The 57,671-nt window shown below is 51.0% G+C and carries 52 protein-coding genes and 2 pseudogenes (2 of these 54 cut by a window edge); 32 read left to right on the plus strand and 22 right to left on the minus strand.

Annotated features, from left to right (window positions below):
- The 3 genes in view from ACO0K9_RS19190 to ACO0K9_RS19200 are tightly spaced (at most 10 nt apart) and all read left to right on the plus strand, a layout consistent with a single transcriptional unit that may run on beyond the window.
- Positions 1-489 carry the 3' portion of an NAD-dependent epimerase/dehydratase family protein gene (locus ACO0K9_RS19190; RefSeq protein WP_422987691.1) on the plus strand. 330 nt of this gene lie to the left of the window's left edge, so the window shows 489 of its 819 coding nt (coding positions 331-819); its start codon lies off the left edge, out of view; it ends in the stop codon at positions 487-489.
- A gap of 10 nt (positions 490-499) precedes the next feature.
- Entirely contained in the window at positions 500-1,660 is a 1,161-nt protein-coding gene (locus ACO0K9_RS19195) for an aldose epimerase family protein (RefSeq protein WP_422987692.1), read from the plus strand.
- 1 nt (position 1,661) lies between these two features.
- A complete protein-coding gene (locus ACO0K9_RS19200) occupies positions 1,662-2,639 on the plus strand; it encodes a heparin lyase I family protein (protein ID WP_422987693.1) in 978 nt (325 codons plus the stop codon).
- A gap of 55 nt (positions 2,640-2,694) precedes the next feature.
- Here the strand turns inward: ACO0K9_RS19200 and ACO0K9_RS19205 are convergent, their stop codons facing one another.
- The 5 genes from ACO0K9_RS19205 to ACO0K9_RS19225 form a co-directional block, all read right to left on the minus strand.
- Positions 2,695-3,801, minus strand: coding sequence for a patatin-like phospholipase family protein (locus tag ACO0K9_RS19205; RefSeq protein ID WP_422987694.1), 1,107 nt, complete (start codon positions 3,799-3,801; stop codon positions 2,695-2,697).
- A 39-nt stretch (positions 3,802-3,840) separates the two neighbouring features.
- Positions 3,841-4,038 carry a hypothetical protein gene (locus tag ACO0K9_RS19210; RefSeq protein ID WP_422987695.1) on the minus strand — a complete coding sequence of 66 codons (198 nt, stop codon included), beginning with the start codon at positions 4,036-4,038 and terminating at the stop codon, positions 3,841-3,843.
- Positions 4,039-4,530: 492 nt separating this feature from the next.
- Complete coding sequence (locus tag ACO0K9_RS19215; protein ID WP_422987696.1) at positions 4,531-5,280, minus strand: tetratricopeptide repeat protein; 750 nt, start codon at positions 5,278-5,280, stop codon at positions 4,531-4,533.
- A 256-nt stretch (positions 5,281-5,536) separates the two neighbouring features.
- On the minus strand, positions 5,537-6,007 hold the full coding sequence (locus ACO0K9_RS19220) for a cache domain-containing protein (RefSeq protein ID WP_422987697.1): 471 nt from the start codon (positions 6,005-6,007) through the stop codon (positions 5,537-5,539).
- 193 nt (positions 6,008-6,200) lie between these two features.
- On the minus strand, positions 6,201-6,965 hold the full coding sequence (locus ACO0K9_RS19225) for a creatininase family protein (RefSeq protein ID WP_422987698.1): 765 nt from the start codon (positions 6,963-6,965) through the stop codon (positions 6,201-6,203).
- 251 nt (positions 6,966-7,216) lie between these two features.
- On the opposite strand from ACO0K9_RS19225, the gene ACO0K9_RS19230 reads away from it, so the two are divergent.
- The gene (locus ACO0K9_RS19230; RefSeq protein WP_422987699.1) at positions 7,217-7,570 is read left to right on the plus strand and encodes a DUF1428 domain-containing protein; all 354 of its coding nucleotides are present in this window, start codon (positions 7,217-7,219) and stop codon (positions 7,568-7,570) included.
- Positions 7,571-7,821: 251 nt separating this feature from the next.
- Here ACO0K9_RS19230 and ACO0K9_RS19235 read toward each other — a convergent pair whose 3' ends face one another.
- A complete protein-coding gene (locus tag ACO0K9_RS19235) occupies positions 7,822-8,748 on the minus strand; it encodes a LysR family transcriptional regulator (RefSeq protein ID WP_422987700.1) in 927 nt (308 codons plus the stop codon).
- Between the two features lie 123 nt (positions 8,749-8,871).
- On the opposite strand from ACO0K9_RS19235, the gene ACO0K9_RS19240 reads away from it, so the two are divergent.
- A complete protein-coding gene (locus ACO0K9_RS19240) occupies positions 8,872-9,612 on the plus strand; it encodes an SDR family oxidoreductase (protein WP_422987701.1) in 741 nt (246 codons plus the stop codon).
- Positions 9,613-9,811: 199 nt separating this feature from the next.
- The gene (locus ACO0K9_RS19245; RefSeq protein WP_422987702.1) at positions 9,812-10,039 is read left to right on the plus strand and encodes a tautomerase family protein; all 228 of its coding nucleotides are present in this window, start codon (positions 9,812-9,814) and stop codon (positions 10,037-10,039) included.
- Positions 10,040-10,098: 59 nt separating this feature from the next.
- On the opposite strand, the gene ACO0K9_RS19250 is transcribed toward ACO0K9_RS19245, so the two are convergent.
- Entirely contained in the window at positions 10,099-10,989 is an 891-nt protein-coding gene (locus ACO0K9_RS19250; RefSeq protein WP_422987703.1) for a LysR family transcriptional regulator, read from the minus strand.
- A gap of 147 nt (positions 10,990-11,136) precedes the next feature.
- On the opposite strand from ACO0K9_RS19250, the gene ACO0K9_RS19255 reads away from it, so the two are divergent.
- From ACO0K9_RS19255 to ACO0K9_RS19265, 3 genes are all read left to right on the plus strand, one after another.
- Positions 11,137-12,000 carry an MBL fold metallo-hydrolase gene (locus ACO0K9_RS19255; RefSeq protein ID WP_422987704.1) on the plus strand — a complete coding sequence of 288 codons (864 nt, stop codon included), beginning with the start codon at positions 11,137-11,139 and terminating at the stop codon, positions 11,998-12,000.
- A gap of 101 nt (positions 12,001-12,101) precedes the next feature.
- Positions 12,102-12,491, plus strand: coding sequence for a nuclear transport factor 2 family protein (locus ACO0K9_RS19260; RefSeq protein WP_422987705.1), 390 nt, complete (start codon positions 12,102-12,104; stop codon positions 12,489-12,491).
- Between the two features lie 515 nt (positions 12,492-13,006).
- Positions 13,007-14,239, plus strand: a complete 1,233-nt coding sequence (locus ACO0K9_RS19265) for an alpha/beta hydrolase family protein (RefSeq protein ID WP_422987706.1) — start codon at positions 13,007-13,009, stop codon at positions 14,237-14,239.
- Positions 14,240-14,307: 68 nt separating this feature from the next.
- Here ACO0K9_RS19265 and ACO0K9_RS19270 read toward each other — a convergent pair whose 3' ends face one another.
- A complete protein-coding gene (locus tag ACO0K9_RS19270; protein ID WP_422987707.1) occupies positions 14,308-15,033 on the minus strand; it encodes a metallophosphoesterase family protein in 726 nt (241 codons plus the stop codon).
- Between the two features lie 238 nt (positions 15,034-15,271).
- On the opposite strand from ACO0K9_RS19270, the gene ACO0K9_RS19275 reads away from it, so the two are divergent.
- The 6 genes from ACO0K9_RS19275 to ACO0K9_RS19300 all read left to right on the plus strand — a co-directional run bounded on the left by ACO0K9_RS19275 (position 15,272) and on the right by ACO0K9_RS19300 (position 20,482).
- Complete coding sequence (locus tag ACO0K9_RS19275; RefSeq protein ID WP_422987708.1) at positions 15,272-15,865, plus strand: hypothetical protein; 594 nt, start codon at positions 15,272-15,274, stop codon at positions 15,863-15,865.
- A 232-nt stretch (positions 15,866-16,097) separates the two neighbouring features.
- Positions 16,098-16,916, plus strand: a complete 819-nt coding sequence (locus ACO0K9_RS19280; protein ID WP_422987709.1) for a hypothetical protein — start codon at positions 16,098-16,100, stop codon at positions 16,914-16,916.
- A 287-nt stretch (positions 16,917-17,203) separates the two neighbouring features.
- Entirely contained in the window at positions 17,204-18,877 is a 1,674-nt protein-coding gene (locus ACO0K9_RS19285; RefSeq protein WP_422987710.1) for a serine hydrolase, read from the plus strand.
- Positions 18,878-18,949: 72 nt separating this feature from the next.
- The gene (locus ACO0K9_RS19290) at positions 18,950-19,249 is read left to right on the plus strand and encodes a hypothetical protein (protein ID WP_422987711.1); all 300 of its coding nucleotides are present in this window, start codon (positions 18,950-18,952) and stop codon (positions 19,247-19,249) included.
- Positions 19,242-19,769, plus strand: coding sequence for an O-acetyl-ADP-ribose deacetylase (locus ACO0K9_RS19295; protein WP_422987712.1), 528 nt, complete (start codon positions 19,242-19,244; stop codon positions 19,767-19,769). The genes ACO0K9_RS19290 and ACO0K9_RS19295 overlap by 8 nt, the downstream gene beginning before the upstream one ends.
- Before the next feature lie 125 nt (positions 19,770-19,894).
- Positions 19,895-20,482 (plus strand): metal-dependent hydrolase, encoded by a 588-nt coding sequence (locus ACO0K9_RS19300; protein WP_422987713.1) that lies wholly within the window; start codon positions 19,895-19,897, stop codon positions 20,480-20,482.
- Positions 20,483-20,511: 29 nt separating this feature from the next.
- Here the strand turns inward: ACO0K9_RS19300 and ACO0K9_RS19305 are convergent, their stop codons facing one another.
- On the minus strand, positions 20,512-22,713 hold the full coding sequence (locus ACO0K9_RS19305; RefSeq protein WP_422987714.1) for a molybdopterin cofactor-binding domain-containing protein: 2,202 nt from the start codon (positions 22,711-22,713) through the stop codon (positions 20,512-20,514).
- A gap of 169 nt (positions 22,714-22,882) precedes the next feature.
- On the opposite strand from ACO0K9_RS19305, the gene ACO0K9_RS19310 reads away from it, so the two are divergent.
- Both ACO0K9_RS19310 and ACO0K9_RS19315 read left to right on the plus strand, forming a co-directional pair.
- On the plus strand, positions 22,883-25,324 hold the full coding sequence (locus ACO0K9_RS19310; protein WP_422987715.1) for a sugar-binding domain-containing protein: 2,442 nt from the start codon (positions 22,883-22,885) through the stop codon (positions 25,322-25,324).
- A gap of 39 nt (positions 25,325-25,363) precedes the next feature.
- Positions 25,364-26,350 carry a hypothetical protein gene (locus ACO0K9_RS19315; RefSeq protein WP_422987716.1) on the plus strand — a complete coding sequence of 329 codons (987 nt, stop codon included), beginning with the start codon at positions 25,364-25,366 and terminating at the stop codon, positions 26,348-26,350.
- A gap of 89 nt (positions 26,351-26,439) precedes the next feature.
- On the opposite strand, the gene ACO0K9_RS19320 is transcribed toward ACO0K9_RS19315, so the two are convergent.
- Both ACO0K9_RS19320 and ACO0K9_RS19325 read right to left on the minus strand, forming a co-directional pair.
- Positions 26,440-28,569, minus strand: coding sequence for an AsmA family protein (locus ACO0K9_RS19320; protein ID WP_422987717.1), 2,130 nt, complete (start codon positions 28,567-28,569; stop codon positions 26,440-26,442).
- Positions 28,570-28,812: 243 nt separating this feature from the next.
- Positions 28,813-28,986, minus strand: a complete 174-nt coding sequence (locus ACO0K9_RS19325; protein WP_422987718.1) for a helix-turn-helix transcriptional regulator — start codon at positions 28,984-28,986, stop codon at positions 28,813-28,815.
- A gap of 253 nt (positions 28,987-29,239) precedes the next feature.
- Here ACO0K9_RS19325 and ACO0K9_RS19330 point away from each other — a divergent pair, with 253 nt between their 5' ends.
- Both ACO0K9_RS19330 and ACO0K9_RS19335 read left to right on the plus strand, forming a co-directional pair.
- Positions 29,240-32,140, plus strand: coding sequence for a hypothetical protein (locus ACO0K9_RS19330; RefSeq protein ID WP_422987719.1), 2,901 nt, complete (start codon positions 29,240-29,242; stop codon positions 32,138-32,140).
- Between the two features lie 57 nt (positions 32,141-32,197).
- The gene (locus ACO0K9_RS19335) at positions 32,198-34,405 is read left to right on the plus strand and encodes a hypothetical protein (protein WP_422987720.1); all 2,208 of its coding nucleotides are present in this window, start codon (positions 32,198-32,200) and stop codon (positions 34,403-34,405) included.
- Positions 34,406-34,628: 223 nt separating this feature from the next.
- On the opposite strand, the gene ACO0K9_RS19340 is transcribed toward ACO0K9_RS19335, so the two are convergent.
- From ACO0K9_RS19340 to ACO0K9_RS19350, 3 genes are all read right to left on the minus strand, one after another.
- Positions 34,629-35,375 carry a hypothetical protein gene (locus ACO0K9_RS19340; protein ID WP_422987721.1) on the minus strand — a complete coding sequence of 249 codons (747 nt, stop codon included), beginning with the start codon at positions 35,373-35,375 and terminating at the stop codon, positions 34,629-34,631.
- A gap of 188 nt (positions 35,376-35,563) precedes the next feature.
- Entirely contained in the window at positions 35,564-37,078 is a 1,515-nt protein-coding gene (locus tag ACO0K9_RS19345; protein WP_422987722.1) for a tyrosinase family protein, read from the minus strand.
- Between the two features lie 263 nt (positions 37,079-37,341).
- On the minus strand, positions 37,342-37,713 hold the full coding sequence (locus tag ACO0K9_RS19350; protein ID WP_422987723.1) for a hypothetical protein: 372 nt from the start codon (positions 37,711-37,713) through the stop codon (positions 37,342-37,344).
- 265 nt (positions 37,714-37,978) lie between these two features.
- Between ACO0K9_RS19350 and ACO0K9_RS19355 the strand changes: the two are divergent.
- A pseudogene (locus ACO0K9_RS19355) lies at positions 37,979-38,092 on the plus strand (helix-turn-helix domain-containing protein); the annotation flags it as partial.
- Between the two features lie 257 nt (positions 38,093-38,349).
- Here the strand turns inward: ACO0K9_RS19355 and ACO0K9_RS19360 are convergent.
- From ACO0K9_RS19360 to ACO0K9_RS19395, 8 genes and pseudogenes are all read right to left on the minus strand, one after another.
- A complete protein-coding gene (locus ACO0K9_RS19360) occupies positions 38,350-40,518 on the minus strand; it encodes a TonB-dependent receptor plug domain-containing protein (RefSeq protein WP_422987724.1) in 2,169 nt (722 codons plus the stop codon).
- Between the two features lie 221 nt (positions 40,519-40,739).
- The gene (locus ACO0K9_RS19365; RefSeq protein ID WP_422987725.1) at positions 40,740-41,060 is read right to left on the minus strand and encodes an HAD family hydrolase; all 321 of its coding nucleotides are present in this window, start codon (positions 41,058-41,060) and stop codon (positions 40,740-40,742) included.
- 81 nt (positions 41,061-41,141) lie between these two features.
- Positions 41,142-41,309: a hypothetical protein gene (locus ACO0K9_RS19370; protein ID WP_422987726.1), complete on the minus strand. Its 168-nt coding sequence runs from the start codon at positions 41,307-41,309 to the stop codon at positions 41,142-41,144.
- Between the two features lie 592 nt (positions 41,310-41,901).
- A protein-coding gene (locus tag ACO0K9_RS19375) for an IS5 family transposase (RefSeq protein ID WP_422987727.1) occupies positions 41,902-42,694 on the minus strand; the annotation gives its coding sequence in 2 pieces (ribosomal slippage) (positions 41,902-42,430 and positions 42,429-42,694; 795 coding nt in all).
- Between the two features lie 392 nt (positions 42,695-43,086).
- A complete protein-coding gene (locus ACO0K9_RS19380) occupies positions 43,087-43,797 on the minus strand; it encodes a nucleotidyl transferase AbiEii/AbiGii toxin family protein (protein WP_422987728.1) in 711 nt (236 codons plus the stop codon).
- The gene (locus ACO0K9_RS19385; protein WP_422987729.1) at positions 43,790-44,008 is read right to left on the minus strand and encodes a hypothetical protein; all 219 of its coding nucleotides are present in this window, start codon (positions 44,006-44,008) and stop codon (positions 43,790-43,792) included. Before ACO0K9_RS19385 ends, ACO0K9_RS19380 begins: the two co-directional genes overlap by 8 nt.
- 384 nt (positions 44,009-44,392) lie before the next feature.
- Positions 44,393-44,761, minus strand: coding sequence for a transposase (locus ACO0K9_RS19390; RefSeq protein ID WP_422987771.1), 369 nt, complete (start codon positions 44,759-44,761; stop codon positions 44,393-44,395).
- Positions 44,762-44,808: 47 nt separating this feature from the next.
- A pseudogene (locus tag ACO0K9_RS19395) lies at positions 44,809-45,189 on the minus strand (transposase); the annotation flags it as partial.
- 279 nt (positions 45,190-45,468) lie between these two features.
- Between ACO0K9_RS19395 and ACO0K9_RS19400 the strand changes: the two are divergent.
- From ACO0K9_RS19400 to asnB, 12 genes are all read left to right on the plus strand, one after another.
- A complete protein-coding gene (locus ACO0K9_RS19400) occupies positions 45,469-46,962 on the plus strand; it encodes a TOTE conflict system archaeo-eukaryotic primase domain-containing protein (protein ID WP_422987730.1) in 1,494 nt (497 codons plus the stop codon).
- Positions 46,963-47,107: 145 nt separating this feature from the next.
- Positions 47,108-48,148 (plus strand): recombinase RecA, encoded by a 1,041-nt coding sequence (recA, locus tag ACO0K9_RS19405; protein WP_422987731.1) that lies wholly within the window; start codon positions 47,108-47,110, stop codon positions 48,146-48,148.
- Positions 48,149-48,247: 99 nt separating this feature from the next.
- Positions 48,248-48,706 (plus strand): recombination regulator RecX, encoded by a 459-nt coding sequence (gene recX / locus ACO0K9_RS19410; RefSeq protein ID WP_422987732.1) that lies wholly within the window; start codon positions 48,248-48,250, stop codon positions 48,704-48,706.
- 242 nt (positions 48,707-48,948) lie between these two features.
- Entirely contained in the window at positions 48,949-49,533 is a 585-nt protein-coding gene (locus tag ACO0K9_RS19415) for a DUF2889 domain-containing protein (protein WP_422987733.1), read from the plus strand.
- 31 nt (positions 49,534-49,564) lie between these two features.
- Positions 49,565-50,749 carry an ADP-forming succinate--CoA ligase subunit beta gene (gene sucC / locus ACO0K9_RS19420; protein WP_422987772.1) on the plus strand — a complete coding sequence of 395 codons (1,185 nt, stop codon included), beginning with the start codon at positions 49,565-49,567 and terminating at the stop codon, positions 50,747-50,749.
- Positions 50,750-50,767: 18 nt separating this feature from the next.
- Entirely contained in the window at positions 50,768-51,649 is an 882-nt protein-coding gene (gene sucD, locus ACO0K9_RS19425) for a succinate--CoA ligase subunit alpha (RefSeq protein WP_186947208.1), read from the plus strand.
- Positions 51,650-51,849: 200 nt separating this feature from the next.
- Positions 51,850-52,656 (plus strand): Stp1/IreP family PP2C-type Ser/Thr phosphatase, encoded by an 807-nt coding sequence (locus tag ACO0K9_RS19430; protein ID WP_422987734.1) that lies wholly within the window; start codon positions 51,850-51,852, stop codon positions 52,654-52,656.
- Positions 52,657-52,685: 29 nt separating this feature from the next.
- Complete coding sequence (locus ACO0K9_RS19435; protein ID WP_422987735.1) at positions 52,686-53,291, plus strand: FHA domain-containing protein; 606 nt, start codon at positions 52,686-52,688, stop codon at positions 53,289-53,291.
- Between the two features lie 73 nt (positions 53,292-53,364).
- Positions 53,365-54,528 carry a DegT/DnrJ/EryC1/StrS family aminotransferase gene (locus ACO0K9_RS19440; protein WP_422987736.1) on the plus strand — a complete coding sequence of 388 codons (1,164 nt, stop codon included), beginning with the start codon at positions 53,365-53,367 and terminating at the stop codon, positions 54,526-54,528.
- On the plus strand, positions 54,522-55,139 hold the full coding sequence (locus tag ACO0K9_RS19445) for an acyltransferase (RefSeq protein WP_422987737.1): 618 nt from the start codon (positions 54,522-54,524) through the stop codon (positions 55,137-55,139). The genes ACO0K9_RS19440 and ACO0K9_RS19445 overlap by 7 nt, the downstream gene beginning before the upstream one ends.
- 283 nt (positions 55,140-55,422) lie before the next feature.
- A complete protein-coding gene (locus tag ACO0K9_RS19450; protein WP_422987738.1) occupies positions 55,423-56,871 on the plus strand; it encodes an MOP flippase family protein in 1,449 nt (482 codons plus the stop codon).
- 3 nt (positions 56,872-56,874) lie between these two features.
- Positions 56,875-57,671: the beginning of an asparagine synthase (glutamine-hydrolyzing) gene (gene asnB, locus ACO0K9_RS19455; protein ID WP_422987739.1), read on the plus strand. The gene runs 1,120 nt beyond the window's last position; the window shows 797 of its 1,917 coding nt (coding positions 1-797); it begins with the start codon at positions 56,875-56,877; its stop codon lies beyond the right edge, outside the window.

Below are 57,671 nucleotides of genomic sequence, written 5' to 3' on the forward strand. Positions count from 1 at the left end.
AAACGCGTCATCTATGCAAGTTCCAGTCACGTGGTGGGGTATTACCCGACCACGGAACTGGTGGATGCCGATATGCCTTTGCGCCCTGACGGATTTTATGGTCTCAGCAAATGTTTTGGCGAAGCCCTGTCGCGTTATTACTATGACCGGTTTGGTATAGAAACCGTGTGCCTGCGCATAGGTTCCAGTTTTCCCGCACCGCTGAATCCGCGCATGATGGTGACTTATCTCAGCTATGCGGATTTGCTGGAACTGATACGCTGTGCTGTCTTTACTCCCAAGGTTGGACATACCATCAGCTTTGGCAATTCGGACAATGCCAGCCGCTGGTGGGATAACCGTAAAGCATCCCATCTGGGCTACCGCCCGGCAGACAGTTCAAAACAATTTGCACATCTGTTTGCCGATAACATTGCCTACCCCGCTGCGGATGATGCGACGGCACGGTTTCAGGGCGGCCCTTTCGTGATTGCCGGGCCTCAGTATTAAATTGAACATGGTGAAATACCTGCTATGCCGTCTGCTGCCGTGTCTGCCCTTGCTGCTGGCCAGCATGGTGTATGCGAAAGACGATGCCGGTGCGGCGAATACAAGCAGTGCAATATGGGGTCATACCCGTCAGGGTGAGCAGGTGGGGCGCGTCAGCCTTCGCAATGACCTGGGAATGGCCGTCAGTTATATCGATTATGGTGCCACGCTGACGGCGATATCTGTTCCTGATCGTCACGGTCAATTTGCCAATGTGGTATTGAGTCTGCCCACGCTGCAGGCCTATGAGGCAAGCAAGCGCAAGTTTGCTGCCGTCATAGGGCGTTATGCCGGACGCATAGGCAATGCCAGTTTTCCGCTTGAGGGGCTGCAGGTCATGTTGCCGAAAAACGCCAGGGGCATCGCCTTGCATGGCGACCCCGATGGCTATGACAAACGGGTATGGGCGCGGCGGGATTTTGCCGATGATGATTCTTTCGGCTCGGTCTACAGCCTGTTCAGCCCTGATGGTGACCAGGGATTTCGGGGGGCAGTCAAGCTTGAGGTTCGCTACCGTCTGTATCGCAAGCGCAATGAATTCCGTATTGAATACAGTGCCAGTACGACTGCTGCCACGGTGATCAATTTGACGAATCATGCGTATTTCAATCTTGCCGGTGCTGGCAGCAAGGGCATGGCGCAACATACATTCATGATCAATGCAGACCGTTACCTGTTGACGGACGACAAGCGGGTTCCTACCGGTGTCATTGCCAGTGTAGAAGGGACTGTGCTGGATTTCAGGACGGCAGCATCGCTGGCAGGTCGCCTGGCTACAGTGCGTGCCATACCTACTTTGGCTGGCTCACCTCCAGGGATAGACCACAGTCTGTTATTTGCGACGTGGAAAAAAAATGCCCTGGCCCAGGTTGCAAACATCACGGAAACTGGAACTGGTCGTTGCATGGAAATATGGACAACCGAGCCATCGGTGCAGTTTAATACTGGCAATGGTTTTGACGGCAGCGAAACCGGCAGCGAGGGCCGGGCCTATGAAGCCTATGATGGTTTTGCCTTTGAGACGCAGCATTTGCCGGATAGCCCGAATCACCCTGGTTTCCCATCTGTTGTATTGTTGCCGGGCCAGGACTTTCTATCGATAACGCATTTCAAATTTTCTGACTGCAAATAACATGAATAATTTCCGGGTTTGTGCAATTCTGTTGATCAACCTGGCATTGCCGGATGCTGTCCATGCCAGGCAGGCTGATGGCATGACCTATGGCCTCTACTATAAAACACCAGTCCTTCACAGCGGTGTGGCAGGCAATAGCCTGTGCCTGACAGCCTCTGACGCGAAAGACGGTGATACTTATGCGCATATAGAAAAGGTATTTGGCAAAGGCGCAGTGGAAGCGCCCAGTGACGACATGTATGTACCGCCGCGACCGCATGTCAGCATAGGGCGTAATGATGCGCTGGTCGGGGATTATTTTTCCATCATGGCGAATGAGATGGCAGATGTTAACCTGGATAAAAAATCCCGCCAGCAAGGTAGTGACCGTTCTCGCACTGAAATAAAAATTGCACCCTCCAAAGGCGGTATGCATGAAGCATTCAAGGCCAGGGACAATGATGTATTTAACTATCGCTGGCAATTCAGGGTTGCAGCGCAGATGAAATTTTCCCCTTCATTTACCCATATCCACCAAATCAAGGCTTACGGCGGCTCTTATGCCGAACCACCGCTGATTACATTTACTGTTTTAAATGACGGTAAATTGTATGTACGCCATATCGCAGACAAACTGACGGAAGGCGGGCATTTCAGCATCCTGGGTTCATTTGACTTGGCTGCCTTAGCGGGACAATGGCTGGATGTCAGGGAGGAAATTCATTATTCCAATACCGACGCCCGCTACCAGTTGCTGATCCGTGATCAGCAGGGCAGGCCGGTATTGAACATCGATCGCTCTGGCTTGTCGTTCTGGCGTACTGGTGCCGACCATATGCGCCCCAAATGGGGAATTTACCGCAAGCACCATCCTGATTTGAGGCAGGATGCTGAAGACCTGGTCGATGTCGCCAATCTGGCCATTACGCGCGGTGGTGATGGCGGCGGTGCGTATTGTGGCGTGACTGAACAGGGTGCTATGCCTGCCCAGAAATAAACGCAGCTTTGCGGCATCTGCTTGTAGATGCCGCAAAGAGGGGGGCGTCGGTGCCTTATTCCTGCGGCAATTCGTGGATCACCAGCCCTGCATGCGGTGGCAAGGGTTTTAGCCATGATTGGTGGCGCAGTGCGCGCTTGCAGTCATGGATGCCGACAGCCCAGCGGGCTTGTATGGTCGAGGTACTGAAATCCACATCCTTGAAATAATGGTCGTCCGGCAGCGCTTTCATGATCAGGTGGACGACATTGACGGTGTGGTCACAACCCATGGCCATCAGCGGCTTCAACTCGGCTTTTTTGCGCTCGGCCGCAGGCAGGTGCTGTGTCAGTGTGCGTATGGCACGCTGCATGTCTTGCATCTTCTGGTGCGTCAACAACTGCTCTGTGGAACGGCTGGCGTACTGTATGCTTTTGTAGCGCGTCATGGCTTCGGCGATGGATTGGGGGCGGGTTTCAGTCGGATCCCATAAATCAACCATGAAGCACAGGGCATCGGCATTTCTCTTTTCATCCAGGAACACTTCCAGCGGTGTATTTGAATACACGCCACCATCCCAGTAAGCATGCTTGCCGATTTTTATGGGGGGAAAGCCGGGGGGCAAGGCACCGCTGGCCATGATGTGTTCCGGGTGTATCCGTTCTTTCTTGCTGTCAAACACCACGCCCTGGCCGTTATCAATATCGACTGCGCATACGCTGATGCGCATGGGGCCTTCGTTCAGGTAGTCAAAATCCACGTATTTTTCCAGCGTGGTCTTGAGTGGCGAGGTATCGTAAAAGCCCGTTTCTTCCAGCGGTACTTTGGCATTGATATCCCAGGCTGCACCAAAGCGCGGCTTGAAAAATCCGGCAACACCCTGCATCAGGGCAGACAGGGTATTGATGTTGCTGGTGATATTCATCCATGGTGTCATGGAGGGCCAGAAACTGTCACGGTGCAGGGCATCCGGTGCCAGGCTGTCCCAGAAACCGTGCAATTGCTTAATGCGTTTTTCTGGCGGGTTACCGGCGATCAGGGCGCAGTTGATGGCACCGATAGAGGTGCCTATGATCCATTCTATAGGCATGCCAGCTTCTTGCAATTGCTGGTAGACGCCTGCCTGGTAGGCACCCAAGGCACCACCACCCTGAAGTATCAGTACCGTATTTTGATCAGCCATAGTGTATGTGGGGTGCTTGCAGGCACCCGGGCAAGTACTTCAGGAGAACCCACCTAATTGCGCCAGTTTGTGCTCATTACCATCGTGAGTCACAGACACAACATCAATTTGATATGGAGCATTCAGTTCATGACGCAATTGCGCCCCCTTGTTCACAGCAGCAAGGAAATCATCCCCGGCGTCTACTGTTTTGGTAATTTCGCTTTTTTCATTGAGGCAAGCCAGACGGTAATACATGAATTTTCCTAAAGATGAAGTGGCCGGACCCAGATGATGTAGATTTGATACATACATACTGGTATTTATTGTTGCGTTGCACATTCTATCACGCATCATTTTCTTTTATTGCAAGTGGCTAAGTATGGAAATGTATCTTTAAAATGATGTTGCATTGATATTGTCGCTATATGGCTAGACTCGGCTTGGCTTCCAGTCGGCAATAGGCTTCAGGGGTAATCAGGGTTGTATGCGAGCTCAAACGCAAGCTGCATCTTGGACAAAAGATGTCATAATGCCTCGCTTTTGTAGCTATGTCGCACTGTGCCATGCTGTGTCATTGCGCCGAATCAGCTGTAGTAACCATAGTAGCCACAGTGATGGCGGAACCGTATCAAGGACCGCTTGAAACTGGGCCTAACATGGTTCACGGCAACCAGTACGGAGTCGTCGTATCGGGGGACTCAGGCTTCAAGCGCCTCAGCTCACACACTATAGGCACTGTTGCGCCAATCAGGCACGCTTGGAAAACGCACTATTGAGGCGCTTGACTAAATCCTTGTTGAAGAATTTGGTGTCCTTGCTCCAGTGCTTCATGGTTTGCTGGATTTCTGCATGCAAGCTGTTGGCGGTGCTATGTTCGCCTGCCTGCAACGCCCAGATGGCATATTCCACACGGGTTTCCATGCTGCCAAATCTGGCAGCGGCATCGGCAAAGATCGCACCGGCTTCTTGCTGACGGCCAGCACTGGCATAGGCCTGCCCCAATAATAGCGCTTGCTGTTCTGGTCTGTGATTAGGCTGTTCTTTGCGTACCGCTTCCAGCAATTCAATGGCAGCAGCACTTTGGCCATGCAGTATTTTTGCATGTGCTGCATCCATGCGAATCTCCGCATCGTTGGCAAAAGGGCCTTGCAGGCAAAGATCATAATGCTGTACTGCCTGGGCAGTGTCACCCGCATCCAGATAGGCTGCTGCAAGGCGCGTTTGATTTTGTGCCGTGGGTACCAGGTCATATGCTTTTTGCGCTTCGCGCACATCACGTCCGCGATCCAGAGTCTTGGCTGCTGCCGTGACGGTTTTGCGCATACCGTGTTCCAACTTGGTATCTGGCAGGTACACAGCAAAAAAATACACGACGCTGCCCAGCAGTGGAAACATGAATAAAATCATCAGCCAGTACATCTCGCGTCCGTTACGGACAGCATGCACGGCAAAAAACAGGGCGACAAGAATGTGAAAACCAACTCCGATATATGGCATAAAAATAATTGGTAAAAATAGAGGGTGTATGCATCCCGAATTTATCCCGTATGTATCTGGACACGGACAGTAAAAATTCGTGCAGATCAGGACGGAACAGAAGTGTAAACAACAGCCAGATGGCATTTTACCATTAGCTTGCTGGAAGGGATTTGATTGCTGCGACTGGTCGTTCTGAAAAAATTACAACCAGTCTTGCAGCATAGTGGCAAACAAAACAAATACAGAACAGTATAAGAATTGGGCCGGGCCAGAATTATTTATAGATACCGCAAGCAAAATAAATTGCGTCAACCCGTTCTACGTAGGTACTTTTTTGTTCCATCTCCTTGGTCACAGGATTTGGCCATTTGTAGTCTACCCAACCTTTGCCTGCTTTGCTGCCAGCGACGTCATTGATTTTCTTGACGAAGAAAACGCCATCACCATCGCGCAATTCACCCAGCGGTTTGCCGAGTAATTTTGGGTTGCCGCCGTGGGCCAGGGTGACTCCGCCGGGTTTGACTGTACCGGCAAACACATATAAATCCTTGTAAATGAACTGACCCTTGGGGTCGTTCACTGCGGCATAGGTTTTTTCGGGGCCATTGGCTTTATAGTAGGCGACGACTTTTTTGATCATGTCAATTGCTTCTTGCGCCGTGGCACGTTCGGCAGCAAAAGCCGTGCCCTGAGCAAGTAGGGACATGGATAAAATGAGGAATATGCTTTTTAAAAAGTGTCTCATGATGTCTCCGGTTGGTGTTTTTATCTGAGTGACCCAATGCCTGATAACAATAGCGAATCCAGAGTAGGCTTTGCAGGCAGCTTTTGCAATGCAAAGACCACACTTTTTTCTTTCAGCATTTCAGCACGAAGAAAACAATACCAGATTTCCGTATGGAAATGTGGGTGATTTTTTCCATACAGAGTCGCTTGCATCAGGCAGGTTTTTGCTCCGCACTGAATACCTTGATATCGCTCAATAAGCCAGCAACGGCGGTCTGGATGATTTGCTGCCCCAGTTCTATCGTCGCCAGGCTGGAATCGGCACCAATGCGGCCATCCGGGAAGCGGGCGCGGTAATCAAGGGCGTCGAGGATAGGACCGGTAGGCGGGATTTTGGGTGTCAGCTCAACATGGCGCACCTGATCGGGGTAAGCAGCATAGGTCACGGCAATTTCTGACGGTGTCGCATGCGAGCCGTGACCCACCGGGAACATCTCATGACACAGTGGCGCTACGCCAGGCAAGTCCCACCAGTTTTTCAGCTTGAGTGTCAGCGGACAGGGTTTGCCGCTATACGAATAGTGGGAATAGATTTGCGAGAAACTGGCTTCTATCGTGGCGATATTGCCGCCGTGGCCATTCAAGAAATAAATGTGATCAAAACCATGACGTGCCAATGACAATACCCAGTCTTCAATCGCCGCCATGAAGGTTGACGGGCGCAGTGAAATAGTGCCGGCAAACCCCAAGTGATGTTGTGCCATGCCAATGTTGAACGTGGGGGCCAGCATCATCGCTGCACCCGTTTCCTGCGCGACTTTTTCAGCGGCAGTGGCAATGATCTCCGGGCACATCCAGTCTGTCCCCAGCAAGCCCATGGGGCCATGCTGTTCATTGGAGCCGATAGGAATGATGACGGTTTTTGAATCCGCCAGGAATGCAGTAATTTCTGGCCAGGTGGAATAGGCTAAACGCATGCTGATTCTTTCTTGAGTTGGATAGTGACTGGCAAATTATAGAGCGATACGGCAACGCATGCCGGCTGGAGGGGGCTGAAGATAAAATCACCCTTGTGAGTGGCATGGACTAGAATGAATCAAGTCTTGATTCAAGACTTGAGACTGGTCTTGTACAGTCCATGTCACAAGCCCACATCAAGCCCACATCAAGCCCACATCAAGCCCATGTCAAGCACAGATCAAGCCCACGTCACTCCAGGAGAATAAAGATGAAATACATTGATGGATTTGTACTCGCTGTTCCCAATGCCAACCGTGAAGCTTACAGGCGCTACTCGGAAAAATCTTCCCCGATTTTCAAGGAATACGGTGTGCTAAGCGTCGTCGAATGTTGGGGCGACGATGTGCCGCCAGGCAAGCTGACTTCCTTTCCTCTGGCAGTGCAATGCAAGGAAGATGAAACCGTGGTGTTTTCCTGGATGACCTGGCCATCGAAAGAAGTGCGCAATGCTGCATGGGAAAAAATCATGGCAGACCCACGCCTGAGCCCTGAAACCAACCCCATGCCTTGCGATGGCAAGCGCATGATTTTTGGCGGTTTTGAGGTGATGGTGGAGTTGTGATTTTTTGAGCTGATGCCGGATGCAAAATTTGTCTGGCATCAAGGGTTTGGCTTGGGCCAAGTTTTGTCAATTTAGCGAGACCCAGTCTAACACCCGTGTTTAAGTAAATAAGGTACACGCTTGTTGAAGCCAAATGTTGGGCTGGTGAAACGTAGCCTAGCGAGGCCCGGCCCAACCTACGAGACTGTGATGTGTCATCAAATGATGTCGAATTCACCTGATTGTAAATGTTGAATAATTTTAACGGAGCCTTAGGTCAAATTTTCTGTGCCAGGCAAGACCCCAAATTTTTGCTCATACAAACTCACCAGCCAATCCACAAACACGCGCACGCGGGGTGATAACTGGCGGCGGTAAGGGTAGAGCGCGGTGACCTGCAATGGTGGACTGTGCCAGTCAGCCAGCACCTCTACCAAGCGGCCTTCACGCAAGGCATCTGCGATATGAAAACGTGGCAGCTGGATCAGGCCACAGCCGCTTTCTGCACAGGTGACATAGTTCTCGGCATCGTTGACTGACATCCAGCCACCGACATTAAACTCTTGCACCTGTCCATCAATGCTCAGCACAAAAGGGTAGTCAATCGTACCGGTACTGGAAAAGAACCTGACAGCCTGGTGCTGCATTAAATCGTCCGGATGATGCGGTGTACCAAATTTGGCCAGATATGCCGGGCTGGCGCAAATTGCTTGCGGCATCATCGCCAGGCGGCGTGCCACCAATGTTGAATCACGCGGATTACCGCCGCGTATCACGCAGTCCACGCCTTCCCTTACCAGATCGACCAGACGGTCACCGCTGCTGACGACCAGATCTATGCCGGGATAACGGTCACGGAATTCATATATCTTCGGCAATACCACTTGTGTCGCATGGGTGCCGTGCATGTCCACCCGCAAGACCCCGCGTGGATTGGCGGCCACATGCCGCATCGATGCTTCGGCATCATCCAGCTCACTGAGCACATGCACACATCGCTCATAGAAAGCCTGCCCATCGAGAGTAGTGCGGACCTGACGCGTGGTGCGTTCGAGCAGGCGGGTGCCCAATCGTGCTTCTAGCTGTTTGATGGCATAGGTAGCGCTGGCACGGGGCACATCCAGCATATCCGCCGCCCGGCTAAAACTGCCGGTTTCGACAATGCGGGTGAATAGTTGCAGGGTATCCAGTCTGTCCATGATTGTTGAGTTGTGTTGAATTATGTTCTGAGTTTATCAGTATTTATCTCATTGTATTGAATGGTTAAAGTGTATTCCAGACAGGCGATATGGTCCTGTAGTCTTAAATCACCGGAGTCAATCATGAATAAAGATGCAACTAAAACAGCCATCATCACTGGCGCATCCCGTGGCATAGGCCAGGCAATCGCGCTGCGTTTGGCGGCAGATGGCTTTGCTGTTGTGGTTAATTACGCCGGCAATGCCAGTAAAGCGCAAGAAACAGTAACTGCTATACAGGCGGCTGGCGGCAAGGCCATCGCCGTGCAGGGCGATGTTGCCAGGCCGGAGGATGTGGCGCAATTGTTTGCAACAGGCAAAGAAGTATTTGGCCGCATTGATGTGGTCGTCAATAGTGCAGGCGTCATGCCCATGGCAACCATCAATGACAGCAATCTGGATGCTTTTGACAAGGTCATCGCCACCAATCTGCGTGGTGCTTTTCTGGTACTGGCCCAGGCGGCCCAGCATGTAGAAAAAGGCGGTCGCATCATAGCCTTGTCCACCAGCGTGATTGCCAAATCCTTTCCCGCCTATGGCCCGTATATCGCCAGCAAGGCAGGGGTAGAAGGCCTGGTCCATGTATTGGCCAATGAATTGCGCGGGCGTGATATCACAGTCAATGCCGTCGCCCCTGGCCCGGTGGGCACCGAGCTGTTCCTCAATGGCAAGACAGAAGAACAAATCACCAACATCGCCAAAATGGCACCGATGGAACGCATAGGCACGCCGGCAGAGATCGCCGCCGCCATCGCCTTTCTGGCTGGCCCTGATGGTGTCTGGATTAATTCGCAAGTGCTGCGCGTCAACGGCGGCTACGTTTAAGAACCTGCTTACGATCCTACTGCGCGAGCGTGATCGGAGTTCATGTGCTGCTCAAAATGCTCATGTACTAAAGTACATTCCGCTTTTTGCGCTGCGTTTTTCTTACCCTGGCCCCGCTGACGCACGCTCGCTACAGATCGTAAACAGGTTCTAAGCTGCGTCATTTTTACATTTTTATTTTTAAACCAAGGAGAAAACCATGCCATTTGCTAATTTTAAATTCCCTGAAGGCATACTCGATGCAAGCCGTAAGGAAGAAATTATCCACCGCACTACCGCCATGTTCGTTGAGTATTTCGGTGAAGGAGTACGCCCGTATTCCATGGTCCTTGTAGAAGAGGTCAACGATGGAGGTTGGGGCCGTGCCGATGAAACGCGACGCTGGAAAAGATGGGTTTTCCACCCAGGTCAAAATAAGTATTGCTGATGTCAGTGCACCGGTTCGCGCGTATTGTCAGGGCCGGTGTATTGGATGTCTTCATCAGCTCACCACGGCTGACTGGCAAATTCCTCCACCAGAAAATCCAGCAAGGCGCGCACAGCGGGGGACAAATGTCGGCGCGACGGGAACAAGGCATAAATCGTCATCGCCGGTGCCGTCCATTCTGGCAATATGATTTGCAGTTCGTCCTTGCTCAAGTGGTCAGCCATCAGATAGGTTGGCAGCAAGGTGATACCGCCACCTGCCAAGACGGCCTGCAATAATACTGTCGCATCATTGGCGCTGAAATGGCTGGCGATATCAACCAGTAAGGTTTCATCAGCACGCTGGAAGCGCCAGGTGTTACGTCCGTAATTGGAATGACTCAGGCAGCGATGCGCAGGCAAATCCTGTGGATGCGCCGGCAGGCCGGACTGGCTTACATAAGCAGGCGACGCCACCAGAACAGAATCACATACTGCCAGTGGCCGCGCAATCAACAGCGGGTCTGGTTCACTACTGATGCGTATCGCCAGGTCTATGCGTGCTTCGACCAGATTGACAGTGCTGTCACCTACCTGCAAATCGATCTTCAGCATCGTGTGCAGAGCCAGGAACTTGCTGATGGCGCGTGCCAGATGACCAAAGGCAAATGAAGTACTGCAAGTCAGGCGTAACTGGCCGCGCAGTTCCGCGTTGTCGCTACTGGTTTCTTCTTCTATGTTTTCCATCAGCGCCAGCATTTGCTGGCTGCGGCGCAGGCATTGTTCACCGGCATCGGTCAGGGTCACGCTGCGTGTGGTTCTTTGCAACAGGCGTGCATTCAGCCAGCTTTCCAGCTCACTCACATAACGTGTCACCATGGCACGCGACATGTCCAGCTTGTCTGCGGTGGCACTGAAACTGCCGCTGGTAGCAACCTCACAAAACACCCGCATGGCCGTCAATCTATCCATAATTTGCCCGTCATTTGCTCTATTTTTGAAACAGTTATGTGCATTTTATCGTATTTATCTGTTTGAAAATTGAAATTAAACTGCAAGCACTGGATCATTTACGGATTCAAACCACAGTTCAAACTCAATTAAAATCAGGAGTTCACCATGTTGCGTACCACTGTATTAGCCGCCACGTTCGCCGTCACTTTTGCCTCTGCCGAAGCAGCCACCCCGTTGCAAGTCAAAGTCTATAACGCGGATGGCAATAGTTTTAATGTTAATTCCACCCTGGTATATGGCGAAAAAGAAGCCATGGTGATTGATGCCGGTTTTACCCGTGCGGATGCCCTGCGTATCGCTGCCAATGTACTCGACAGTGGCAAGCAATTAAAAACCATACTGGTTAGCCAGGCCGATCCTGATTATTACTTTGGCGTCGAAGTGCTGAAAGAAATTTTTCCACAAGCTGATGTCGTCGCCACCCCGGCGGTGCTGGAAAAACTGAGCGCCAAGCTGGCAGGCAAGCTGGCTTTCTGGGGCCCTAAAATGGGCGCGAATGCACCTCGTACCCCCGTCTTGCCCAAGGCTTTGAGCGGCAATAGCCTGACCGTCGATGGCGAAGTGGTGGAACTGCGCGGCAATCAGGGCGTGCTGGCGCACCGCCCTTATTTCTGGATACCATCGATCAAGGCCATCGTTGGTAACATTGGTGTGTTTGGCAATATGCATGTATGGACAGCAGATACCCAAACCGTGGCCGAACGCAGCGCCTGGGTTGCGCAACTGGATGAAATGGCAGCCCTGCAACCAAAAATCGTCGTGCCTGGCCACATGAAATCTGGCACGGCAGTTGATGTCAGTGCGATTACTTACACCAAGGGCTATCTGCTGTCGTTTGAAAAAAATGCAGCTGCCACCAAGACCAGTGCAGAACTCATCGATGCCATGAAAAAAGCCTATCCTGATGCGCCACCAGGCATGTCGCTGGACATCGGTGCCAAGGTGAACAAGGGTGAGATGAAGTGGTAAGTTCGTTACAGCTGAATTTGTAAAGTTGATTCTGTAAATAAACAACTGAGCATGGCGGACCGCAGTTCGCCATGCTATTTACACATGAAAGAGGTGAGAAATTGACTAACCTGGACATCATCAAAAGCACTTATGAAGGTAAAACTTCAGAAGAAAATGGTAAAAACCTTCAACAATATCTGGCCGCAGATGCCAGTTGGACAGAAGCGCAAGGCTTTCCTTATGCCGGTACTTACACAGGCTTTGCAGAGATAGCAAAAAACGTCTTTCAGCGCCTCGCTACAGAATGGTCAGGCTATACATTCACAGTCGAAGATTATGTCGCCAGTGATGACAAGGTTGTGGCCTATGGCACATATAGCGGCACGCATAATACGAGCCAAAAATCCTTCAGCGCCAGAGTCGCCCATCTGTGGCAATTAAAGGATGGCAAGATCATACGCTTTGAGCAGTTTGTGGATAGCGTGCCGGTTGTTGCTGCCATGGCTTGAGGTACTCTACATTCCACGTTTCTCCAATGCAGCCAGAGTGTACTCGCTGGCGACACAGCCTTTTTCATAACAGGCTACAGGCAGCATTTTCCTCCAGGCGGCATGCTCTTTTGCACCTACCCAGACCACGGGTTCTCGCCGTATGAAAACACCATCCTGGCCTTCACCACGGGCAAGTCTTGTGCAGATGGCTGTTGCTACTGATCGTATCGACCTGTCTGGGTGTCAACCTCAACTGGGGTTGGCGCGTTTCTAGACAAAAGACGGTAGCGCGCATCTCGTGTATGAATCTAGTGTGCTTAGCAATGCAGGATTTAAGCCGCAGCGCTTGTCTGTGTCGCTGCACTGCATTGTCAATGCCGTAACTGTTGTAACAATTGTCCCTGCAGTCGTGTTGGTGACGACGGTATAGAGTATTGTTGATGAAATGAGTCAGTATTCTGTTTCGGCATAATGTCTGGCCCTGTGGCTGTGGCAAGGGCGTGCTGCCACAGCACGCCAACATTGGAATAGCTATGAAATCTGATTTCTTGTGTGTATTTTCTTCCGGCAAAGCGCCACTCGTTACGTCGCTCATTACACCGCTCATTACTATCCTGGCTACATTGTTAGTTTCAGCTTGTGGTGGTGGCGGTTCTTCCAACACTGGCACTACGCCAGTCGTTACACCAGAAGTTGCCAATCCGCCTGGTCCTGGGCATTTTGAGGTGGCCACTTTTATCAAAACGGTCAATGTCACTGATGTGGCGGTGGCGCTTCCCAAAGACGTGGCAGCGGCAATCAAACCCCTGTATTCCGTCGACACCTATAAAGTCACTTACACCACGACCGATTCCGCTGGCCGTAGTGTGATTGCATCCGGTCTCGCAGCCATTCCACGCAAGGCAAGCAGCCTGGCCAGCCCGGTACTCAGCTACCAGCATGCCACCATCAAAACTGATGCCGAAGCACCCAGCAACCATGCCACAGCGGATGAACCTGCGGTGCTGTTTGCCTCCATGGGGTATCTGGTCAGTGCCACCGATTATGTCGGTTATGGCGTAACCAAAGGCTTGCCACATCCCTATTTGCTGGCGACGCCGACTGCTGTTTCCGTCATTGATTTTATGACAGCCACCTCACGCTGGCGCCAGATGAAGGCGATCGCTGACAATGGCCAGGTGTTTTTAACCGGGTATTCTGAAGGTGCCTATGCATCGATGGCAACGCTGCGCCAGTTGACGCAAAACAAGACGACAAACACCGCGCTGCCGGTCAGCACATTTATCGGTGCAGGCCCGTATGATGTGGTACTGACATTGAATACCATGCTGAATGCCATCCGCAAGGACAATCCTGTCCTTGGCGCACTCATCAGCCCAGGGTTCTTGAAAAAGCTGGGCGCGAATGACAGAGCGAACGTGCGCAATCTGCTGCTGTTGTCTGCATTGAGCAGCCAAAGCGATATCAGCTTTGACCCTGCATTCCTGGATAATTTCCTCAATGATGACGACGCCAGCATTGCTGCACAAAGCAATGTGTATGACTGGACGCCACAATCACCCATCCTGTTTTTCCATGGACGTGATGACACCACCGTCCCCTATGGCAATACCGATTCAGCGTTCCAGGCGATGACAAGACGTGGTGCCGCATCGCTGATAGAACGTATGGATTGTCCAGCCAAACCGTCTGAGCACATCCCCTGCGTACCCTCATTTTTGATCAGCGACATCACCCGGCTTGGTGCTTTGGCGCGGGGATTGTAAAGGCTGTTGCATGCCACTGCCGGATACATGATTTCCTTGATCAGATATTCAGCCGACGTGCAGATTCGTTAGCGCTTGTTCAGCGTCGCCCATGGCACTTCATGGTCATGCTGTCCGGCCACGACCACGTCGCCATTGATATCCGTCACACCGCGAAAGCCGACACCATAGGCTCTGAAACCCAGCTGTTCGTGATGCTTGCTGTAGTCGATGCGGTCATGGTGATGGCCGTGGAATGAGCGGGTAACGCGCATGCGCCGCGCCAGTTCATCAATCACGGCAAAGCCATGCGGGTGCGAGCTGGGTGCTTCATGGGTGACCAGGATGTCGGCGCGCTGGCTGGCCAGGTAATTGTAATCGGTAGGGAAAATGGAACTGTAGTGCTTGCGCGGCAGCCCTTCGCGCCAGCGGTTTTCCTTGCCAGTTTTGATACTGTATTCTCTTTGTGTCTGAAAATGCCTGGCCCCTGGTGGCATCCAGATATGTCCACGGAACACTCCACCCAGACCGGCTATTCTATAACCCGCAATATTCACCACCCGCCCATGCAGATTGCGGCCAGCCAGGGCTGAACCAAACAAATGATCATAATCTTCATCCGTATCGGTATCGTGGTTGCCATGGATATACCAGATGTCGGTACTGCCCATAATAGCGGCCAATTCTTGCTCCAGCGGTTGCCTGGCTTGCAGATCGCCTAGAAAAATGATGGCTGCAGGGCGATTTGCCAGGACGACATCAATCACATGCTGAAAGTTGCCATGTGTATCGCCGCAGAAGTAAATTGCTTGCATAATGTACAGCCAAGTAATGAATTGATAAGTAATATATTCGTCAGTCAAACGCAATGTTGAACCCACGCGCAATATACCTTACATCAAAATTCAAATATCATGGCGACACGACTATTAACATGATTGTTGTGAAATTGGCCTGGGAGATGGCATCATCCTCTCAATACCGCTGACTACAATCGACCAGGGTTTCCCTGCACCGCGCAGTTTTCCATCTATTTAATATTGAGGAGTAAGCATGTTTTCATGGCGATGGATACTAGTGGCTTTAATCCTGTTTGGTGTCGTCCACCAGTGGCGTGGACGGTCCGTGACCGTGCCACCCGGCAGTATTGCGCCGAATGATCCGGTGCAGATCATGCTTGATCGCGGGCCAGTCTATCAGCAAAATAATTACAATCTCAAAGCACTGGCAGAATTTACGGTAGAAGCGCGCGTGCTATCCAAGGAAACCTATTCTTCTGATCGCGAAGCTGAATTGTCACCCGTAGACCTGGCCCTGGGCTGGGGGGCGATGTCGGATTCTGCTGTACTGGCAAAACTGTCGATAAGCCAGGGCCACCGTTTTTACTATTATCACTGGGACAATGAACCACCACGCCCACCGGCCGAGATAGCCAGCCATAGCGCCAATATGCATTTGATACCGACCACCCCTGAGCTGGAAAAAAAGATGAAGGCAGTACGCGTCGGCCAGGTCGTTACCATACGTGGCCAACTGATCGAAGCCACTGCCGCCGACGGCTGGCACTGGCGTTCATCGCTGACACGTGACGATACCGGTGCTGGTGCATGTGAGGTGATCAGGGTCGAGGCGATAGAGGTTAAATGATTTTCCAGTAAGTAATAAATACATAAATTGGTACTGTATTGTGGTGCTTAATGGATAAAATGTCAGTACTTTGTTCATAAATATAGTACCAATCGCTGAAAGTGACGACACTTGGAAATATAGTCTTGCTTACCCAGTCCGGTTGAAGGATGGTATGGGATAAGCATGGACTGGTGGGTATGGGGGCGTTTATCCCGGCTCATTAAAATAATAATTCAAGGAAATGTTCACTATGTATGCTGCTTCCACTTTTGCTTCTGCTCTCTCAAGACAGGTCAGCCTGCTGGCATTTATGCTGGCATCGATGGCCATGTTTGCCAACCAGGCACAGGCCCAGGTCAATGCGCCGGCAAGCGCAGCCGCAAGTATGTCCGCCAGTGCATCTGGCAACTCGTCTTCAGGTACTGCCGATGAACTCCAAAGTGTAGAGGTCAAAGCCATCAGGGACCCGGCCATCTTGCCCTATAAAACAGCGTATGAGCTGATATCAAAAGTACGTGCGGCAAGCAAGGACAAGGTGCAGATACTGATCCGTATCACCTCGGCCAAATCGCACGCACCGGTACCCAACCTGAACATTTATCTTGACGGTAAAGCCACGCATCAACAATTGGAAATATCACCAAACGGTTTCATCAGCGTGCCACTGGACCAGGCCGCTTATGCCGATGGCGCAGAGTTTGTCACCAACCAGAAAAAAGGCTCGATGGAAGTCAACATCCTATTGCTGCCCAAGCTGCCGCAAGATGTCTTCAAATATGCAGACATTAGCGAGAGTATTGAAGCAGCCAGATTGGCTATCAAGGAACTGGTACCCTGGTATCTGCGCCTGTTCATGCCATCGGTTGACGGCGTCGGAATTTGTTACGCAGATCAAAACCAGACCGTGCTGGTCAAGGGGAGTGAAGAAATTCATCTGGCAGCAAATAGTGATGCGACTGACCCTCTGAAAAACAAGCTACATTGCGCCAAAATAGCGGCCAAGGACGCAGCGAAGGAAAAAGATAATCTTATTATGCCAGCGACTGGCTGGCAGGCGATTTTTATGTAAGTCCTGTGAGTACTGCATAGTGGCCAGTGGGCTGTTATAGTTCAATGATAGCCCACTGTGCCAGCATCAGGCTCTGCATCCTGCTTTAGCCGCAGACGGCTTTTCTGCACCTCATCAATCACATCAACCGCATCAACTTCTTGTCACTCCAGGAATCCCTCTTTTACTGGTCGTATTGTTGTACTATGATCACTTTTCAAAGAAGCATAAAATCACTCAGCTTTGGCAAGCTTGCTTAGTCAAATGGCGTATTTCTTTGTAGTGTTCAAGTCCGTATAGGGGGACCAATGAAAATATCTTCAGTTGTGCTCGCAATATGCAGTATCGCCATGGTCGGGCCGGTGCTTGCGGCTGGCGATGTTGCATCATCCGTACAAAAAATTGCCAGTGCCCGCGTTAGCAGTGGCGCTGTTCCGGGCATGGTGGTGGCGACTATTACCGGGCAAGAGCAAAAGCTGCAGGGCTTTGGTCTGGTGTCGAATGGCAAATCCCAGCCACATCAGCCGGATGCCAGCACCGTCTTTGAGATCGGCTCAGTCAGCAAAACCTTTACCGCATTGTTGCTGGCTGATATGCAGGTGCATGCTCAGGTCAAGCTGGACGATGCGGTCGCGGCCTTGCTGCCTGACTATTCCATTCCGCAATATCAGGGGCGCGTCATCACTTTGCTGGATCTCGCCACGCAAACATCCGCTTTACCGCGTTTGCCTGCCAATATGGCTCCCAGGCAGCCTGACAATCCGTATGCTGATTACACAGAAAATAATCTGCGTGAATTTTTGCGCAGCTATCAACTGACTCGTGCGCCGGGCGCGAAATATGAATATTCAAATCTGGGTTTTGGCTTGCTCGGTCAGGCTTTGTCCGCACGCGCAGGCAAGTCCTACGCAGAGCTGGTGCAAGAACGCATTGCCAAACCATTAGGCATGACAGACACGGGCATAGCCCTGACAGCCACGATGCAAAACAATCTGGCGACAGGGCATGATGCAGTTGGCAAGCCCGTCGCAAACTGGGACATGCCCACCCTGGCAGGTGCAGGTGGGCTGCGCTCTAACGCGCAAGACATGCTGCGTTACTTGCATGCACATATGCACAGTGCGGACGTGAAGTTACCTGCTGGCTTGCAACTGGTACAGCAGCCACTACGCCCTACCGGTTCGCCCGGTTTGCAGATAGCCCTGGCCTGGCATGTGCAAAGTGTGCGCGGGCAGACAGTGATCTGGCATAACGGCATGACAGGTGGCTATGCCTCCTTCATCGGTTTTACCGCAGATGGCCAGCGTGGCGTTGTGGTGCTGGCAAATGCCAGTGTCAGCGTCGATGATATAGGCATGACGGCGTTGTTGCCAGCAACACCAGCAACTGATGCCAGCAAAGCCGGGGAGATTCGCCTTACAGCAAAGGAAATGACAGAATACACAGGTCGTTATCAACTCGCCCCTGGTGCTATCCTCAACATCAGTGCCGGGCCGGATGGTTTACTGGCACAAATTAGCGGCCAGCCGCAGGCCCCCGTATTCTGGCGCAAGAAAGATGAATTCTTTTATAAAGTGGTTGAAGCCAGCCTGCAATTTGAACGTGATGCCAGTGGGAAAATCCAGTCATTGACCTTGCTTCAAAACGGCCACGCCTCACCGGCAGCACGCATAGGCGACGCTGGCCCTGAACCTGCCAAGCGTACAGAAATAGCTATCCCCGCTGAACAACTGAAACAATATGCAGGCAGCTACACCCTGGCACCCGGTTTCAAACTCATCATCACAGAACAGGCCGGGCAACTGTATGCACAGGCCACAGGACAGGGACGCAATCCTGTTTTTGCACAGGCGCCAGATGAATTTTTTTACAAGGTAGTTGATGCACAACTGAGTTTTCAACGTCAGGCAGATGGCAAGATAAAAGGCCTGGTCTTGCATCAAAATGGACAGGATATGCCGGGGCCACGCGATGGGGATTAATTGATTGTTGTCTTTCTTGTTCCGTCTATCTGATAAAAGCCGAGAAGCTAATATTGTGAATTAAAATTGAAAATGGATGGCATGAATCACCTTGTTTTTTTTGAGCAATTTGTAGCCCAAAAAATCCCACCCACTTACCTGCTTACCTGGTCAGATTTCCAAGGTGGTGATTTTGGTGACCTAAAAAGGGCTGCATTTGAATCCCTTTCATTGCTTGGCTCAATTGATTTCTGGTCAAAAGGCTGGCTTGCCATTGATATTTTTGACCTTCGTGTGCAAGATCAGGTGCTGGTTGTACTGTGTAGTCCAGAGGAAGAAGATGGTCTTAAAAACGCTTTTGATAAATTATTAGGAATTCTGTCAGATGAGTAGCATTTTCGTTTTGAAAGGCGATATTACCGGGCATCCGGCAGACATTATCGTCAATGCAGCCAATTCTTCGTTATTGGGCGGTGGCGGTGTCGACGGCGCTATCCATCGTAAAGGTGGACCAGAGATCTTAAATGAATGCAGAAAGATCAGGGCGAGACAAGGTGGATGTTATGCCGGCAATGCAGTCATAACAACGGCTGGATTACTGCCTGCTAAATATGTCATTCACGCCGTTGGTCCGAGATGGAATGACGGCATGCATGGCGAGGCTGAATTATTGCAGCAAACTTATCAGAGATGTCTGCATTTAGCTGTAGAACACAATGCAAGTAGTATGTCCTTCCCCAATATTTCAACCGGCACATATAAATTTCCCAAAGAGTTGGCCGCACAGATAGCAAGCGATACGATATTTTCTTTTTTTGAAAACGATCAAAGTATAGAGACGATTAATATTGTTTGTTACGAACAGGATAATTACGATATTTATCAGGAAATTATTAAACGTAGAGAGAGCTGATGTAACCGCAGCGATGAAATAAATATCAGTTTTCTTTAAGCGCTTCACCCTCAGCGCATACCCACTTCACAATCCCTCGCTAAGCTAGCGCAGTCCCCACTATCTGCCGCCTGGCTGTTTCCATTATGTCGTCACTGTTGGCCCATGTCGCTGTCGGGGCAAGCTTGTATCTTTGCAGTGAAGGTGATCAGCGGCGACGACGGGGTACCGCTATGCTTTTGCCGATATTGCTGGCCATCCTACCCGATTTCGATTATTTCGCGATCTGGTTTTTGGGTGTGCGGTTTGAACAGCGTTTCACGCATTCACTGTTGTTTTGTCTGACAATGACCTGTATCGCATGGGTGGTGACGAGGCGATGGCTCAGTGCACGCAATATGAGGTTGAGTTTCTGGCTTCTGTTGCTTGCGAGTTGCTCGCATTTGTTACTTGATCTGCTGGTGGGGCGCTCTTTGCCTTTGCTGTGGCCATTTCCGTTTGCCGAACTGTCCTTGCCTTTGGCGGTATTGCCGGGTGCGGCGCATACCGGGCTGGTCAGCTATTCATTCTGGCGTAACCTGGTGATTGAATGCAGTCTGCTCTTGCCGGTATGCGCTGCGCTCATTGCAAGCATGCAAAAGATGCCATGGCGCAGGTACCTGCCTGAAATGTTATTGATGCTGGTAATGTGGCTGGGTTTGCTATTTTGCAGTAACAGTTTGACGGCGACGTGAGTGCTTGAGATGCTGCTTGATCCTATGCTTCACACAAAACTGAATCCCGCTTTCGATAAAGGCAATGTACGTATGCGCTTGCCCTTACCTTTGCCATTTTCCGCTGCAGCAATCGCATTGCACAGTGCCGGTGCTATCGAAGGTACGGCGGGTTCGCCGGCACCGGCGGGAGATGCTTCACTTTCCATGACGATGATTTCCATGGGTGGCAATTCATTCAGACGCAATACCTGATAATCAGAAAAATTCTGTTGTTCCACTGCGCCGTTTTTTACCGTGATTTCGCCCTTCATGACGGCAGACAAGCCCCAGACCATGCTGCCTTCAATCTGGGCTCTGAAGCCGGATGGGTCAACCACTACGCCGCAGTCGGTGACGCAGACGGCCTTGTGTATCTTCACCACATTTTTAGATGAAATGCTGATTTCAAATGCATGCGCGGTATAGGCATGGGTGTGGGTATAGACGCAGCAGGCAATGCCACGATAGTGGCCACGCGCAGCGGGTTTGCGCCAAGCTATGGCGTCGGCACAGCGCAGCAACACCGCTTCCATGCGCTTGCGGTGCGTGGCCTGCACGGTGTCGTTGCCGTACTGGCGTAGCAGCATCAGCCGGTATTCCAGCGGATCGGTCTTGTTGTGTGCCGCCAGTTCGTCGATGAAAGATTCCACCGCAAATACATTCTGGCTATATGAGATAGAGCGCCACGAACCCACCGGGATGGGTGACTCTACCGGATAAAAAGCACTCTGGTAATCTGCCGCAGGATAAATCAGGTCATTCGATGGGCCGCCGTAAATATGCTGGGCCGAGGCGATGTTTTTTGCCGGGAAGGTACTGACGGCAAGCTGATGATGCCATGTCTGTATGCCGGATTTTTCGGCTTTGGCGGATAAACGGTGGAAGGTGGCGGGGCGGTAAAAGCTGTTGCGCATATCGTCTGGCCGCGAAAAAATCAGCTTGACGGGTTTGCCAAGGGCTTTGGACAACTGCATGGCTTCAGCCGCATTATCGACTTTTTCTTTGCGGCCAAAGGCTCCACCCATGGGCAGCAAGTGGGCGAAAATGGCTGACTTGTCGACTTCAAATGCCTTGGCCAGGGTGCTGACAAAAAAGCCGGGAGCCTGGAAACCACCCCAGATGTCATATTTACCATCCTGGTAACTGGCTACGCAGTTGGGCACTTCCATTGGTGCCTGGTTTAAAAAGGGCAATTCATATTCGGCACTGAAACTGGCTTCGGGCGCTGCCATGTAGGTTTTGCTTTTGCCCTGGTTGTCGTAGCTGAGGGCAGGCGTGTCGTTCTTGATGGCAGTACGCATGGCCAGTGACAGTGCGGCACTGTCTGGATTGGCAAGAGCCGGGCCGTGATCCCATTCCACTTTCAATAGTGACTGGCCCTGCAAGGCCAGCCAGGTATTGCTGGCGACAACGGCGACACCATTACGGTTGTCGCAGCCAGCCATCTGTCTGACTTCAAGCACCGCAACAATGCCTGGTCCCAATGCCTTTACTGCGCTATCGTCAACACTGCGCACCTTGCCAAAAAATGTGGGGGACCGGACGATAGTCGCCACCAACATGCCAGGCAGGCTGACATCCATGCCGAACTGCTCCTGGCCATTCGCTTTTTCCGTGGCGTGATAACGTTTGACCGACTTACCTATCAACTTGTATTCGCTGCGCGGTTTTAACGCCGGGTCGGCGGGTACCGTCAGTTTGCTGGCCGCTTCGATCAGGGCGGCGTAGGGCAATACTGCATTGGTGTCAAGGTTGATGACGGTACTGTTGCTGGTCTTCACCCGTTCGACAGGGATATTCCATGTGCTGGCCGCAGCGCTGGTCAGCATGGCACGGGCCGCTGCACCCGCCTTGCGCAAGCTGCCCCAGCCGCCTTTGACACTGGCACTGGCCCAGGTATTGTACTGGCCTGCACTGGCGGCATCGTAGGGCAGGGCTTCTATCGTTATCTGGTCAAAATCGGCATCCAGTTCTTCTGCCAGCAGTACTGGCATGGCAGTCCGCACGCCCTGACCCATTTCCTGTTTTTGCACGAACAGGGTAATCTGGCCATCCGCCGCAATGCGTATCAGGGGTGAAGGGCGAAAGGCTGGCCCCGGTTGTGCGTCCGTTTGCACGCTCGTTTGTGCCAGCGCAGTGGGCAGCGCTTCTGACAGTAGCCATGCACCAGCACTGAAAGAAGAAAGGCGGAGGAAGCTTCTGCGATCCATGAATTGTTTGCCTGAAGACGGCGTCCGGGATTGAGTTATGGAATTATGCAGGGTTTGTCACTAAAACCTGCTCAAGAAGATGATTTTTCGGGCTATCGTAAGGCCCTGTCTTTTAGGCTGACTTACTATTACCAGTCTGATTTATCCCGTTTTTTGAGGTGATTGTTTCATGGGCCTGGTCCGTATTTTTCTTCTGTTCCTGTGGTGCACTTTCGGTGCCAGTCAGGCGATTGCTGCCATTGCAGGCACGCCGCGTAATGTGCAATTACTGTCGGAAGGATGGCGATTTAGCAAAGGCGATGCCAGTGGTGCCGAACAAACTGGTTTTGATGACAGCCAATGGCGTCGCGTGACCGTGCCGCATGACTACAGCATAGAAGGGCCAGTAGCGCAGGATAATCCATCCGGGCCCGCTGGCGGATTCTTCCCTGGGGGCGTGGGCTGGTATCGCCAGACCCTGCATATCGACACCTTGCAACCGGGGCGGCGCAGCTTTATTGTTTTCGATGGCGTCATGGCAAATAGCGATGTCTGGATCAATGGTCAGCATCTGGGCCATCGCCCGAATGGGTATGTCAGCTTTGTGTATGATCTGACTACTTATCTTAAACCTGGCGATAACATCATTGCCGTGCGCTGTGATAATGCCAACGAGCCTTCGCTGCGCTGGTATCTGGGCGCAGGTATTTACCGCCAGGTGCGCCTGGTCAGCACGGGCGATACCCATATCGAACCCTGGGGCACAGTTGTCACCACACCCAAACTGACAGACGACAAGGCGACCGTGCATGTGCGCAGCAGCGTCATCAGTCCGGATGGTGGCAAGTTGGCGTTGCAGGTCAGGCTACTTGATCCCAGCGGTGCAGTGGTGAAGACAGTCAGCACACCCGTTGTACAGGCAAAACCCGGTCAGACACTGAATCTTGAAGCGGATATTGCCGTGACCAAACCACAACGCTGGGATATTGACAATCCTGCGCTGTACACAACTGCAGTCAGCCTGGTGCGGGATGGAAAAGCCGTGGACAATGAAGATGTCGCGTTCGGTATTCGCAGCTTTGAATTCAATGCACCCAAAGGCTTTTTCCTGAATGGCCGCGCCTTAAAGATATATGGTGTCGGCTTGCACTCAGATGGCGGTGCCATGGGCGCTGCAGTACCGCTGGCCGTATGGAAGCGCCGCCTGACAGAACTGCGCAAGCTGGGTGTGAACGCTATCCGTACGGCGCACAATGCGGTCGCACCAGAATTTCTTGATCTGTGCGACCGCATGGGTTTTCTGGTCATGGATGAATTTTTTGATCAATGGACCCTGGCCAAAGTGCCGCATGACTACAGCCTGCATTTCAAGGATTGGGCAGAACGCGATACCGCCGATCTGGTGAAGCGTGACCGCAATCATGCCAGCATCGTCATCTATTCTATCGGCAATGAAATCCGCGACACCACGCAACCGCAAGTGGCATTTGAATGGGCAAAACGCCTGATCAAGGTACATCATGAGCTTGACCCTACACGTCCGGTCACCCAGGCCCTGTTCCGTCCCAATGTGACCAAGGATTATGACAATGGCTATGCTGATCTGCTGGATGTCGTTGGCCAGAATTATCGTGAAAAAGAAATCCTGGCAGCCTATGTACAAAAACCAACGCGCAAAATCCTGGGCACAGAAAACACCCATGAAGTCAATCAATGGGTGGCCGTGCGTGATCATGCCGAATACGCAGGGCAGTTCTTGTGGACAGGTGTCGATTATCTGGGCGAAGCCGGTCGCTGGCCAACCATAGGTACTGGCTCTGGTCTCTTGCTGAGCACTGGTTTGCAAAGGCCGCGTGCCTATGAACGCCTGTCATGGTGGTCAAGCGCGCCCATGGTAAAGATTGCCCGTCGCGTTGCCACCGTAGGGCAGAACGTGGTGGAGCCTGTGTTTGGCCCCGGCGCTGCACCGGCAGATCAGCCAGCCCAGGCGGCAGCCACTGCAAGGCCACGTTTTTCGCAAGCACTGGTGGCCGACTGGTCACCTGCCAACCGTGAACCGCATACCGAGACACTGGAAATTTATACCAATGCCGATGAAATCGAACTCAGCCTGAATGGACAAACGGTGGCAACTGAAAAACGCCATGACGATGCCACACCCATCGTCGTCAAACTGCCATTTGTAGCCGGTAGTTTGAAAGCCATCGCCAAACGTGATGGCAAGATCGTTGCCACGGATGAATTGCTAACTGCTGGCAAAGCTGCACGCTTGCAGTTATCCGCCGATACAACATTGAGCCAGCATCTGGATGATGTCGCCCATGTGACAGCCACCCTGGTCGATGACAAGGGTGTGCGCATTGCAGATAACGATACGGTAGTCGAGTTCCTGGCCGAGGGTGAAGGCAAGGTCATCGCCGTGGACAATGGCAATATGCAAGACCACGACCCTTATCAGACCAGCCACCGCAAACTGTATGACGGCAATGCCATGGCCATACTGCGCGCTAATGCCAGCAACGGCAAGATCACTGTGCGCGTTCGTGTGCCAGCCATTCCCGATGTGCCAGAGAGTGAGGTGACGATACCGGTAAAACCGGCGACTGCCCTGGTACCGCTGCGTAGTTTTTAAGCCTGTAACTTCTTCTTCAAAAAAATAGAGACCTCGCACATGACAAGTACACCCACTCTGACCAAACTGCTGTCCCTCGCAGCTCTCCTGCTGGCTGGTGCCTGTCACGCGGCGGAAGCACCACCAGCCATGCCCGGCAAAGGTCTGGCACAGCATGATTTTTTATATGCAGGCGAAGCCAAGACCCGTGACGTGTACATAGTCCGTGGTGGCAAGGTGGACTGGGATTTTCATGATACATCGGTTGAAGGTGAAATCAGTGATGCCGTCATGGCATCCAACGGCAACATCGTCATGACGCATCAGCATGGTGTGAAGGTCATTGACCAGAATCGCCAGACATTGTGGGCATATACGGCAGAAGAAAAACATGAAATTCACACGGCCCAGTTTATCGGCAATGACAGGGTCATCTTCATCCAAAGCGGTACACGTCCACGCATCATGGTCGCCAATATCAAGACCAACAAGATAGAGCGCGAAATCGCCATCCCTGCCGGCAACCTCAACAACACCCACGGCCAGTTGCGCCATGCACGCCTGACCAGCAATGGCACCTATCTGGTGGCGCAGATGGACATGAAACGCGCGGTGGAATTTGACAGTCAGGGCAAAGAAATCTGGAGCCTGCCTTTCCCCGGCATCTGGTCAGCCAAACGCCTGGACAACGGCAATACCCTCATCACTGGCAAGACCGGCGTATTTGAATACAATAGCAAGGCCGACATAGTCTGGAGCCTGACCCCGGAAGACCTGGTCGCCTACAAATACACCAGCTTCCAGATCGCCCAGCGCCTGCCTAACGGCAATACCCTGTTGAATCACTGGGTTAACCAATGGAGCCCAGCAGGTGCCAGCATCGACCCCGCCACAGCACCGGCACAATTGCTGGAAGTGACACCAGACAAGAAAGTGGTGTGGGCCCTGCACCAGTGGAAAGACCCCAATCTTGGGCCATCAACCACCGTGCAGCTTTTGGATAAGGCAGAAAAAACTGAGCAGGTTTATTTTGGGGATGTGCGCTAAGTCATTGTGCCATTTTTGAATCGCAAGACGAATCGGATGATTTTCTGAATACGCCGCTGCTGACTAATCGCTCTGTGTTTCACTTGGTCTTACTTGCTTTTTTCGCTCTTCAGCGTCCTCATTTGTTCTGCACTGACAGCCTTGGCCGGTGCGGCTACCCGTTCAGTCTTTGGTGCCTGCATGATTTTCGTTGTTTTCGCCAGTGCGCTTGCGCAGTCCGTATCTGGCGTATTACCCAGATTGACCAGTGGCAGCAGGGCCGCAAGAGGGGAAACGATGGCAAGTGCCACTGCCGCACCAGTTTTTAGCACCAATGGTCCTTTATAAGGGCCGATGTCAGGATGCTTGAATGTGCCCTTGGCATATAGCGGAGTGCGTAAAGAAATGATCCGTACGCCTTTGGTCTTGGGGTTGACATCCAGGTTCAATTGTTCCTGTGCGAGGTTGATATTGCCGGTAATGTCAATCACTGCGTCATCGGTATCGATCACAAAGCGCTGAACTTCCGCCAGGCCGTTTTTCACCCTGAAATCACTGGCGAGGCAATTCAGGTGGATCTGTTTGTCACCAAAGACTTTAACGAATATGGCATTGGCGAGATTCAGGCCCGCGATTTCCAGGATAAACCGACTAACGGTGCCTTCGGTGACGACAGCGCCGAGCTGGCCGTTCGAGGTAGCCAACATCGCGGAGATGGAATTACCGTGGCCGGTCAATGCGGCATCGCCGTTGATTTCACCAAAGCTTGCACTCATTGATACCAGTGCAGGGAATAATTCGCGGACCTTTAAATGACGTGCAGTCAGCTTTATCTGGGCGGTAATTTTTTCCTTGCGGCCATCGAGCGAAATATTGGAGGTCACATCGCCGCCGGCCATGCCAAAATTCAAAGGCGTCAGGCTCAACACCTTGTCTTTCATATGTATTTCTGTATCGACGTCCTGCAAGGGTATGTCATGCGTGCGCACCAGTTTTTTTCCTTTGAATTTGACGTCTGCATCGAGCTCATCCCATTTTGCAGTATTGAATTGCTCCACTGGCAGCGCTTTCTGATCCGGCTGGACTGGTGCCTTGTTCCGGGCCACTTTGGCCGCATTGCTATCTGCCCCTATCGTTGGCCCCAGGTCTTCCAGCCGCAATTGCTGCGATATGACCGTGCCGTGTAGCAAAGGGCGGGGTTGTTGTTGCGTGTATTGCAAGCTGCCAGCCAGGTCGCTGCCGCCCACGGTGCCGCTAAAGTCCTGATACAGCCAGTTCCAGAGAGCGTTCACTTTCTTGCCCGTCAGGTGGCCCTTGATGGCGTAAGCTGGCGTTTCAGGCAACAATACGCCTGTCAATGGATACAGGTCGGCCATGCTGGCACCACCCAGTGTCAGTTGAAGATCAATGGCTGAAAGCGATCGGGGATCGGTCAGCGTGCCAACCATGCCTATCTTGTTCTTGCCAATATGGGCATCCGCTTCGACCGGATAGATCGTATGGCCGTCTTTCAGCGACAGCAGCGCACCTGCCTTGCCGCTACCGGTGACCGGGGCATTGCGGTAGCTGCCGGTCAGGTCTATCTTCAGGCCGAACTTTGGGGTATGCGCTTCCTGGGCGGAGGCCGCTGTTGCTGTTGTTGCTGCTGTTGCTGCAACTTCGGCGGCAGCATCTTTGCCAGCAAGGGATGCTATCTTTGCCCGCATATCCAGCTTGATGCTGTCGTCCAGGTAGTGCAAATTACCTTCTGCAATGGCCATGCGCTGGATTTCTACTTTCCAGTCAGAAGAGCTGCCGTTTTTCAGTGTCCACGAATTGCTGCCGTCGGCCCGTCGCTGCAGCACCACCAGTGCAGTATCAAGGGACAAGTCCGTCACCACGATGTTTTTATGCAGCAAAGGGAGCGGATGCAGGGTAATCATAACGTGGCGGGCGCTGGCCATCTGCGGGCCTATTGTGCTCCATGCGGGATTGCTTATTTGCACATCTTCGGCGCTGATTGCCAGCCTTGGCACGTGCAGCCACCAGCCTTGCTCCGTGTCGGGGTCTGGCATGAACCGTACGTCCAGGTTGCCGCGAATAGCAAATTCGCGACCGGTGCTTTCTGATACCTTTCGATTTATATAGGGACGGGCCTGGTTCCAGTCGAAAGTTACGATGAAAATAAGCACGGCCACCATTGCCGTCAATAAACTGGCAAAGGTCCAAAATAGGATTCTTACTGGTCTGGGTGCTGCCATGATTGCCCTATGGTAAGAGGAGCAGGGCCCGTTTCAGGCCGGAAGTCTTTCAAGACTAGCTTGGCAGGGGAAATACTTCTGTGCGCTTTCAAACAGAGCGCTTGCTGTACAAAGCAGAATCAGGTGAGAAATTCAGAATTAAACGAGATTGTTTGTATTTATTTGATCATTCCTGCCAAAAAGATGACACCAAGTCAGAGTGAGCTGTATTTTCTCATTGAAGTGATGTCCGTGAATCACGGTTTATTGGGCCATCAATTTCAGCTCGATAGCGACTGCTTCCGTTCGTCGTTGCACCTGTCGTTTTCCAAAAATATTTTGGTTATGCCATTTCACTGTGCTCAGAGATAAAAATAATCGTTCGCTGATTTCCCGATTGGAACGTCCCTGGACCTGAACGTTGGCGATTTCATGCATCTGGCCAGTAAAACGCTTGGTCTTGGCAGCCTACACACCATCCATTTGATGGATTGAGGCTTACGTAAGTATTAAAACTTTAATTACTTGATGTTTTGAAAATTAATCCTATACTTTGGGAGTTGTTAAAAAAATATTTATAAATTTGACAGCATTGCCCTGGATTTATTGCAAGACGAATGTCCACGCTCATTTCATATCCTGCTTGTGAAATTGATCCTTTGAATTCCCATCATTCATACACGGGCCTCTTATGACCTCCCCAAAAGCTGCTTTCAAATTTCAAGATTACAAAGGTATCTTGCCTTATTCCAGCGAACTATTTGGCGTGTATCAACCCTTGCTCGGCTGGAAATCAAAACGGCATGAACGCCGCTTTTCGATGGGTGTTGCAATGGACCAACTCAGGATCATTGAGCAACTTTCTATCGGGTTTTCGCCTACGTTGGTATTTGAACCCAAGCGCAGCACCGGCGTCCAGCTCGCCAGTTTTGATCCGGGCAAGCTGGTTGTCGACATTCCGGGCAGCCGCAGTTTGCTGATCAAGGCTATCCGTCAGGCTGTGTACGACAAACACCCGCATGTTACTGATCAAATAGCTGACGACGAATTGGCAAAATTCCTGGACTTGCCACTCATGACAAAGCTGCTGAAAGAAAACGTGGCGACCGGGCTTACTGCCCGCATGCATGACTCACTGGCACAAAAGGCTCCTGATACCTCGTTGACGGGGGCGGCATCTTCACCCAGCCACCCGTATACACTCGACAATGCCAAGACTTCCATGGAGTATGAAGCCAAGCTTGCTGCGACTATATTGCAGCTCAAGGACAACAAGGAATTCAGCGCCCTGCGCAAGCTGTTTTTTCCGGCAGACTGGAAGCAGACGCAGACTGGCTTGCGCATGGCTGCCGACAGGCAAAATCCCTTGATGCAATTTGTGCCGCAACCGTCAAATCCGCTTGATACCATGGACCCCAACTTTGATCTGGACCGTGTGGTGCTGTCACCTATAGGCATAGTCCATTTGTTCCGGCAATATTTCTTTGAGCTGGATACTTTTTTGGGTAGTCCGGTCGGTCATGTATGGGTCAGTCCCGGCACCAGTCTTGAATTGATCGAAGTCAGTACCCGCAAAGTGGTCGTCGAACGCAGCTTTGAGCAATCGATAGAAAGCACCAAGAAAAGCGAGCTTGACAGCACTGACCAGGACGAGCTTTCTGATGCGGTGAAGCAGGACAATCAGCAGGACATCAAATTCGGGGCCGGTGTAACGGCGAGCTATGCCGGGGTCACTGCTACCTCCAACTTTGACATGCACAACACCCAGAAGCAGGCCAGGGAAACCACCCACAAGCACATGCGCCAGCAAAGTACCAAGCTGTCGACCGAGATTAAAACCAATTACAAGACCACCTTCAAGACAGTGACCGAAACCAGCGATACTTCCAGCAAGCGCTACGTCATACGTAATGATGCAGCCACCTTGCAGAATTATGAGCTGCGCAGGAAAATGCGCCAGGTGGCCGTGCAAGTGCAGGACATAGGTACCTATCTGTGCTGGCAGACCTATGTTGATACGCCAGGCGACACGCTGGAACTGGCCAGCCTGGTCCATATCGCCGAACTGGCTGATCTGGGGAGCATCCCGCATCCCGATGCGCCTGAAAAACTGGCACCTCAGCCCAAGGACTATCCTATCGATTTCCAGTATGAAAATACAGCCAAGTCCGAAGGTCATGAGATGGACGTTATTTTCTACAACGGCGACGACAAGGAAGGTGGCCTTAACAATAATGACCTCATCGTATGGCAGCGCACCTATGTGCTGACCAGCCCCTTGCTTGGTTATACGCTGGACAAGGATTCGCTGAAAATCACCTCGCTTCACTCTGATGTCTGTGTGCCGCAGATTGCCTTCATGGATGCTTCGGGCAAAGTGAAGGTCGCCCTGTCAGAGGTTAACTTCGCTGATCAGCCAAGTGTCAAACTGCAAATCAGCGCGGTCTGGAATCCGCCTAGTCAGGACAAGGCCAACCAGGATTATCTGACAAAAATGTCTGAATACACGAGTGCCAGGGCGCGGGCACAAAAAGAAGCCTATAACAAGGCTGTGGCGGAAAGGATCACGCTCGCCAGCAAGATTGCCCCTCGTCCCGCCGACGATTTGCGCGAAGAAGAACGCATCACCATCTATCGCCAGTTAATCCAGGAAATGCTGTTGCCAAAAGCGTTTCGTCCGCCGGCTCCGGGTGCCCCCAATCCACCGGTTTCGCAGGTTGCCGACACCCTGGCAGCGCGACATGTATTGTCTGAACTGATCAACTCGATTTTCGATGTGGACAAGATGCTTTACTTTGTTGCACCCGAATGGTGGAAACCACGGACGCGTGCCTCGCAGACATTTGGTATCAGTACCATAGGCCCACATGTACATCTGGTCTGGGACACGAATGCGAAGAAATTCGTTAAGGTGACCACGGAAGACGAAACCGAGGCACGATCTGGTGAAGTGGCGGTGGCAGATCAGGTTGCCTGGGATGCCGGGTCTGACGTTGAGCGCAAGCACTACCTCATTACCGACAGCTCCGCCTCTGCCAAACTAGGCAGCTCGCTTGGATGGGTGATGCAACTCGATGGCGACGATTTGCGCAACGCCTTTCTCAATGCGCCATGGGTAAAGGCGGTGATGCCCATCCGCCCTGGCAAGGAAAAGGCAGCGCTTAACTGGCTCAAGCATGTCGAAGGTTTCAACGGCATAGGCCCGTCGGATATCTATACTGGTGAAGGTGTCGATGGTGATGGAAAACCACTGCACGGCAAGCCTCTGGTTGAAGTGCTGAACATACTGGCCGAATCAGTCGCGGCAAAACATGTAGAGAGTCTGACGACTAAACCGTTTGATCTGTCCGACCCGCAACTGCCGCATGACCCGGACAGCACGGTCACGACAACGCCGGTAGACCGGGTCTGGGAACATGGCTTCAATCCATTGAAGGATGGCTTCCAGGCCAGGCCACTGGCAGATGCCGATGGCTCGGAAAATTTTGCTACCTTCGATCAATGGGTGGAAATCCTGCCAACCGACCAGGTTGTACCAGTGGTGGTGGAATACGATCCCCGCACCGGGCGGCTGAAAGACCCCGCACCATGATTTGTCAGGTCATTGCATTCATGACGAGGGGCTACCGTATCGTGCAAAAAGTGAGTCATGCCGGACGAGCTTGAATCCCCAGCCGGGCCAGTTGCCCCGCCCGGGCCAGTGCTTGCCGGTGTATCGTCACCGGAGGCACCGGCAATGCCGCCGCCTGATCCTTCGCCTGTGCTGGCGAAAGATAAAGAGGAAAAATGTGCCGACTTCGGCACTGATAAGGATGTGGTACTGGTGAGCCCAGCGAGGACTTTTGCTTTTCTTGGTTTTGACAAGGAATTCATACCCGAAAAAACTGGCTCGCAGCCAGTCACGCCCGAAGAAGCAATGCGGTGGATGTACCTGGCGAGTAATTACCGATTTGTCGGCATTTACTTACAAGGGGCTCCGCTCAACCAAAAACTTGAACGGCACGAAACCGATCCTACCTTTGTCAAAAGGACTGGCAGACTCAATACCCGTGGCTGGATGGCAGCTTATCCCATGCTTGAGCAGAATGGCTGGGGGATCGCACCTATCTATTTTGGTGTTTGTAATAAATGGCGCGTTGCACAGCCTTTGAGTGAAGCACTGGGTCGGAAAAGCGCTCAACATGCCAAGACACTTCTGGCGACCTTGGTTGACAATCTCGGCCTTGACCTCGCTGGCGCAGTGATCTACGTTGATGACGAAGATGTGGGCGGCAAACAAGAGTACGACGGCGAGTGTCAGCTTTGGCCGAGAGATCTCGACAATTATGTTGATTATTACCGCGGCTTCGCCGAAGAATTGGCGCTGGGGGGCAGTGCAGATCGCTGCTATCGTTTTGGTGTGTACGCGCACCCGGCAACGATGCGATTGATTGCCACAGGGGTACCCGAATTGTTTGCATGGCAGGTGAGTGCGCCGACCGAGATGCCGTGGACCGAATTGCTGACGGACAGCGAGACCGATCCACCACTCACGGTTGACGGTAAAAAAAGTCGCTCCCCCCAACTCCAGATTACCGACAGCCCACCAAAAAAAATCTGGCCCGTCATGCGGCAGTTTCGTATCGCCCTAAAGATCGATGCGAGTGTCGCCAATGCTCCGGACAAAGAAGAGATTGATCTTGACTCTTCCTATGTACTCGACCCTTCCGAACCGGTCGCTACGCCCAGGCTGGCTTATGCCCCTGGCACGACCCTGCTGCTCACGCTGCGCACCTTTCTTGCCGCCTATAACGATGGTTTGTCACAGTGGAAGCAGACTTCGCAAAAACATGTGCGACGTGGCATGTTGAGCATCAACGATGCTGGCAAGACAATCAAGCGTGACGCTGCCTTCCTCGACGCACCGGTGACTTCGCCCGGCAGTGAGCTACACCCGGATTCGCCAGTCAGCGCAGCGCGTGACAAGCAGGGCCGCCTGTTTGCTGCCGCCGTATGCCGGGATCGCAGCGTGGTTGTTGGTGAAATCGTCAGCGGTGCCCATCGCCCTATGGAAGTGGTACCAGAAAGCGCAGTGCGCCGGCCACTGATGCTGTCCATCGTCGCGCTTGATGATCAAGCTCTGGTGGTCTACCCAAACCGCACACACCAGATCAAGATCCATGTCAAAGTCTGGCCCATGGGAACCTGGGCCAAAATCCTGACGCCTGCCAATACCCTGCACCCATTGGGTGGGCTGGCGGCGTCGGGACATCCTGATGGCACGCAATTGTTTGTGGCAGGGATAGAGCGGGCAGGCACCCTGTATGCAGGTTTTGCCGCGTTTACCTCAGGTGGGCCGTTACCAACGGCGCTCCAGCAAATCGCTTTTCCTGGAGGAGCACCTGTATTATGTGGCACCAGTGCTGTAGCCGCGGTGTCGCCGACTGTGGATGACGACCTGGCTTTTGCCATTGCCAGGGATGGCCGCATGGTGATGTTTTTCTCCAATCGCAGCAGCGGCAGCGTGAACTTTGAACCCTCGGTGCGTGAACTTCATGTGCACTCACACCTGACTGCTGTAGTCGAAAGCGCCAACAGAGTGCATGTGGCAGGCATTGATCTGGATGGGCAATTGCGACGCTGGCCAGTGCTGCGCACAGGTAAGGGCTGGGCACTGGAAGACTCGGTGGTCGATGGTAAGGGAAACGCGGCTGCACCCAACCCCTGGACCGACATCGCCCTGGCCAGCACTGCCAGCAACGCGGGTTTCGCAGCTGTCGCTGGTGTCGATGAAACGGATGACGACCCTCAATCAAGAACGCACGCGTTCCGCACGGCTTTCGGCCAATGGGCCTGGGATTCCATCGCCAACACATAGATCGAATGTCGAATTACGGAATGCGTTCAAGCACATGATGAACCGGGAATGGGTTCGCATGATTCTACGGCGCTTCTAGTGGAGCTAGGTAGACTGAAGCCTTGGGAGGTCGTGCGGACAGTTGAAATGCATGCCGGGTAAGCCTGGCCATGTGCCGCTCCATTCATAAATTCGTTCAGTTTGAGAACGAATACAAAACCTGTCAGAATTTTGATTGCATTTATTAACGCGACAAAACCCTATGTGCAACATTGTTTGAGCAAAGCAATAACCTCTTCCAACAGTTGACCATCATATGGTAGGCCGCCATGCCACATATCATGGCACTGACAATGCCACCTCCATCCATGACTAAGTTCGTTCTTGCCGAGAGCTTGAGCATAAGATCCATAGTCACGCCCATCAACCCGAACATGGAAAAAGAACCTGCGATACCTTGCACTACATGATTTTGGATCAGGCGACGAGCTAGCGATATTCTCTCTGGGGATTCCGCAGCCATCAACCGATCTTTCTTGGTCAGAAAGACGATGCTTAGCATTGCCAGACTACCAACCGGAAAGCATCGGAAATGTGTAGCTATGTGTTGCATGACGACTGAGGCATAGGTCCTGCCGTCACCGCTACGGCATTCCGAAAGAACAATTTCAGGGGGAATTCGGCAAAAATCGACAAGCATCGCAACGCCTAGCAAGGCCACACATCTTATATACGCATACGCGCCTTCACCTCCATCCGTATTGTGGATTGCAGTCGTGTAAGCCATGCACATACTCGCCGCGCCAACACACGCCCATATCCATACAAAATGAAAATCATGCGGAAAAACAGGAATGATGACTGCCAAACAGCTCGCGGCAAAGAGCAATACCAGCCCACGTTGGTAGGAATTCCTGAAAAACCAGTCACGTGGCCTAACCGTAATCTTGATGATGGAATCACGAGGAGACGATTTAGTGAGGATGCTCACAAAGGAATTCCCCTCAATATGAAAGAGGTGAAGAAATCGGATGGATGCAATTTGGCCTATGCAAACAGCAGCCATCCTGGACACGAAACACTTGACAGTCCCACTCTTGATGCCAAGCGCTAGGGGCTTATATCTTGCGTTTGATGCAGGCAATCAAACGCAAGAAATGATCATCCGAATTTTTACTGTCATTCAGTGCTCAACAGCAGTCTGGCATTGACGGTTGGATTTCCCATCAATTTGTTTGGGAAATGATCCCCAAACTTTGAGTGATCAAGCGGCTCTACCCATACCCCCAGTTGTCCGCCTGACGCGTCACCAATCGGCAGGTTGAAGTCAAAATGGACCATTGCATTGTCAACACAATTTGGACATTTGTCCGCGTCATCGGGTTGAAAGAAGGCCCTGCTTGCAATGACTTTATCGTCTTTCATCAGATGGACTTTGAAACTACCCGGTATTTTCAGACGATTGATGCCCTTGACGCGCACATTGACTACATTGTCAACAACGCTAAATTTTCTCGATGCTTTGACATTTCCATCTGTTCCCGTGACCATGGTCGTGGCGACCTGACTGCCTGGAGTGGTATAGGCAACATCCAGACTTCCGATGGAATCGACCGTATTGACCGTAGTCCAGTTGTACGGCGAAACTGAAAAAGGCGGCATCGCCTCACTGGGAGGATCGGTAAAGACTTTGCGGCTTTGCGCTGAAACAATTGTCGTCAGCAAGCCGTTGAGCGTGGTGGCATGCATATTTTGTTGCCACTCCCAGTACAGCCTATCCAGGTTGCAATGGTAAAACCAGAAAATGGGATCAAAGGCCGCAATACTCTGGTTAGCCATGGTGCTGCCGATAGAGACATGGCCGCCATCGTGTGCAGCAATCGCTGTGTTATTCGGTTTTCTGTCAATATATCCATTGTAGGCTTCAAAGGATGTTTGTTGGGCGGCGCGATCCAAATCTGCCAACACAGAGTAGTCGGTAAAATTGGTAGCGATTTGTGCCGCGGTATATCTGCTTGTGACAAAACCACCTATATTCGGACTCGTCGGTGCCGAGCTTGGCACGGTATAGCTCGCGAATGGTGCCTGGTTCAAAATGGCAGGCAATTCGGCAGGGCTTTTCGTGAGTTCAGAGAAGTCCCAATAAGGCAATGTGACATTGGCACACCCGGGTATCGTGCGAAGTGCATTTTCAAAAGCCAGCAAATGAGCGCGATGCCATGGAAGAAACTTCGGCACATGGTGACTGCAAAAATACCCAGGATTTCCATGATAACCAGCCAAATTAAAATAGCTGTTTAAATCAGTGGGGCTGAGCTGCATGATGCCATTGAAAGCAGTTGTGAGCACACTAACTTCATTCGGTGACAGGCTTGTGATACTTTTGCGGACTCGTGACGCGACGGAGCCAGCAAGCGCTGCTGCGGTGCTGACAATCTTCGCCGGAACCCCTTTGGGATAACCTGTCGTCATCCAATTATTAAATGTCTGAACCTGATCCGCTGGCCAAGGCGCACCTGGCGGCATGGCCCCGCTTTTCACATAGGAATAAATTGAGCTGGCCTGGTCCTTGACAGTGTCATAATCTGTCAAATCCAGCCCCTGGTTGCCCATGTGTTGAATATCTATTTCGGTAAACATGTCACGGATATTGCCGTACCAAGTTGGATTCAATACAGGGGTGTTCGTGCTCATCGTCATTACTCCTCTAGGTTATAGTTAATTCTTGCTCTCTCTACTTTGGACTTAGATGATTAGCTTTCTGCTTAAGAAAACCAGCCTCCAAGAATCGGGCCAATCGAAGTTGAAGTACCGCATCCGGCACGCTCTTTCGACAAAAAATCGGCCATATTTGATCTGAAAGCCTGGTGCTTTGAAACATATTCCTGTCATACCCGTGAATGCAGTCTTATGTTTTACCGGAGCCAGGCTATACATCTTGAAGTACCATTCAGATATTATTCATCCGTCACAAGCAACCTCACATTGACTGTGGGCGACCCCATCAAATCAAATGGAAAACGGTCACCAAATGAGGTTTTGTCAAGCGGCTCAACCTGAACTCCCAATTTCCCTTCCGATATAGCGGTGATTGGCAATTCAAAATCGAAATGCACGGCCGGGCTTCCTGAAATATCCTCGGATTGACTGGTTTCCGACCCTTGATAGAATGCTCTGGAGGCGATCACTTTGCCGTCTTTCAAAAGATGGATTTTGAAACTGCCTGGTATTTTTGAACGATCCAAACCTTTTACCCTCACATTGACAAAATTGGTGTCAACAGAAAATTCATTTGAGGCAAGTGTCGCTCCACTTTTTATTGCCGACATAGTCTTCCTCCAAGAAGTTAATTTCTGGACGACATGAAATTACTTGGTTTAAGGCATTGCTTTATAGATAAGGTGCCCAGAAAAATTAGCATAAACCATAGAAAAAATAACATCAAGAATAATCATATCTATTGGAAAATTTAGTAATAAATACCATAAACAATATTTATTTTAATAATATTTGGTGTATATTTGTTAATTTTCACTGAAAATTGCCCCACGTTTAGTACACAATCCTATTTATCTTGATGAGTAGGGGGCAGGAGTGATAGCCGTGGCATTGCCAGCTATTATTTGACGCTGGCACATTCGTGACCAAATTCCATTACGGGAGATCGCCAGACGACTGGGTATCTCTCGCAACACTGTCCGGCGCTACCCGAGCCCCAAATTTTTCTACCTAAGGTTTAAATTGGGTCGTGTAAGTGGCCGTGATCTGATCGAAGGTGAGAGTGTCTTCTGAATCCCCCGAGAAGTCATACTGACCAGTTAGCGACTGCATTTCTTCACTTTTCGGGGTGAAAATTGCGTGATCTTCGCCAAAAAGCAATACTAAGGCCCCACATGCTATGGACAGGCATTGACGTTGATAGATATGCTACTGTGTGGAAGCTTATCGCATTACCGGTATACGCCTTACAGCTTGTGCTCATAGGCGATGCGCCAGCCCGGACGCACTGGGCTGGTTGTCATACTCTCATAGCTGCCGTTTGGATCATCGAAGCGCAATTTACTCACATTGTCCGGTCGCAGCAGGTCGCGCGCTGTGATCCGCAACTGGATCTTCGGCGTGAACTTGTATAGCAGGTACGCTTCAAGGTCGCGCCGCGAGGAATTGAAGCGCGAATCTGTCAACGAGGTGCGGGACCATGAACCCTCCACATACGAGAAGCTGGCGCCGCCATTCCAATGGCCAAGCTTGATGTCAGCGCCAAAGTTGGCCGATAGGCGCGGCTGGTTATCAAGGCGACTGCCAGGGCCTGGCACGCCATCGACGGTCGACCAGTTGCGGCTGACGCTGGCGCGCACGTCAAGGTTTGGTGCATCCTTCATCACGGCCTTGAGCGGGAATTTCGCTTCCAGTTCCAGGCCCTTGACGTGGGCCTTGCCCTGGTTGTACGGTGCTGAGACATAGCGGTCGCCGACGAGACGCACTTCATTGCGGATCAAATCTTCGATCTCGCGCGACGACACCGCAATCGACAGCAATGCGCCTTCGGACCAGTAGTGCTCGAAGGCTGCATCGATGCCCAGTGCCAGTTCTGGCTTGAGGTCCGGGTTGCCGCTGGAGTCAGGTGAGACGGCGGTGTTGAATGAATTGTAGAAATGGCGTGGCACCAGTTGCCACAATCCCGGCGCCTTGTAGGTCCTGGTCAGCGCGAAACGCAACTGGTCACCTTTGTGGCCAGGGATCTTGTACAGGGCCTGCATCAGTGGACTCAACACCGACAGATGTGAGCCCGAATCAACGCCAATGGCCGTTGCATGGGTGCGCACGCCTTCCCATCGCGCGCCGAGGTATAGCGACAAGTCCTTGGTAATGTCCCACTCGTCCTGCACAAACGCTGCGAAGCGGGTGATGGTCGCACTGAAGTTATTGTTGAAGTCTAGTCGCACATCGGCGTCGTCCTGCACTTCGTTTTCATGATATTTGGCGTAGCCGAAGTCCCAGCCAAACGCGATTGAGTGGCCGGTCAGCCAGGGCGCCGTGTATTTACCGGTCGTGCTAACGCCACGGTCGTTACCGCGCGTGGTGTAGTCGCGGTCAAGCACGAGGGCGTTGGCCGTGCTGCGACCCTGGCGGCCGACGAAGCGCTCATTGTCCGAACTGGAAACACCCAGCTTGGCATCGAGCGTGCCACCGTCGATGAACTTGGCCACCCAGTTCATATCGCTGCGCAGGTTGCGGAACATGCCGTTGAAGTCAGCTACAAGCAAAGAAGGATAGGCTGGTCCCATCAAGGTCGCGGTGTGGTCGTCGATATTGCCTTTGAAGTACCCTTGGCTGGCAAAGGTTTGCCAGGTGAAGCTGTCTTCCCCTTTGAGCTTCCAGTTCAAGCGGCTATTGAGATTGATGCCCTCGACTTGACTGGTGTTGGCAGAGATCGTGTTGCGATTCTCGTTCAGATCAACATTGGCAGCGTTGCGCACAACCGTGCCGTATGACGGATTGGTATTCCGGTTGAAATTCAAGTTGGCGCCAAGCGTATAGGACAGATTGTCCGAGCGGTCCGATGTCGACAGATTGGTACTGGCGCTGTGCTGGCCATGGGCACCGCCTGCAAGCACCTTCACTTCGCTGGTACCCTTGGTAACTGCCCTCTTGAGCACGATGTTGATGGTGCCGGCTATCGCCTGGGTACTGAATTCGGCAGTGGCAGCACGCACGATCTCGACCCGCTCCACCATGTCTGGTGCCAGCGTATCGAGCGAGAAGCCGGCCGACGGGCGTTCGCCATTGACCAGTATCTGGGTGTAGCCATTGCCAAGGCCGCGCATGCGCACACTGGTGCCTTGCACGGTCACACCGGGCAGGCGCTTCATCGCGTCGAGCACGTTCTGGTCGCCGTATTTGACCAGCTCTTCATTGGTGACGACGATCTTGGTGGCGGTTTCGTTGCGGCGTATCGCATTGACGGCACTGCGGATTTCAACGGACGGCGTCGCCGGCGCTGCCTCTTTTGGCGCGGCTGCCGCTGCAGATTCTTTGACCACTGGCGCGGTATCAACCGGTGCGGCGGCTTCCTGTTGGGCGTGACTGCTGCGGGTGGCGAGCAAGAAAACGAGGAGGAGACGACGAGGCATTAGAAATTTATTTGATAATAAAGTTAATACGATAAGCGTTTTGTCTTCCTCTTGGGAAATTATCTGGCGCTACGCCAGTGTTGTCAAGAATGGTGTTTTTATGCCAGAAGCGCGGGAACCAGCTTTGCGGAATCCAAATTAGCATTTGTAATGTGTTTAATTCTCAACTAATTCTGCCAATGAATTAATCGTAGAATTTGTCGAAGGAGTGTTTTTCCGGTTTAAATGCACGCTCCGCATACCAATGCTTTGGGGGCCGATATAATCAGCCAGCAGCGTGTCTCCAACAAACAAGATTTTAGATGCGCAATATTTAACGCATCACTAACTGAAGAATAGATGATTGGTTCGGGTTTAATCGCCCGCACCTCAAAACTCCAGATGTATGCATCAAGTGTTACCGGAAGCAGTGCCATTACGGGGGCTGCATATGGTCCGGCAAGGTTAGAACATACTGCAATTTTTAAGCCTGCTTTTCGTAATTCCAGAAGTGTTGAAGTGGTATCTGGATACAGGCTCAAGCTGTCTATCTCCAGTTGCAAGTCTTCTTCAAGCGGTGCAAGCTCTTGAGCCGTAAGTTCAAAGCCGAAAAATTTTGCTGTTTCAGAAAGGTTCGCTGACGTTTACATCAGTTTCGCTGCATCGTCCGCTTGCGGCGGTCTGCCTTTTTTTGCCAAGAGTTGAAGAAGTTTTTTGAATGGGCCGCGCTTATTTCGAATTTCCACGATTGTACCGTAGACATCGAAGACTACTGCTTGAACATCAGCTAAAAGATCATTTAACTTTTCCATATGATTAGCTGTAGTAGTTTTCGGTTTGAGCTGACGAACAACGCCGTGATAAAGGTACGGATCATTATTATTAACCCAACGTGCAATTGTCCAGTAGCTATTATTTGGATCGTATTTCTCAGAACTTTACTAAATGCAAGATTGCATTGCGCAACCATACCAAACTTGGAACCGTCTCGCGAGCCTATTAGTGGTATTTATTATTTAGTCATGAACCTAAAATCCGTGTAGCCATAGTAAGAGTATAGGTGGTAGATCTGAGTACAGTGGCCAAGTATAGCCATCTGAACTCTTGATGAGATGATTTTTTCGATAATATTGAGTTGCGCTCGGACTTTTCCGAGGACTACCCGAAAATGCTTGTGATGTGCTTGAAAAAGAGTCTCCAGCAGATTCACTCTGAATAAAAAACCTATCAATCCTATTCGGAGGTACACATGACACAAGCGACCACACTCCAGCCAGGTCAAATTCGGCAGCCTTTACGCGTCACTGAAGCCACGTCAAGACACCCAGAGCGCGATTGCCTCATTCTTTTTCTAGGGCTGACCTGGTCTGCGGGTATCAGAGCGTGTTCGAGATCTTTTTGCGATCAATCCCGCCGCAATAGCAAAGCGAGGAATGCCAAATTGACGAATTGTAAGCTGGTATTCAATTCTCGCTCACAATTTTTCCAACACCGATGGCATTTCTCAATCCAGGCAAAAGACCGCTCTACCACCCACCGTTGCGGCATCACTGCGAAGGCATGGAGTTCATTTCGTTTGGCGATCTGCACTGACGCCCCCAGAATTTCATTCACCCCCTCAGCAAAAGGGCGTCCTGTATAGCCGTCATCGACAAGTACGTTGACGACCTTGCCCAAAAATTTCTTGTGCCGCACAAATGCTTCCAATGCCCCTTTTCGGTCTGTCACGTCGGCTGTTGTCACGGCAATAGCATGGGGGAGCCCTTGTGTGTCAACGGCGATATGGCGCTTGATCCCCGATACTTTATTACTCGCATCGTAGCCTTTGTAGTTGGCAGTATCTGTGTTTTTTACACTTTGTGCGTCAACGATTAAAAAGGTGCGGTGTTCGTTCCGTCCATGTTTGATACGGGCCACGCCAACCTGATTTTTTTAAGGCCTGCTCCAGCAAGCTCAAGTCACTTTCCGACGGCTTTTCTTTCCATTGCTTGAAATACGTGTACACCGTACTCTTCGGTGGAAAATCGCTAGGAATCATGTCCCACTGACAGCCGCTTTTGAGTACGTACAATATCGCGCAAAACACATCATATAAGTCTACTTTGCGTGGCTTGGTCTTCTTTCGTGCACTTAACAGCAAGCCCTCGATCTTGGCAAATTGCTCTCGGCTGATGTCGCTTGGGTATACTTTTCTCATTCCACAAGTTTACGCAATAATCTGCTCATTGGTAAAAAGATCTCGAACAGCCTCTGAGAGAGAAAGTCGCACAAGGGATTATTTCGATCAAGGAAAAACAAATTTCAGTCACTATGACATTTGGCGTGGCACAAATTGATCATAACGAACACATAGCAGCCAGCTCTCAACCGGACCGATAAGGCACTGTATCTCGGCAAAGAGGGAGGGCGGAACCAGGTTATATGCAGCCGTTTTGATTTAGTCGGCGGGTAAACCTGTAAAAATCGGAATTAATTGAGGCCATGCCTAAAAATTAGGAAAAAATATTGAAAAAGCAAACATGCAGAGTCTCAATTAATTCCGATTTTTACAATTGATGAGCGCACGACATTTGCCATCCACCCTGGCTGTTACGGCGTTGGGGATGGGGTTGCCTCTGAGGCAGGCGACGAACTACGCAACAATTTCGGGATGCGGTCAACCAGAGCAGGTTCCATGTGCATCTTCTGTAAGCACTGCGCCAAGTAAGCCTTATCGCTGACCAATTCGATAGCCCTCATATACGAGGTGTCGATGCTTTGACCATATGCCCGGCGAGCCTTGGTCCACGCTTTTCCCGGCACGGCTCCCCAATGCTCTATCAGCATTGCCAAGTCGATGGCATCGCGGCTGGCAACGGACACATTGCTACATCGGTCTGCGTTGGCAAGCAACTTTTCAGCGTACATATCCTCGCGCGAGAGCGTTGGCACACCGAAAACCGGGTTCATAGTGCCAATGATGTCGATTCGTCCCTCGCTGACGATTTCGAACTTGATTGGCGTTCCGTCCACCCACACAAAGGTTCGGATACCGTAGCGATCCGCACGAACCTCACGGGCGAGTTCCACAGGCTGGGTCAAGATGTCGCCAAGCGACGCGTTGGTGATCGTGTTGCGTAAGGCCCGGTAGCCATCCATTGAGCTACAGAGGAAGTCAACATCAACTGACTCCCTGTATTCATTCAAGGACAGCACGATGGCCGTTCCTCCACCGAAATAGCAACCGGATTGGGCGAGAAAATCTGCGTTGAGAGAGGAGAGAAACTTGGCGATGCGTTGATGATGAGGGCGGTCAAACATGCAAGATGCCATGGCCGTATTCACGTGTCAGTCGCTCAACCACAGCACGCTCTTGGGGAGTCATGGCATTTTCATCAACAAAACGCCAATTTCGCTCGTAGAGATCGAACGCCTCCTCACCGGTGATCGCATCATGGGGATTACGATTCCATGCGATCAGTCGGAGCTGGGGAAAATCCCCGATCACGAAGGTGTTGATTGCGGTTCTCATAAGATAATTATGCACCATGCGGGACTTATTTTCAAACGCTGGTACAAAATCTCAAATAATTCCGGTCAGTCTCATTTAATTCCGAAATTCTCAATTAATTCCGATTTTTACAAAAACCATGCACGAATTATGGTTATCCAGTTTCGTACACGTTGCAAACGTCTGTAGCAGACAGTGAGCAGTTGAGCAGAAGCAAGCTCAAAAATAGTATTTCATCTCCAAGAGTGGCTGTACTAGCCTGCATGTTTCATAAACTATCACAGCGGTGTCGACTGGTCGTCACAGGGTCTGGTTGGGAGCGATAAACGGTACATCGATGAAGCGACAGGAGGTTAAGGGTTGGCGGTGGGGTGGTCAATTCTCGACAGACCGGACGTGGTCTGGTTATGACGAGTTGAGCAACCTGACTGGGGTTGGCAGAAACAAGCGTTCGGTCAACGTGTGCAACAGATGTTTGATGGGACAAGAGTCCGGCAGATGAAAGACAATCTTGCTCCTGGTCTGTCTGACCTGTACGGCGATCTCGAACAGCCTGGAGATGACCGTCGCTGGCTGCGCCTGCGACAGCGCAGTATGCCGCAGTGCCTCGGTGCGCAGTTGCTGGTGCAAGATATAAGCAGCAGCGTGCAGCAGCAAGCGCATGCAGTTGGCCAGCAAGCTCGTGCAGGAAGTGCGGTCGACGGCCAGATCGCCCTTGAGATGTTTGATATAGTTTTTTGACTGACTTCGTGCGCAGTAAATCTCTTCATACAGCGTGCTGGTATCGAGCCCCGGTAGGGAGGTTACGAATGAAGCGCGTGTTCTCGCCTGGCCGCGTGTTCGAAGCGTGACATCGTTGCCCCGGACGCCAACGCAGCGCCGTCATCAAATGGCAAGCGGGCCGCGCTCAGCTTGAACATGGGGTCGTGGCGCAGGCGGTTCGCGTCGTTGCCGTCTTCGTAACCACAAGCAGTTTGGTAGATCCGCTGCGTGAGGAGATCGTGATACGAATGGTCGACGTAACTCTGATGGCGTCAATCAGGCAAGGCTGTAGCAATGCGCCGGGTTAAACCAATCTGCAGGTCGATCCCGCGCAAGAGCGCGGGACCAAGATCGGATGACAGGCCGCCACCGGCGAAATCGGCGCGGACGCTATGGCCTGGAATGGATGCAAAACGCAGCTGTTCTGGCGTAGAATTTATGTCGGGCAAGGTGTGTTCGTGTCGATCGATGTGTTTTAGGGATAATTCGCATTTTATCAATCACTTACGGCATTCTCGCCCTTTTTTACGCAAAATTCAGGCTAGTGCATCCAATATCACTTTTACTTTCGTAAAAGCATGAAATATGGTCAGATTAGTCCAGTATTTGGATAAAGCCCCAGTGATTTTGAATGCTTGCATAAAAGTTATTAATTAAAATAGCAAAATTTAGTCCCACGGTAACCGAATTGCGCTTGTCGGTTGATCAAAAGCACACACATGTCAAAACTTGAATCGGAACTCGCTAAGTTACGTGCTGAAAACGACATGCTCAAGCGCTTGCTGGCTACACATGGCATCGCTATTCCAGGCGCTGTTGCAGATGTTAATCAAACAGGATATTTGCATTCCGAAGTGACGATTACAGGACCGCTTTCACCAGAGGCGAAGGTTAAATTGTTCCGCAAATTATTTCGTGGCCGGGAAGATGTTTACCCTGTGCGATGGACCAGTACCCAGACTGGTAAGGCGGGATACTCCCCGGTCTGTGCCAATGAATGGCGTCGAGGCGTCTGTGAAAAACCGCGTATCAAGTGCAGTGATTGTCAGCACAGTTTGTATGTGCCAATGACGAACCAGGTCATTTTCAATCATCTAAAGGGCGAAATAACCGCTGGCATCTATCCCCTGCTAGTCGAAGACAGGTGTTATTTCTTAGCTATCGATTTTGACGATGCTGACTGGCGCGAAGATGCCAGGGCTGTGTTGCAGACCTGCCTTGCTAATGGTTTACCTGCTGCACTCGAAATTTCTCGTTCTGGGGAAGGGGCGCATCTATGGTTGTTTTTTAATGGGGCAGTCCTTGCACGCGATGCGCGTCGTCTTGGCACAGCGTTAATCAGCGCCACTTGTGCCCGAATCAGGCAATTGAAGCTGAGTTCATATGATCGCTTATTTCCTAACCAAGATACGATGCCTAAGGGGGGATTCGGTAACCTGATCGCACTTCCTTTGCAAAAACTCCCAAGAGAATTGGGGCGTAGCGTGTTCGTCGACGAGAATCTCCAACCGCTGGCAGATCAATGGGCTTATCTAGGCAGTATTCAACCTATGCCTGCGGCTTTGCTGGAGCCAACCTTAACAAAATTGGTCGGTGACCGGCATCCTCTCGACATTGCCTACGCCGAAGTACCAGATGAGAACGCAGACACACCTTGGATCAAGGCGGCTAAACCGGATATCAAGCTCACCGGCACGATGCCAAAAGCAGTGGTCGCTACGATTGGTGACCAGCTATACATTGAGAAAGCAGGGTTGCCGCAGGCATTGATGAATCGATTGATTCGCCTGGCTGCGTTTCAAAATCCAGATTTCTATAAGGCACAGGCGATGCGTATGTCCACTTGGGACAAGCCACGCATCATAGGCCGTGCCGAAAATCACCCTAAGCACATTGCCTTGCCGCGCGGATGTTTGCCGGACGCTAGTTCGCTCTTAAAGGCTAACAAGATTGAACTCCGGCTGACCGATGCACGCACCATAGGTGCCGCGCTCAATGTTAGATTCTCTGGAACCTTGCGCGAAGATCAACTGGAAGCAATGAACGCGGTGCTACGCAAAGATTGCGGTGTGCTAGTTGCTCCTACCGCCTTTGGCAAGACAGTCACTGCCGCAGCAATCATTGGGCATCGAAAATGCAGCACGTTGATTCTGGTTCACCGGGCAGATTTGATGCGGCAATGGCATGAACATCGACAATTACATTATTATTAATATTTAACTGCAAAACTCTTTGTTCAACAATCAATGTAAAAAGTCGCTTGCATAAATCACTGTTTTTTTATACAGTACTGCAAAATGCAGGAAATTAAACCTGCACTTCATTTTTCCACCCGCCGCTTATTGAATGAAAGAATGTATGGACGATAAGAAACCAGAAAATGCCTCAGAAAAAGCAAAGGCACTCGCTGCCGCACTGGCACAGATAGAAAAACAGTTTGGTAAAGGTTCGGTCATGCGTATGGCCGATGGCGAGGTAGTGGAAGAAGTACAGGTTGTTTCCACAGGTTCGCTGGGTCTGGACATTGCACTGGGCGTCGGCGGTTTGCCGCGCGGCCGTGTTGTTGAGATTTACGGTCCTGAATCTTCTGGTAAAACCACGCTGACATTGCAGGTTATTGCTGAAATGCAAAAACTGGGTGGTACTTGCGCGTTTATCGATGCAGAACATGCACTGGACGTCGGTTATGCCCAGAAACTGGGTGTGAATCTGTCTGATTTGCTGATTTCTCAGCCGGATACGGGTGAACAGGCGCTGGAAATTACCGATGCGCTGGTGCGTTCCGGTAGTGTTGACCTGGTGGTCATCGATTCGGTGGCGGCTTTGACGCCACGTGCCGAAATTGAAGGCGACATGGGTGATTCCTTACCTGGCTTGCAGGCGCGTCTGATGTCTCAGGCTTTGCGCAAGCTGACAGGCAGTATCAAGCGTACCAACACGCTGGTGATCTTTATTAACCAGATACGTATGAAAATCGGTGTCATGTTTGGTAGCCCGGAAACCACGACAGGTGGTAATGCACTGAAGTTTTATGCTTCTGTGCGTCTGGATATTCGTCGTACTGGTTCCATCAAGTCTGGCGATGAGGTGGTGGGTAATGAAACCAAGGTGAAGGTTGTCAAGAACAAGGTGGCTCCGCCATTTAAAGAGGCGCACTTTGACATCATGTATGGCGAAGGTACTTCACGCGAAGGCGAGATTCTGGATTTGGCCGCCGATGCCAAGATCATAGAAAAAGCCGGTGCCTGGTATAGCTATAATGGTGAGCGTATTGGTCAGGGTAAGGATAATGCACGTACTTATCTGAGAGAACGCCCTGAGCTGGCATTTGAAATTGAAAACAAAGTGCGCTTGCATTTGGGCGTGCCTTTGTTGATGGCGGCAGCAACGGCTGAATAAGCCTGGCCGGCCATGGGTCCAGGGCCCAGGTCCTTGAATCATGCCAGTTGGTGGCGCGAGATATTTGCGCTGTCTGACTGGCATTTTTGTTTGTAAAGTATGAAAAGACCTCCACTCAGCCTGAAAGCCAGGGCGCTACGTTATTTATCCATGCGTGAACATAGCCGTATGGAACTGGAGCGCAAGCTGGCGCGTTATGCGGAAGAGGGCGATGATATTGAAGGCGTGCTGAATTTCCTGGAAGCGGCCAAGTATCTGTCCGGCGAGCGTTTTTCTGAATCGCTGGTGAACCGGCGTCAGGCCAGGTTTGGCAATAACCGTATCCTGGCGGAATTGCAAAGCCATGGCCTGGATGCGCAGGATATAGAGCATGTGAAAGAAGACTTGAAAGTATCCGAACTGGAAAGAGCGATTCAGGTCTTGCACAGAAAATTCCCGCATCCGCCGCAAGATCATCAGGCAAAGATGAAGCAAGCGGCATTTTTGCAGCAAAGAGGCTTTTCCAGCCGCGCCACCCAGGCTGCGATGCGCGCACCGCGTGACGAAGAATTGCAATAACAGCAAAACTATCTTGATGTGTAGTAATGCCAGCAACAAAAATATTGATTTTCTACTTATATTTTTGCATAAGCTTAGGCAGAAATCTGCTTAAATTGTAGTCGTATGATGAGTTCGGCGCAGGTCTGTGCTACACTCTGCTGGTTTTTTTGCAGGGCCGCAGGAGCGGCTGTTATCGTAGAAACTGCGGTAACGACACGCAATTGTGGCTATTTATTCAGAATGAGCCGCCAGCAGGCATGATGCCCTTATCTTCGTCCACCAACAGACGCGCCTTGAAACATACGCGTACTATCCAGATCGAAGCGTTCGCGCGCGATGATGGGTTGTGGGATATTGACGCCCGTATTACTGATTATAAGCCACGCGATATTACTCTCGCTTCCGGCACGCGCCCGAATGGCGCGGCCCTTCACGACCTCAGCTTGCGCCTGACCATCGATTTGCAACTCAATGTTGTGGATGTCGAGGCTGCCTCTGACGCGGTTCCTTACCCCGGTTATTGTGAAGCGATTGCTCCAGATTACAAGAAGTTGATCGGCCTGAACCTGCTTCGGCAGTTCCGCCAGGGCGTGAAAGAACGCCTGTCCGGCATTCATGGCTGTACCCATTTAACCGAAATGGCGCAAATTTTACCCACTGCAGCAGTCCAGGCTTTCGCTGGTGATGTCATTGATACCCGCGATGGCGCAACCGATGATGAGCAGCAGTCAGAACAACCTTTTCAACTCGATCGCTGCCATGCCCTGCGTACTGATGGGCCTGCGGTTGTCAAGTATTACCCGCGCTGGTCAAAGACCTTGCCCAGCGTGAAATCACCCAGCTAGTTTGTTTGTTTAATTATTTATACCTCAGTGTCTGAAGGGAAGTCGTATGAAAATTCATGAGTATCAGGGTAAAGAAATCCTCCGCAAATTCGGAGTGACAGTACCACGCGGTATTCCATGCCTGTCTGTTGACGAAGCTGTCAAAGCAGCCGAAACGCTGGGCGGACCAGTCTGGGTCGTTAAAGCCCAGATCCATGCCGGTGGCCGTGGTAAGGGTGGTGGCGTGAAAGTCGCCAAATCCCTGGAACAAGTGCGTGAATACGCCAATGCCATCCTGGGCATGCAACTGGTTACCCATCAAACCAGCCCTGAAGGCCAGAAGGTACGTCGCCTGCTGATCGAAGAAGGCGCAGATATCAAAAAAGAACTGTACGTCAGTATGGTGACTGACCGTATCAGCCAGCGCGTGGTCTTGATGGCCTCCAGCGAAGGCGGTATGGATATTGAAGAAGTGGCAGAAAAACATCCTGAGCTGATCCACAACCTGGCGATCGACCCGACTAATGGCCTGCAAGATGCTGAAGCTGACGACATTTCCCGCAAAATCGGCGTGCCTGAAGGCTCTATCGCTGATGCGCGCGTGCAGTTGCAAGGTTTGTACAAAGCCTTCATGGCAACTGACTGCTCCCTGGCTGAGATCAATCCTTTGATCCTGACTGGCTCCGGCAAGGTTATCGCACTCGATGCGAAATTCAACTTCGACGCGAATGCCTTGTTCCGTCAACCAGAAATCGTTGCTTACCGTGATCTGGATGAAGAAGATCCAGCTGAAATCGAAGCGTCCAAATTTGACCTGGCTTATATTTCCCTCGACGGCAATATCGGCTGCCTGGTGAACGGTGCCGGTCTGGCGATGGCCACCATGGATACCATCAAACTGTTTGGCGGCGAACCAGCCAACTTCCTCGACGTAGGTGGTGGTGCGACAGCAGAAAAAGTGACGGAAGCCTTCAAGATCATGTTGAAAAACCCAGGTCTGAAAGCCATCCTGGTCAACATTTTTGGCGGCATCATGCGTTGTGACGTGATCGCCGAAGGCGTGATCACTGCATCCAAAGCAGTTTCTCTGCAAGTGCCACTGGTTGTGCGCATGAAGGGTACCAACGAAGACATCGGCAAGAAGATGCTGGCTGATTCTGGCCTGCCTATCATCGCGGCTGACACGATGGAAGAAGCAGCGCAGAAGGTTGTTGCCGCTGCTGCAGCTAAAGCTTAATAATCGCAAGGAACAGATATGTCCATCCTGATCAATAAAGACACCAAAGTCATCACCCAAGGTATCACTGGCAAAACTGGCCAGTTCCATACTCGCATGTGCCGCGATTACGCAAACGGTAAAAACTGTTTCGTCGCTGGCGTGAACCCGAAAAAAGCTGGCGAAGATTTCGAAGGCATCCCGATTTTTGCTAACGTATCCGAAGCTAAAGCTGCTACTGGCGCCACAGTCTCCGTTATTTATGTCCCACCAGCAGGCGCAGCCGCTGCCATCTGGGAAGCTGTAGAAGCTGACCTGGATCTGGCAATTTGCATTACTGAAGGCATCCCTGTCCGTGACATGATGATGTTGAAAGACCGCATGGCAAAGTCCGGCAGCAAAACAAAATTGCTCGGCCCTAACTGCCCAGGTCTGATCACACCAGACGAAATCAAGATCGGCATCATGCCAGGTCATATCCACCGTAAAGGTCGTATCGGCGTGGTTTCCCGCTCCGGTACACTGACGTATGAAGCAGTGGGTCAATTGACCGCACTGGGTCTGGGTCAGTCTTCTGCCGTTGGTATCGGTGGCGACCCTATCAATGGTCTGAAACACATCGACATCATGAAGATGTTCAATGATGATCCTGATACGGATGCCGTCATCATGATCGGTGAAATCGGTGGCCCTGATGAAGCCAATGCTTCTTACTGGGTACGCGACAACATGAAGAAACCAGTTGTCGGCTTTATCGCTGGTGTGACTGCGCCTCCGGGCAAGCGTATGGGTCATGCAGGCGCGCTGATCTCAGGTGGTGCTGATACGGCACAAGCCAAGCTGGATATCATGGAAGAATGTGGCATCAAAGCAACCAAAAACCCATCTGAAATGGCCCGTTTGCTGAAAGCCATGCTGTAAGGTTTTTTGGGTATAAATAGTTGTTTAAAAAGAGTCGCAGATTTTGCGACTCTTTTTGTTTATGCTTGCATTTACTGAGGATATCCAGTGCAAATAGATTTCCTTAATGTTAAGCTTAACTTGTAGAGGAAAAATCAATCCGGTTTTGTGGTTTGATGTTTGTTGATTAATTTGCAAAAATTTTTGTCAGCCGTTTATTGATGCCATACCAGCGTGTTTTAGAATTTGCCGCCTTGTCTGATAATGGGCGAGTCAGAGCGCATAACGAAGATGCTATCGTCGTGTGTGCCGATTATGGCTGCGCCGTCCTGGCTGATGGTATGGGTGGCTATAACGCCGGTGAAGTGGCCAGCGCCATGACTTCGCAAATCATTGCCGAATACCTGTGTACCAAAATGGATGGCTTGTGGTTTCCTTCCATGGGGCCCAGACCGGTCGCCATGGCCCGCTGGATGACGGAGGCCATCGAGTCTGCCAATCGGAATGTCTTGCAGGTCGCACAAACCAATCCCGAATGCGCAGGCATGGGGACGACGGTCGTGGTCGCCTGTTGTCTGCAGGATAAGCTTTTGCTAGGCCATGTCGGCGATTCCAGAGCATACCGCTATCGTGATGCAGAATTGACCAGACTCACAGAAGATCATTCCGTGCTGCAGGAACAGATCAATGCAGGCTTGATTTCAGAGGCTGATGCGCGTTTCTCATCCATCAAGAACCTGATCACCCGTGCCGTCGGTACCCAGGAAGAGTTACTGGTAGAGTTGCATATACACCATACCCTGGATGACGATCTGTACCTGATTTGCTCAGATGGATTGACCGATATGCTCAGTCATGATGAAATCCTCACCATCCTTCATCGCTACGGTTCGGATATGCGGCTATGCTGCGGTGCACTCATCGATCATGCGAATGATCATGGCGGCCTCGACAATATTTCGGTTATCCTGTTCAAATTGGTTGGCGAAGAAAACAAATCCTGGTTGCAAAGAACCTTTACCCGGTAGTTCAGGGGTTTACGAATTGATGAGAGATTATGGCGAAAATTATCGTCACCTTTAATGGTCTGGTCCAACAAGAACTGACAATCAGCAAATCACGGCTGACCATAGGTCGTCGGCCAAGCAATGACGTGGTCATTGATCATCTGACTGTCAGTGGCCAGCATGCCGCCGTTGATACTTCTTCGAATGGCTCATTTGTGCTTGACCTGGGCAGTACCAATGGCACCATGGTAAATGGCCAGCCTGTCAAAAAGCATTTGCTGCAGCATGATGACGTCATTGATATCGGCAAATATAAATTGCGTTTTCAGGTTGAAGCGAAAAGTGCAATTCCTACACCAGTGAAAGAACAGTCGACCATCAAAGCACCAGGCATTACGGTAGCAAAGATCAAGGTACTTAACGGAGCAAATTCAGGCAAGGAAATGGTGCTCAGTAAGCCGGTGACCACCTTAGGTAAACCTGGGCAACAGGTGGTGGCGATAACGCGTCAAGATAACCGATACGTGATACGTCAGGTTGAAGGCAATGTTGCTTCGAAACTGAATGACAAGGATATTGATCCTAAATCGTCGCCATTGGCGAACGGTGATATCGTTGATGTCGCGGGTATCCGTGTTCAGTTTGTGTTTGCCTGATTGAAAATATACCAGGCAGCAGTTTGAATGCGTCTGGTGAAAACAATGTTATGAAAACCGGAGATTCATCGTCATGCGTGCCCGCTCTAAATCTGAATTTCTCGTTTTTGGACAGCCTGAGATACAGCAAGATGAAATCGATGATGTCATTGATTCCATGCATAAGGGCTGGTTAGGTACTGGCCCCAAGGTTGCAAAGTTTGAAAAAGATTTTGCCAACTATAAAGATGTACCACATGTCGCCGCCCTGAATTCCTGCACGGCTGCACTGCATTTAAGCTTATTGGCTGCCGGTGTCGGTCCGGGTGATGAGGTGATTACTACCCCGATGACCTTCTGTGCCAGTGTCAATGCCATTATCCATGCCGGCGCCACGCCTGTATTGGTAGATGTGGATCCGCGCAGTATGAATATCGACGCCACGAAAATCCGTGAAAAGATAAATCCCAGAACCCGCGCTTTACTTCCCGTTCATTTCGCCGGCCGCTCTTGCGATATGGAGGCGATTGTTGCCATCGCCAATGAACACCAATTGAAATTGATCGAAGATTGTGCGCATGCGATAGAAACTGAATACCATGGTCAAAAAGCAGGTACCTTCGGGGATTTTTCCTGTTTCAGTTTTTACGCAACCAAGAATGTCAGCTCGGGAGAGGGGGGCATGGTCGTCGCCAGGCGTGAAGAAGATATTGCACGCATCAAGGTACTGGGTCTGCATGGCATGAGTAAAGATGCATGGAAACGTTTTGGCGACGATGGCTATAAACATTACCAAGTAATTGAGTGCGGCTTTAAATATAATATGATGGATTTGCAGGCAGCAATTGGTATTCATCAACTGGCCAGGGTAGAAAAAAATTGGTTACGCCGCGAGCAGATTTGGAATGCGTACCAAAAGGCGTTTGCCGATTTACCTGTCACACTCCCTTCACCCATAGAAGCCGGAACCAGGCACGCTTATCACCTGTACACTATTTTAGTCAACGAAGAGCAATCCGGGATATCAAGAGATAAATTTCTGGATGCGATGACGGCGGCGAATATTGGGGTCGGTGTGCACTATCTGAGTTTGCCAGAGCATCCTTATTACCAACAGCGTTTTGGCTGGAAATCTGAAGATTATCCTCACGCAGGTGCTATAGGGAATAGTACCGTAAGCATTCCGCTTTCCCCCAAGTTGACAGATCAGGATGTGGAGGATGTCATTTCCGCAGTGCGGAGAACCTTGCGATGCTAAAGGCGTTGTTGATCGCGCTGCTACCGAAGTCACTACGGATCTTTTTACGTGAGAAAATAACACAAGCCTGGCGCAGATTAAAGGCACCCCGAATGATTTGGGGATATCGAAACTTTGACGGTAGCTTCCAGGAATTAACAAGAATCAGCGATACCGTTGTGCTGAAGCATCCTGAAAAAATCACCATTGGCGATAATGTATTTGTCGGACATCACAGCATTTTGGATGGAACAGGTGGGCTTGAAATTGGTGAGGGCTGCCAAGTAGGATTCTGGTGTGGTTTGTTCACACATAGTTCACATTGTGCGATTCGTTTGTATGGACGTCACTATCAGGATATTCCTGAGTACGAAAAAGTAGCTTACGACATTGCGCCGGTCAGCATAGGGAAATATGTATTTATCGGTGCGGGTTGTATCATCTTGCCCGGTACCCAAATTGGGGACGGGGCTTTGGTCAGTGCAGGTGCTTTGGTGGCGGGAAGTTTTGAAGCCTTTGCCATCATTTCTGGTTCCCCTGCGAAAAAAGTTGGAGATACGCGCACACTGGACAAGCGCCATTTACGTGATCCGCAACTGCTTGAATGGTACGAAGAATGGCAAAAATCTTAAGCAATCTCCCGGCCGGGCAGATGCATCAAAATTGCTCGCTGATATAGATAATAAAATCAGTACCCCGATGCGTGCTGGAGATCGGTGTAAATAGTAAACACATCAAGATACTGATGGACTGTGTCACCAAAAGCATTGGTATCAATCACAAACTGTTTGTTCACATTACGGCGAATATAAATCTGTGGAAAAGTGCATGCGATCCCATAGGATCGTGACAGCAATGGATAAAGATGAAGTGACATTTCACAACGTTTTTTTGGCGGATAAGGTTTTTGTTTAAGTGACCTCTCTGAAACACAGTGCTTACCAAGGGGTTCGTTGGTCAGGTCTATCCACTGCAGTGGCAGCATTACTCCAGATATTGCAACTGGTACTGCTGACTCGCTTACTGAATAGTCACGACTATGGGCTGATTACCTTGGTGCTTGTCGTCAGTACGATATCCCAGGGCTTCGTGGATGCAGGAATGAGCAACGCGCTGGTGCACTTTAAGAACGCCAGTCAGTCGCAACTATCCAGCCTGTATTGGTTAAGCTGGATATTTGGCGGTTTAGCTTGTGCCTTACTCGTCATGGCTGCGCCCTTCATTGCTCAATTTTATGATGCACCCGAATTGATCGACATTGTCCGGTTTGCTGCGCTCAGCATGTTGATTGCCCCGGTAGGACAACAGTTTCAGTCTCTGATGCAAAAGGAATTCCGTTTTAAGCAGATGGCACTCATCGAGATGATTGCATTGTCATCAGGTACCCTGGCGGTTTGTGGCGCTGCTTATTGTGGAGAAAAGGCAAGATCTGTTATCTGGGGATTGCTGATTTCCGCATCTTTGAAATCCTGTCTGCTGGTGTTGTTGGGACGTAAGCGTTGGTTGCCCCATTGGCACTTCAGTTTTCAAGATGTTAAACCTTATCTCTTATTCGGTGGATATCAGATGAGTGAGCGCATCCTTAATTTGATTTATATGAACATCGATAAACTGCTGGTTGGCAGGTTGTTGGGAGCGGATGCTCTGGGTATGTATTCAGTCGCATCGCAATTAATGATCAAACCGTTTTCTGCAATGAGTGCAGCCATTTCGCGGGTTAGCTTCCCCTTGTTTGCACAAGTGCAGACCGACAATCAAAAAATTCGGCGCGGCTATCATTTCATTATTTCCGGCATTGCTTTAGTCGCCGTCCCTGTCTACTTTGGTATGGCCAGTACGGCAGGCCCCTTGATTCAATTCCTGTTTGGAGCGCGCTGGCTACCCAGCGCAGACGTCTTGAAAGTGCTGTCTTTTATTGGCATATTGTATTCGTTTGGAAATCTACTCGGCAGCATTTTACTGGCAAAAGGGCGTGCGGATTTGGGGTTCTGGATGAACGTGTATGGACTGACGATGTATATTGTTGCACTCTATGTAGGTAGTCTGTTCGGTATTGTAGGCATCGCGTGGGCACTGTTGGTGGCAACGGCGGTTTTTGTCATGCCAGTAGATTTTTATTTACGCTCAAAGCTGATTGATATGCGTGTGGGAGATTTTTTATCGACCGTCAGGCCATTTTTAATTTCCGGTGCTGTCATGTCCTTTTTTTTGTGGGCACTGGATAGCTATTTCTTAACCCGGGTCGACAATACCTTCAGGTTGTTTTGCCTCATTGGATGCGGTGCGATAATATATGTTGGCAATATCGCGGTATTTTGCCGTGGCTATTTGAATGAATTGATCACCTTGACGAAAGGGAAATGAGTGATGTGCGGAGTTTCAGGTTACCAGATGCATCATCACCGGATGGAGGATAGCGTCAGAAAAATCGTGGCGATGAATTCTGCAATACATCATCGAGGACCGGATGATGAAGGTATCAGCTTAATTGCTGCCAGTAGTGGTCGCCCCGTCGACTTTTGTACTACACGGTCTGCCAAAGGTTTGTTAATGCCGCAGATACGTTCTGATGATCATTATCCGCACTGGGCTGCATTTGGTCACTTGCGATTCTCGATTATCGATATATCGACTGCGGGCCATCAACCTTTTTGGTCTGACGACCGAAAAGTTTGCATTTCATTTAATGGTGAAATATATAATTTCCTTGAAATTCGTGCAGAACTTCAAGCGCAGGGAGTCCAGTTTCATACATCTTCAGATACAGAAGTTTTAGTCTGTGCTTATCAATGCTGGGGCGTGCAGTGTTTTGCAAAACTTAACGGGTTTTGGGCATTGAGTTTATATGATGCAAATCGTAATGCGATTTTATTGGCGCGTGATCGCCTTGGTAAGGCTCCGCTGTATGTCAGCAGGCTGCATGATCGCTTGGCATGGTCCTCTGAAATAAAGGGCTTGCGATCATGTGGCGCGACGTTTGATATCCGTACCGGGGCAGTAGTCGATTTCGTGCAATCCAGTTATCGCGATCTTGGTCACCAGACATTTTACGAGAATGTCTCCAGCTTTCCGGCCGCATCATATGCATGGATAGATGAGGAAGGACATTTCAGTGCTCAGTCATACTGGTCTGTTCCAGCATCTCGCATGCAGACAGGTGAGAT

It is taken from the genome of Undibacterium sp. Ji50W (genome assembly GCF_049340445.1).
Taxonomy (GTDB): Bacteria; Pseudomonadota; Gammaproteobacteria; order Burkholderiales; family Burkholderiaceae_D; genus Undibacterium.

Coding starts and splice junctions, on each gene's coding strand:
- ACO0K9_RS19200 (WP_422987693.1), top strand. CDS start 1,662: ATGAATAATTTCCGGGTTTGTGCAATTCTGTTGATCAACCTGGCATTG.
- ACO0K9_RS19205 (WP_422987694.1), bottom strand. CDS start 3,801: ATGGCTGATCAAAATACGGTACTGATACTTCAGGGTGGTGGTGCCTTG.
- ACO0K9_RS19210 (WP_422987695.1), bottom strand. CDS start 4,038: ATGTATTACCGTCTGGCTTGCCTCAATGAAAAAAGCGAAATTACCAAA.
- ACO0K9_RS19215 (WP_422987696.1), bottom strand. CDS start 5,280: ATGCCATATATCGGAGTTGGTTTTCACATTCTTGTCGCCCTGTTTTTT.
- ACO0K9_RS19220 (WP_422987697.1), bottom strand. CDS start 6,007: ATGAGACACTTTTTAAAAAGCATATTCCTCATTTTATCCATGTCCCTA.
- ACO0K9_RS19225 (WP_422987698.1), bottom strand. CDS start 6,965: ATGCGTTTAGCCTATTCCACCTGGCCAGAAATTACTGCATTCCTGGCG.
- ACO0K9_RS19230 (WP_422987699.1), top strand. CDS start 7,217: ATGAAATACATTGATGGATTTGTACTCGCTGTTCCCAATGCCAACCGT.
- ACO0K9_RS19235 (WP_422987700.1), bottom strand. CDS start 8,748: ATGGACAGACTGGATACCCTGCAACTATTCACCCGCATTGTCGAAACC.
- ACO0K9_RS19240 (WP_422987701.1), top strand. CDS start 8,872: ATGAATAAAGATGCAACTAAAACAGCCATCATCACTGGCGCATCCCGT.
- ACO0K9_RS19245 (WP_422987702.1), top strand. CDS start 9,812: ATGCCATTTGCTAATTTTAAATTCCCTGAAGGCATACTCGATGCAAGC.
- ACO0K9_RS19250 (WP_422987703.1), bottom strand. CDS start 10,989: ATGGATAGATTGACGGCCATGCGGGTGTTTTGTGAGGTTGCTACCAGC.
- ACO0K9_RS19255 (WP_422987704.1), top strand. CDS start 11,137: ATGTTGCGTACCACTGTATTAGCCGCCACGTTCGCCGTCACTTTTGCC.
- ACO0K9_RS19265 (WP_422987706.1), top strand. CDS start 13,007: ATGAAATCTGATTTCTTGTGTGTATTTTCTTCCGGCAAAGCGCCACTC.
- ACO0K9_RS19270 (WP_422987707.1), bottom strand. CDS start 15,033: ATGCAAGCAATTTACTTCTGCGGCGATACACATGGCAACTTTCAGCAT.
- ACO0K9_RS19275 (WP_422987708.1), top strand. CDS start 15,272: ATGTTTTCATGGCGATGGATACTAGTGGCTTTAATCCTGTTTGGTGTC.
- ACO0K9_RS19280 (WP_422987709.1), top strand. CDS start 16,098: ATGTATGCTGCTTCCACTTTTGCTTCTGCTCTCTCAAGACAGGTCAGC.
- ACO0K9_RS19285 (WP_422987710.1), top strand. CDS start 17,204: ATGAAAATATCTTCAGTTGTGCTCGCAATATGCAGTATCGCCATGGTC.
- ACO0K9_RS19290 (WP_422987711.1), top strand. CDS start 18,950: ATGGATGGCATGAATCACCTTGTTTTTTTTGAGCAATTTGTAGCCCAA.
- ACO0K9_RS19295 (WP_422987712.1), top strand. CDS start 19,242: ATGAGTAGCATTTTCGTTTTGAAAGGCGATATTACCGGGCATCCGGCA.
- ACO0K9_RS19300 (WP_422987713.1), top strand. CDS start 19,895: ATGTCGTCACTGTTGGCCCATGTCGCTGTCGGGGCAAGCTTGTATCTT.
- ACO0K9_RS19305 (WP_422987714.1), bottom strand. CDS start 22,713: ATGGATCGCAGAAGCTTCCTCCGCCTTTCTTCTTTCAGTGCTGGTGCA.
- ACO0K9_RS19310 (WP_422987715.1), top strand. CDS start 22,883: ATGGGCCTGGTCCGTATTTTTCTTCTGTTCCTGTGGTGCACTTTCGGT.
- ACO0K9_RS19315 (WP_422987716.1), top strand. CDS start 25,364: ATGACAAGTACACCCACTCTGACCAAACTGCTGTCCCTCGCAGCTCTC.
- ACO0K9_RS19320 (WP_422987717.1), bottom strand. CDS start 28,569: ATGGCAGCACCCAGACCAGTAAGAATCCTATTTTGGACCTTTGCCAGT.
- ACO0K9_RS19325 (WP_422987718.1), bottom strand. CDS start 28,986: ATGCATGAAATCGCCAACGTTCAGGTCCAGGGACGTTCCAATCGGGAA.
- ACO0K9_RS19330 (WP_422987719.1), top strand. CDS start 29,240: ATGACCTCCCCAAAAGCTGCTTTCAAATTTCAAGATTACAAAGGTATC.
- ACO0K9_RS19335 (WP_422987720.1), top strand. CDS start 32,198: ATGCCGGACGAGCTTGAATCCCCAGCCGGGCCAGTTGCCCCGCCCGGG.
- ACO0K9_RS19345 (WP_422987722.1), bottom strand. CDS start 37,078: ATGAGCACGAACACCCCTGTATTGAATCCAACTTGGTACGGCAATATC.
- ACO0K9_RS19350 (WP_422987723.1), bottom strand. CDS start 37,713: ATGTCGGCAATAAAAAGTGGAGCGACACTTGCCTCAAATGAATTTTCT.
- ACO0K9_RS19360 (WP_422987724.1), bottom strand. CDS start 40,518: ATGCCTCGTCGTCTCCTCCTCGTTTTCTTGCTCGCCACCCGCAGCAGT.
- ACO0K9_RS19370 (WP_422987726.1), bottom strand. CDS start 41,309: ATGGAAAAGTTAAATGATCTTTTAGCTGATGTTCAAGCAGTAGTCTTC.
- ACO0K9_RS19380 (WP_422987728.1), bottom strand. CDS start 43,797: ATGTTTGACCGCCCTCATCATCAACGCATCGCCAAGTTTCTCTCCTCT.
- ACO0K9_RS19385 (WP_422987729.1), bottom strand. CDS start 44,008: ATGAGAACCGCAATCAACACCTTCGTGATCGGGGATTTTCCCCAGCTC.
- ACO0K9_RS19400 (WP_422987730.1), top strand. CDS start 45,469: ATGTCAAAACTTGAATCGGAACTCGCTAAGTTACGTGCTGAAAACGAC.
- recA (WP_422987731.1), top strand. CDS start 47,108: ATGGACGATAAGAAACCAGAAAATGCCTCAGAAAAAGCAAAGGCACTC.
- recX (WP_422987732.1), top strand. CDS start 48,248: ATGAAAAGACCTCCACTCAGCCTGAAAGCCAGGGCGCTACGTTATTTA.
- ACO0K9_RS19415 (WP_422987733.1), top strand. CDS start 48,949: ATGCCCTTATCTTCGTCCACCAACAGACGCGCCTTGAAACATACGCGT.
- sucD (WP_186947208.1), top strand. CDS start 50,768: ATGTCCATCCTGATCAATAAAGACACCAAAGTCATCACCCAAGGTATC.
- ACO0K9_RS19430 (WP_422987734.1), top strand. CDS start 51,850: ATGCCATACCAGCGTGTTTTAGAATTTGCCGCCTTGTCTGATAATGGG.
- ACO0K9_RS19435 (WP_422987735.1), top strand. CDS start 52,686: ATGGCGAAAATTATCGTCACCTTTAATGGTCTGGTCCAACAAGAACTG.
- ACO0K9_RS19440 (WP_422987736.1), top strand. CDS start 53,365: ATGCGTGCCCGCTCTAAATCTGAATTTCTCGTTTTTGGACAGCCTGAG.
- ACO0K9_RS19445 (WP_422987737.1), top strand. CDS start 54,522: ATGCTAAAGGCGTTGTTGATCGCGCTGCTACCGAAGTCACTACGGATC.